This is a genomic window from Burkholderia sp. DN3021 (genome assembly GCF_049805555.1).
Lineage (GTDB): Bacteria > Pseudomonadota > Gammaproteobacteria > Burkholderiales > Burkholderiaceae > Burkholderia > Burkholderia pyrrocinia_C.
The window spans coordinates 115,344-172,933 of sequence record NZ_JBNCAB010000006.1; the positions used below are offsets into that span (position 1 = coordinate 115,344).

The 57,590-nt window shown below is 65.1% G+C and carries 47 protein-coding genes (1 of these 47 only partly in view); 17 read left to right on the forward strand and 30 right to left on the reverse strand.

Features of this window, described 5'->3' with window-relative positions:
• The 4 genes from ACPUER_RS05640 to ACPUER_RS05655 form a co-directional block, all read left to right on the forward strand.
• Positions 1–1,168, forward strand: partial view of a sugar ABC transporter ATP-binding protein gene (locus ACPUER_RS05640; protein WP_310134314.1) — the 3' portion only. It extends 383 nt beyond the left edge of the window; 1,168 of the gene's 1,551 nt are visible here — the last part of the coding sequence; its start codon lies beyond the left edge, outside the window; the stop codon is at positions 1,166–1,168.
• Positions 1,169–1,210: 42 nt separating this feature from the next.
• Positions 1,211–2,248: an ABC transporter permease subunit gene (locus ACPUER_RS05645; protein WP_034184063.1), complete on the forward strand. Its 1,038-nt coding sequence runs from the start codon at positions 1,211–1,213 to the stop codon at positions 2,246–2,248.
• An 84-nt stretch (positions 2,249–2,332) separates the two neighbouring features.
• A complete protein-coding gene (locus tag ACPUER_RS05650; protein WP_175961530.1) occupies positions 2,333–3,277 on the forward strand; it encodes an ABC transporter substrate-binding protein in 945 nt (314 codons plus the stop codon).
• Positions 3,278–3,397: 120 nt separating this feature from the next.
• Positions 3,398–4,333 (forward strand): carbohydrate kinase, encoded by a 936-nt coding sequence (locus ACPUER_RS05655; protein ID WP_310134321.1) that lies wholly within the window; start codon positions 3,398–3,400, stop codon positions 4,331–4,333.
• A 22-nt stretch (positions 4,334–4,355) separates the two neighbouring features.
• Here the strand turns inward: ACPUER_RS05655 and ACPUER_RS05660 are convergent, their stop codons facing one another.
• The 3 genes from ACPUER_RS05660 to ACPUER_RS05670 form a co-directional block, all read right to left on the reverse strand.
• On the reverse strand, positions 4,356–6,086 hold the full coding sequence (locus tag ACPUER_RS05660; RefSeq protein ID WP_175961532.1) for a SulP family inorganic anion transporter: 1,731 nt from the start codon (positions 6,084–6,086) through the stop codon (positions 4,356–4,358).
• 24 nt (positions 6,087–6,110) lie between these two features.
• A complete protein-coding gene (locus ACPUER_RS05665) occupies positions 6,111–6,737 on the reverse strand; it encodes a ParB-like protein (RefSeq protein ID WP_310134324.1) in 627 nt (208 codons plus the stop codon).
• Between the two features lie 130 nt (positions 6,738–6,867).
• Positions 6,868–7,410 (reverse strand): GNAT family N-acetyltransferase, encoded by a 543-nt coding sequence (locus tag ACPUER_RS05670; protein WP_175961534.1) that lies wholly within the window; start codon positions 7,408–7,410, stop codon positions 6,868–6,870.
• Positions 7,411–7,691: 281 nt separating this feature from the next.
• Here ACPUER_RS05670 and ACPUER_RS05675 point away from each other — a divergent pair, with 281 nt between their 5' ends.
• The 4 genes from ACPUER_RS05675 (at position 7,692) to ACPUER_RS05690 (ending at position 12,804) form a co-directional block, all read left to right on the forward strand.
• The gene (locus ACPUER_RS05675) at positions 7,692–8,912 is read left to right on the forward strand and encodes an MFS transporter (protein ID WP_034184267.1); all 1,221 of its coding nucleotides are present in this window, start codon (positions 7,692–7,694) and stop codon (positions 8,910–8,912) included.
• Between the two features lie 214 nt (positions 8,913–9,126).
• Positions 9,127–9,945 carry a TetR/AcrR family transcriptional regulator gene (locus ACPUER_RS05680; protein ID WP_175961535.1) on the forward strand — a complete coding sequence of 273 codons (819 nt, stop codon included), beginning with the start codon at positions 9,127–9,129 and terminating at the stop codon, positions 9,943–9,945.
• Between the two features lie 157 nt (positions 9,946–10,102).
• On the forward strand, positions 10,103–11,857 hold the full coding sequence (locus ACPUER_RS05685; protein WP_425130578.1) for an AMP-binding protein: 1,755 nt from the start codon (positions 10,103–10,105) through the stop codon (positions 11,855–11,857).
• Between the two features lie 29 nt (positions 11,858–11,886).
• Complete coding sequence (locus ACPUER_RS05690; protein WP_425130579.1) at positions 11,887–12,804, forward strand: DUF1571 domain-containing protein; 918 nt, start codon at positions 11,887–11,889, stop codon at positions 12,802–12,804.
• A 27-nt stretch (positions 12,805–12,831) separates the two neighbouring features.
• Here the strand turns inward: ACPUER_RS05690 and ACPUER_RS05695 are convergent, their stop codons facing one another.
• Complete coding sequence (locus ACPUER_RS05695) at positions 12,832–13,116, reverse strand: PXPV repeat protein (RefSeq protein WP_072441647.1); 285 nt, start codon at positions 13,114–13,116, stop codon at positions 12,832–12,834.
• Between the two features lie 294 nt (positions 13,117–13,410).
• On the opposite strand from ACPUER_RS05695, the gene hfq reads away from it, so the two are divergent.
• A complete protein-coding gene (gene hfq / locus ACPUER_RS05700) occupies positions 13,411–13,992 on the forward strand; it encodes an RNA chaperone Hfq (protein WP_425130580.1) in 582 nt (193 codons plus the stop codon).
• Positions 13,993–14,071: 79 nt separating this feature from the next.
• Here the strand turns inward: hfq and ACPUER_RS05705 are convergent, their stop codons facing one another.
• From ACPUER_RS05705 to ACPUER_RS05770, 14 genes are all read right to left on the reverse strand, one after another.
• On the reverse strand, positions 14,072–14,779 hold the full coding sequence (locus tag ACPUER_RS05705) for a DUF2968 domain-containing protein (RefSeq protein WP_175961539.1): 708 nt from the start codon (positions 14,777–14,779) through the stop codon (positions 14,072–14,074).
• A gap of 56 nt (positions 14,780–14,835) precedes the next feature.
• On the reverse strand, positions 14,836–16,227 hold the full coding sequence (locus ACPUER_RS05710) for a sigma 54-interacting transcriptional regulator (RefSeq protein ID WP_175961540.1): 1,392 nt from the start codon (positions 16,225–16,227) through the stop codon (positions 14,836–14,838).
• Positions 16,228–16,278: 51 nt separating this feature from the next.
• Entirely contained in the window at positions 16,279–18,369 is a 2,091-nt protein-coding gene (locus tag ACPUER_RS05715; protein ID WP_425130581.1) for a pilus assembly protein TadG-related protein, read from the reverse strand.
• An 11-nt stretch (positions 18,370–18,380) separates the two neighbouring features.
• On the reverse strand, positions 18,381–18,710 hold the full coding sequence (locus tag ACPUER_RS05720; RefSeq protein WP_175961542.1) for a DUF3613 domain-containing protein: 330 nt from the start codon (positions 18,708–18,710) through the stop codon (positions 18,381–18,383).
• 20 nt (positions 18,711–18,730) lie between these two features.
• Entirely contained in the window at positions 18,731–19,573 is an 843-nt protein-coding gene (locus tag ACPUER_RS05725; protein ID WP_175961543.1) for a tetratricopeptide repeat protein, read from the reverse strand.
• A 17-nt stretch (positions 19,574–19,590) separates the two neighbouring features.
• Entirely contained in the window at positions 19,591–20,583 is a 993-nt protein-coding gene (locus ACPUER_RS05730; RefSeq protein WP_175961544.1) for a type II secretion system F family protein, read from the reverse strand.
• A 4-nt stretch (positions 20,584–20,587) separates the two neighbouring features.
• Entirely contained in the window at positions 20,588–21,586 is a 999-nt protein-coding gene (locus ACPUER_RS05735; protein ID WP_175961545.1) for a type II secretion system F family protein, read from the reverse strand.
• Positions 21,579–22,949, reverse strand: coding sequence for a CpaF family protein (locus ACPUER_RS05740; protein WP_072441668.1), 1,371 nt, complete (start codon positions 22,947–22,949; stop codon positions 21,579–21,581). Before ACPUER_RS05740 ends, ACPUER_RS05735 begins: the two co-directional genes overlap by 8 nt.
• Before the next feature lie 3 nt (positions 22,950–22,952).
• On the reverse strand, positions 22,953–24,227 hold the full coding sequence (locus tag ACPUER_RS05745; protein ID WP_425130582.1) for a fimbrial protein: 1,275 nt from the start codon (positions 24,225–24,227) through the stop codon (positions 22,953–22,955).
• Positions 24,228–24,287: 60 nt separating this feature from the next.
• On the reverse strand, positions 24,288–25,619 hold the full coding sequence (locus ACPUER_RS05750) for a type II and III secretion system protein family protein (RefSeq protein WP_175961547.1): 1,332 nt from the start codon (positions 25,617–25,619) through the stop codon (positions 24,288–24,290).
• 65 nt (positions 25,620–25,684) lie between these two features.
• The gene (cpaB, locus tag ACPUER_RS05755; protein WP_425130583.1) at positions 25,685–26,611 is read right to left on the reverse strand and encodes a Flp pilus assembly protein CpaB; all 927 of its coding nucleotides are present in this window, start codon (positions 26,609–26,611) and stop codon (positions 25,685–25,687) included.
• A gap of 87 nt (positions 26,612–26,698) precedes the next feature.
• A complete protein-coding gene (locus tag ACPUER_RS05760) occupies positions 26,699–27,145 on the reverse strand; it encodes a pilus assembly protein (protein WP_310134421.1) in 447 nt (148 codons plus the stop codon).
• A complete protein-coding gene (locus tag ACPUER_RS05765; protein WP_425130584.1) occupies positions 27,142–27,642 on the reverse strand; it encodes an A24 family peptidase in 501 nt (166 codons plus the stop codon). The genes ACPUER_RS05760 and ACPUER_RS05765 overlap by 4 nt, the downstream gene beginning before the upstream one ends.
• A gap of 114 nt (positions 27,643–27,756) precedes the next feature.
• Complete coding sequence (locus tag ACPUER_RS05770; RefSeq protein WP_310134427.1) at positions 27,757–27,963, reverse strand: Flp family type IVb pilin; 207 nt, start codon at positions 27,961–27,963, stop codon at positions 27,757–27,759.
• Positions 27,964–28,639: 676 nt separating this feature from the next.
• On the opposite strand from ACPUER_RS05770, the gene ACPUER_RS05775 reads away from it, so the two are divergent.
• The 4 genes from ACPUER_RS05775 (at position 28,640) to ACPUER_RS05790 (ending at position 34,083) form a co-directional block, all read left to right on the forward strand.
• Positions 28,640–30,235 carry a collagen-like triple helix repeat-containing protein gene (locus ACPUER_RS05775; protein ID WP_425130585.1) on the forward strand — a complete coding sequence of 532 codons (1,596 nt, stop codon included), beginning with the start codon at positions 28,640–28,642 and terminating at the stop codon, positions 30,233–30,235.
• 40 nt (positions 30,236–30,275) lie between these two features.
• Entirely contained in the window at positions 30,276–31,625 is a 1,350-nt protein-coding gene (locus ACPUER_RS05780; protein WP_425130586.1) for a collagen-like triple helix repeat-containing protein, read from the forward strand.
• A gap of 144 nt (positions 31,626–31,769) precedes the next feature.
• Positions 31,770–33,455: a ShlB/FhaC/HecB family hemolysin secretion/activation protein gene (locus tag ACPUER_RS05785; RefSeq protein ID WP_175961553.1), complete on the forward strand. Its 1,686-nt coding sequence runs from the start codon at positions 31,770–31,772 to the stop codon at positions 33,453–33,455.
• Positions 33,456–33,621: 166 nt separating this feature from the next.
• Entirely contained in the window at positions 33,622–34,083 is a 462-nt protein-coding gene (locus ACPUER_RS05790) for a DUF2147 domain-containing protein (RefSeq protein WP_175961554.1), read from the forward strand.
• 103 nt (positions 34,084–34,186) lie between these two features.
• Here the strand turns inward: ACPUER_RS05790 and ACPUER_RS05795 are convergent, their stop codons facing one another.
• The 6 genes from ACPUER_RS05795 to typA all read right to left on the reverse strand — a co-directional run bounded on the left by ACPUER_RS05795 (position 34,187) and on the right by typA (position 43,866).
• Entirely contained in the window at positions 34,187–34,597 is a 411-nt protein-coding gene (locus ACPUER_RS05795) for a transposase (protein ID WP_310134435.1), read from the reverse strand.
• A 144-nt stretch (positions 34,598–34,741) separates the two neighbouring features.
• Positions 34,742–35,839 (reverse strand): cell division protein ZapE, encoded by a 1,098-nt coding sequence (gene zapE, locus ACPUER_RS05800; RefSeq protein ID WP_034184039.1) that lies wholly within the window; start codon positions 35,837–35,839, stop codon positions 34,742–34,744.
• 97 nt (positions 35,840–35,936) lie between these two features.
• Positions 35,937–37,367: a dihydrolipoyl dehydrogenase gene (gene lpdA / locus ACPUER_RS05805; protein WP_425130587.1), complete on the reverse strand. Its 1,431-nt coding sequence runs from the start codon at positions 37,365–37,367 to the stop codon at positions 35,937–35,939.
• 81 nt (positions 37,368–37,448) lie between these two features.
• Positions 37,449–38,720, reverse strand: coding sequence for a 2-oxoglutarate dehydrogenase complex dihydrolipoyllysine-residue succinyltransferase (gene odhB / locus ACPUER_RS05810; RefSeq protein WP_425130588.1), 1,272 nt, complete (start codon positions 38,718–38,720; stop codon positions 37,449–37,451).
• Between the two features lie 135 nt (positions 38,721–38,855).
• Complete coding sequence (locus ACPUER_RS05815; protein ID WP_072441703.1) at positions 38,856–41,720, reverse strand: 2-oxoglutarate dehydrogenase E1 component; 2,865 nt, start codon at positions 41,718–41,720, stop codon at positions 38,856–38,858.
• Between the two features lie 319 nt (positions 41,721–42,039).
• Positions 42,040–43,866 (reverse strand): translational GTPase TypA, encoded by a 1,827-nt coding sequence (gene typA / locus ACPUER_RS05820; protein WP_034184035.1) that lies wholly within the window; start codon positions 43,864–43,866, stop codon positions 42,040–42,042.
• Between the two features lie 326 nt (positions 43,867–44,192).
• Here typA and ACPUER_RS05825 point away from each other — a divergent pair, with 326 nt between their 5' ends.
• The 4 genes from ACPUER_RS05825 to ACPUER_RS05840 all read left to right on the forward strand — a co-directional run bounded on the left by ACPUER_RS05825 (position 44,193) and on the right by ACPUER_RS05840 (position 49,129).
• Positions 44,193–44,684: a MarR family winged helix-turn-helix transcriptional regulator gene (locus ACPUER_RS05825; protein ID WP_034184034.1), complete on the forward strand. Its 492-nt coding sequence runs from the start codon at positions 44,193–44,195 to the stop codon at positions 44,682–44,684.
• An 87-nt stretch (positions 44,685–44,771) separates the two neighbouring features.
• Positions 44,772–46,268: an efflux transporter outer membrane subunit gene (locus ACPUER_RS05830; protein ID WP_175961558.1), complete on the forward strand. Its 1,497-nt coding sequence runs from the start codon at positions 44,772–44,774 to the stop codon at positions 46,266–46,268.
• 52 nt (positions 46,269–46,320) lie between these two features.
• Complete coding sequence (locus ACPUER_RS05835) at positions 46,321–47,541, forward strand: efflux RND transporter periplasmic adaptor subunit (protein WP_175961559.1); 1,221 nt, start codon at positions 46,321–46,323, stop codon at positions 47,539–47,541.
• Positions 47,542–47,569: 28 nt separating this feature from the next.
• A complete protein-coding gene (locus ACPUER_RS05840) occupies positions 47,570–49,129 on the forward strand; it encodes a DHA2 family efflux MFS transporter permease subunit (RefSeq protein WP_175961560.1) in 1,560 nt (519 codons plus the stop codon).
• A gap of 97 nt (positions 49,130–49,226) precedes the next feature.
• Here the strand turns inward: ACPUER_RS05840 and truB are convergent, their stop codons facing one another.
• The 6 genes from truB to rluB all read right to left on the reverse strand — a co-directional run.
• A complete protein-coding gene (truB, locus tag ACPUER_RS05845) occupies positions 49,227–50,159 on the reverse strand; it encodes a tRNA pseudouridine(55) synthase TruB (RefSeq protein ID WP_425130589.1) in 933 nt (310 codons plus the stop codon).
• Positions 50,160–50,172: 13 nt separating this feature from the next.
• The gene (rbfA, locus tag ACPUER_RS05850) at positions 50,173–50,571 is read right to left on the reverse strand and encodes a 30S ribosome-binding factor RbfA (RefSeq protein ID WP_034184029.1); all 399 of its coding nucleotides are present in this window, start codon (positions 50,569–50,571) and stop codon (positions 50,173–50,175) included.
• A 115-nt stretch (positions 50,572–50,686) separates the two neighbouring features.
• Positions 50,687–53,623 carry a translation initiation factor IF-2 gene (gene infB, locus ACPUER_RS05855; protein WP_072441717.1) on the reverse strand — a complete coding sequence of 979 codons (2,937 nt, stop codon included), beginning with the start codon at positions 53,621–53,623 and terminating at the stop codon, positions 50,687–50,689.
• Between the two features lie 91 nt (positions 53,624–53,714).
• Positions 53,715–55,190: a transcription termination factor NusA gene (gene nusA, locus ACPUER_RS05860; protein ID WP_034184027.1), complete on the reverse strand. Its 1,476-nt coding sequence runs from the start codon at positions 55,188–55,190 to the stop codon at positions 53,715–53,717.
• Positions 55,190–55,648 carry a ribosome maturation factor RimP gene (gene rimP / locus ACPUER_RS05865; RefSeq protein ID WP_011351796.1) on the reverse strand — a complete coding sequence of 153 codons (459 nt, stop codon included), beginning with the start codon at positions 55,646–55,648 and terminating at the stop codon, positions 55,190–55,192. The genes nusA and rimP overlap by 1 nt, the downstream gene beginning before the upstream one ends.
• 435 nt (positions 55,649–56,083) lie before the next feature.
• Positions 56,084–57,590: 23S rRNA pseudouridine(2605) synthase RluB (gene rluB, locus ACPUER_RS05870; protein WP_425130590.1), on the reverse strand; the 1,507-nt coding region annotated here is incomplete at its 5' end.

Sequence of the window (57,590 nt, forward strand, 5' to 3'; positions counted from 1 at the left end):
GCGCGGCTGCCAGGACGTGCTCGCGCGCCTCGGCGCATCGTTCGGCCCCGAAACGCTCGTCGACACGCTGTCGATCGCCGAACAGCAGCTCGTCGAGATCGCGCGCGCCGTGCACACCCGCGCCCGCATCCTCGTGATGGACGAGCCGACGACGCCGCTGTCGTCGCGCGAAACCGAGCATCTGTTCCGCCTGATCCGCCAGTTGCGCGAGGAAGGTCTCGCAATCATCTACATCAGCCACCGGATGGCGGAGATCTACGAACTGTCCGACCGCGTGTCGGTGCTGCGCGACGGCGCATACGTCGGCACGCTCGAACGCGAATCGCTGTCGGCCGAGCGTCTCGTCGCGATGATGGTCGGCCGCGACATCTCCGGCTTCTACAAGAAGGAACACGCGCCGTACGACCCCGGCCACCTGCTGCTGTCGGTACGCGACATCGCCGACGGCGCGCGCGTGCGCGGCTGCAGCCTCGACCTGCATGCCGGCGAGGTGCTCGGCATCGCCGGGCTCGTCGGCGCGGGCCGCACCGAACTCGCGCGGCTGATCTTCGGCGCCGAACCGCGCGTGCGCGGCGACGTGAAACTGGCCGGCCGCACGTTCGGCGCACACTCGCCGCGCGACGCGATCGACGCGGGCCTCGTCTACCTGACCGAAGACCGCAAGCGCCAGGGCCTGTTCCTCGACATGAGCGTGCGCGACAACATCAACATTTCCGTCTGCAACCGCGATGCACGGCTCGGCGCGCTCGACCTCGCACGCGGCGCCGCGCGCGCGCGCGACGCGATTTCCTCGCTGTCGATCCGTGTACCTCACGCGAACGTCAACGTCGGCGCGCTGTCGGGCGGCAACCAGCAGAAGGTGCTGCTGTCGCGCCTGCTGGAGACGAAACCGCGCGTACTGATCCTCGACGAACCGACGCGCGGCGTCGACATCGGCGCGAAATCCGAGATCTACCGGATCATCAACGAACTGGCCCGTGCCGGCGTGGGCGTGATCGTGATCTCGAGCGAGCTGCCCGAGATCATCGGCGTCGCGGACCGCGTGCTCGTGATGCGCGAAGGCGAGATCGCGGGCGAACTCGGCGGCCACACGCACACGCCCATCACGCAGGAAGCCATCATCGCGCTCGCGACCGGCTCGCAGGCCGAACTCGCCGACGCGCACTGAGCCGCGCTCTTTCATTTGGCTCTTACAATTCAGGTTACCGAAATGATCAACCCGACCAAGCAGCGGAACCTCGCTTCCGCGACGGCCCATCCGGTGGGCGATCGTACTCCCCAGTTGCGCACCGCCGATCATCGCGCACGCATGCAGTCGCTGATACGCACCGCCGGCATGCTGCCGGTGTTGCTGGTCCTGTGCGTCGGCTTCGGCTTCCTGACCGACGGCTTCTTCACGCTGCAGAACCTGTCGATCGTCACGCAGCAGGCGTCGATCAACATCGTGCTCGCCGCCGGCATGACCTTCGTGATCCTGACGGGCGGCATCGACCTGTCGGTCGGCTCGGTGCTCGCCGCCGCGGCCGTCGCCGCGCTGATCGCGTCGACCATTCCCGGCTGGGGCTGGCTCGGCGTGCCCTTCGCGCTCGTCGTCGGCCTCGTGTTCGGCGCGATCAACGGCGGCCTGATCTCGTTCCTGCGCCTGCCGCCGTTCATCGTCACGCTCGGTGCGATGACGGCCGTGCGCGGCGTCGCGCGCCTGATCGGCAACGACACGACCGTGTTCAATCCGCAGTTGCCGTTCGCGTTCATCGGCAACGGCACGATCCTCGGTGTGCCGTGGCTCGTCGTGATCGCGTGCGCGGTGATCGCGATCTCATGGTTCATCCTGCGCCGTACCGTGCTCGGGATGCGGATCTATTCGGTCGGCGGCAATCCGGAAGCCGCACGCCTGTCGGGCATCAACGTGCGGGCGATCCAGATGTTCGTGTATGCGGCGTCGGGGCTGCTCGCGGGCCTCGGCGCGGTGATGTCGGCCGCGCGGCTCTATGCGGCCAACGGCCTGCAGCTCGGCCAGTCCTACGAACTCGACGCGATCGCCGCGGTGATCCTCGGCGGCACGAGCTTCGTCGGCGGCGTCGGCTCGATCGTCGGCACGCTGATCGGCGCGTTGATCATCGCGGTACTGACGAACGGACTCGTGCTGCTCGGCGTGTCCGACATCTGGCAGTACATCATCAAGGGGCTCGTGATCATCGGCGCCGTCGCGCTCGATCGCTACCGCCAGCGCGATTCGGCGCGCACCTGACACCGTTCCCGTCCATTCAACCTTGCGGCGCAGGCAGGCACGCCTGCGCCCGTCTACCAACCAACCTCACGGAGACACAACGACATGTTCAAGCACAAAGCCGCCCTGACCGCCGTCGCCTGCGCACTCGCATTCGGCGCTTCCGTCGCGCACGCAGCCGACAAGCCGCTCAAATCGATCGGCGTCACGGTGGGGTCGCTCGGCAACCCGTACTTCGTCACGATCGTCAAGGGCGCCGAAGCGCGTGCGAAGCAAATCAACCCGAACGCGAAGGTCACCGCCGTGTCGGCCGACTACGACCTGAACAAGCAGTTCACGCAGATCGACAACTTCATCTCCGCGCACGTCGACATGATCCTGCTCAACGCAACCGACCCGAAGGCGATCGAGCCGGCAGTGAAGAAGGCGCAGGCGGCCGGCATCACGGTCGTCGCGGTCGACGTCGCGGCAGCCGGCGCGAATGCGACCGTGCAGACCAACAACGTGAAGGCCGGCGAGCTCGCGTGCGACTACATCGCGAAGAAACTCAACGGCAAGGGCAACGTGATCATCGAGAACGGGCCGCAGGTGTCGGCCGTGATCGATCGCGTCAACGGCTGCAAGACCGTGCTCGCGAAAAACGCGGGCATCAAGCTGCTGTCGAGCGACCAGGACGGCAAGGGCTCGCGCGAAGGCGGGATGAACGCGATGCAGGGCTATCTGACGCGCTTTCCGAAGCTCGATGCGGTATTTACGATCAACGACCCGCAGGCGATCGGCAGCGATCTCGCCGCGAAACAGCTGAACCGTCCGGGCATCGTGATCACGTCGGTCGACGGCGCGCCCGATATCGAGGTTGCGCTCAAGTCCAACACGCTCGTGCAGGCATCGTCGAGCCAGGACCCGTGGGCGATGGCGCAGCAGGCCGTCAACGTCGGCTACGGGATCATGAACGGCCAGAAACCGGCCAATCCGATGATCCTGATCGAGCCGATGCTCATCACGCGCGACAACGTGAAGACCTACAAGGGCTGGAGCGCCCCGCGCTGATCGCGCCGCCCGTCCACTGAACCGGGGGGTGCCGGGCGGCGTCCCCGCGCGGGGGGGCGGGCGCCGCCCGCCCCGCCCGCTCACATCAACCACTGCACGGCCGCGCCACAAGGTTTCAACATGACGACGACGCTCCCCCGCCTGATCGTATTCGGCGAAGCGCTGACCGATTTCATCCGCGACGACGCGCAGCGCTGGCACAGCGTCGCCGGCGGCTCATGCTGGAACGTTGCGCGCGTCGGCGCGCGACTCGGCGCGCCGACGGCCTTCGCCGGCACGGTCAGCCGCGACATCTTCGGCGACGAACTGATGCGCAGGAGCGCCGACGCGGGGCTCGACATGCGCTTCATCCGGCAGGTCGACCGCGCGCCGCTGCTCGCGATGGTCGTGTCGAAGCAGCCGCCCCACTATTTCTTCATCGGCGAGAACAGCGCCGATCTCGCGTTCGATCCGGCGGACCTGCCCGCCGGCGCACTCGACGCGGCCGAGATCGTGCACATCGGCTCGCTCGGCGTCGTGCGCGAGCCGCTCGCGTCGCGCCTGATCGAGGTGGCGCAGGCCGCGCGCGCGGCCGGCAAGCGGATCTCGTTCGATCCGAACTACCGTGCGCCGATGGCCGCGCCGTCGTATCGCGACACGCTGCGCCGGCTGGTCGCGCTCGCCGACTGGATCAAGGTGTCCGACGAGGATCTTCACGGGCTGTTTCCCGAACTCGACGAAACGGCCGCACTCGCGCAACTGCGCGCGTGGGCGCCCGATGCGACGATGCTCGTTACGCGCGGCGCATCCGGCATGCAGCTCCTGCATCGCGACACCGTGCTGTTCCAGCCCGCGTTCCCGACCGAGGTCGTCGACACGGTCGGCTGCGGCGACGCCAGCATCGGCGGCTGGCTCGCGAGCCAGCTTGCGCGGCCCGATGCATCGCCCGCCGAGCATCTGCGTTACGCGGCCGCGTGCGCGGCGGTCGCCTGTGCTCACGCAGGCGCCTATGCGCCGACGGCCGCGGAAGTGACCGATATGATCGATCGCGCTGCCGACGCCGTGCTTTCGCAATAGATCGCACTGACGCGCCGCCTCGTTACACGGCGGTCGTTCCGTCGCTGCCGTCCGGCTGCATGCCAGCCTGCAACAGTTGCAGACTTTCGTCGACGCTCAGTTCGGACATCGCATCCTCACGCAGCGTATCGTCCGCCGCGCGGCGCAATGCATGCAGCGCGTGCACCTTGAGCCTCACGATCGCGAGCCGCAGCCCGCGCGCCGTGCATTCGGCCGCGAACGTGCGCAACGATTCGATCGTCGTACCGTCGACATCCGGCGTTTCCTCGAGGCTCAGCATCACGGCATGCGTGTCCGGCGCGGCCTTCATCAGCGCGCGCACGCGATTCAGCATCCGGTCCGCGTTCGCGAAGAACAGCTGCGCCTCGGGCCGCACGATCAGCACGCCCGGCACCGGCTTCGCGTCGGCATGGCTCGCGACGTCGACGAAGTCATGGCTGTCGCGCAGCCGGCCGAGCACGCTGACGTTCGGCTCGGACAGCTTGCGCAGCGTCAGCAGCAGGCTTACGCCGATGGCCGCGAGCAGCCCGTGCAGCACGCCGAGCACGAGCACCGCGAGCAGCGCGGCGATCACGACGAGCCGGTCGCGATGCCAGTCCCAGTACGGCTTGAATACGGACGGATGCAGCGAGTGGCTGACCGCGAAGATCACGATCGCCGCGAGCACGGGCTCCGGCGTGCGCGCAAGCTGCGGCAGCAGCAGCCAGACGATCAGCGCGACCACGCCGGCCGCCCACAAGCCGGCGAAGCGCGACTGCGCGCCGGCCGCCTCGTTCGCCGACGTTGCCGAATAGCCGGCGCCGACCGGCATCCCGTGCAGCAGGCCCGACACGAGGTTCGCGCAACCGAGCGCGACGAGGTCGCGGTTCGGCGACACGCTGTCGCCATGCTTCAGCGCGAAGTTGCGGATCGATCCGTACGACTCCGCATACAGGATCAGCATCAGCGCGAACGCGAGCTCGACCGTCTGCATCCACGCGTTGCGGTCGAGCTGCGGCAGGCCGAATTCGATGTGCCGGAAATCGATGTTGCCGACGATCGCGATCCCGTATCGCCGCCAGTCGATCGCATAGCCGACAGCGATCGACAGCACGATCACGACGAGCGTAGCGGGCACGCGCGAGCGGCGCCCGAGCACGAACAGCAGCGCCAGCGCGGTCGCGCCGAGCACGACACTCGCGAGGTTCGCATGCGGGGCGCCGGTGATCAGGTCGAGCGTGACATGCGGCGCATCGCTGTGCTGCACGGAAATCGCGAGAATCTTCGGCAACTGCTTGATGACGATCGTCAGTGCGAGCCCGAACGTGAAGCCGCGCAGCACGGGCCGCGCGACGAAGTCCGACATGCCGCCGAGCCGCGCGGCGCCCGCCAGGATGAACAGCACGCCCGTCATCGCGACCAGCGCCGCCGCCAGCGCGAGTTGTTCGGCAAGCGCTATCCCCGATTCCGCGAGCACGGTCGCCGCGAGCACGGCAGCCGACGACGACGTCGACGACACGATCGCGAAGCGGCTGCTGCCCGTGAGCGCATAGACGACGAGCCCCGCCAGCAGCGCGATGAGACCGGCCTGCGGCGGCAGGTTGGCCAGCCCCGCATACGCGACCGCCTCGGGAATCAGCAGGCCCGCGATCGACAGGCCGGCCAGTGCATCGAGGCCGATGCGCCGCGCGGGCGGCGGCGAGGCCGCGTCGAGCGCGGAGAAATGGTCGGCATGCTGCGGGCCGGCATCGGGGCGGATCGGGGCGATCGTCATGAGGCGGTCGGCGCCGTGCGCCTGTCAGGGTTTGACGGCGATGACGCCCGACCAGCCGGGCAGATAGCGTGCATCCTGGTCGTGCGCGCGGTGCAGCGCGACGTCGAGCGCCTTTGCAAAGTTCTTGCGGATCTGGTCGAGCGACACGTGCTGGCGCAGGTAATCGGCCCACAGGAATTCGCTGAACGGCGTCGCGTCCTTCGCATAGCCGCCCGCCGTGCGCAGTTCGCCTGCAAGGCTGCGGTACGGATCGTCCATGAGCCCCGTCAGTACCTTCGGCAAATGCGCGTAGTCGCGACGCGACCCGTCCGCGCCGAACGGATGCACCCACTGGTTGTGCTCCATCATCCGCCAGAAGATCGTGTCGTCGAGCCACGACAGATCCTTCAGCAGCATCGCGTTCACGCGCGACTCGCCCTCCTCGATCAGCGCGAGGCCGAGATGGTGATGATCGGTGATGTAGTGCAGCCCGTCCGGGCCGAGGACGGCCGGGAACCAGTGCGATTCGATCGCGGCCTTGCGCGCGCGCTTGTCGAGCGCCTTCCAGTGCTTGCGCTTCGCCTTGACTTCGCGATAACCAACCGTCATCTGCGTCGGACGCAACGCGTCGAGCCTGACGGGAATGAGATGAACGTCGCGGCCGAGTGTCATGGTCGTACCCCATGTTGCGAAATTCCGGCAACGATACTCCTGATCGCGCGAGCCGTTAATACGTCATGACCTCGATACGCCGGCGATTGACGATCTCCGACAACCGCGCACGCGTGCACACGATACCGCGCTACGCGCGCAGATCGTTGCGCTCGAGACGATGGCGGATGTAAGGAATGCCGTCCTGCACGACGCTCACGCGACGCATCCCGAGCTTGCGCGCGACGTTCAGCGAACCGCTGTTGGCCTCGGCGATATCGGCGATCACGCGCGGCAGGCGCACGGTATCGAATGCATGCCGCACGACGGCGGCCGCGGCCTCGCTCGCGATGCCGCGCCCCCAGGTCGTGCGCACGAGCCGCCAGCCGATCTCGACGTCGCGCGCACCGTCCGCATAGTCGGGAATCAGCAGGACCCAGCCGATGAACGTATCGGGTGCGGCCTTCTCGAAGATCGACCAGTAGCCGAGTCCCGGCGGATAGTCGCGCGTGATCCGGTGCGTGACGAAGCGGCGATGCTCGACGGGATCGTGCCACGGGCCCGCGATATGCCGCGTGACCTCGGGATCGCGATCCATCGCGATGCACGCGTCGAGATCGGCCAGCACGCGCGGACGCAGCCACAGCCTGGCGGTTTCGAGCACGGGCAGCGCGGCATCGGAACGTTCGTTCATCGGGACTCCTGATTCGGTGACGATGCGCATCGAGCGCATTACAGAACAAATACAAAACGCCTTCCGGAATGATACAGATGCCTGTCGCCGGTCTTGCGCGGCGTCGTTTCCGTTTCCGAAACAGTTCATTTCGTAGGGATTATTCCCGATTCGGCGTTATCGCGCCCCACCTCGCATGGCGCCGCGGCCTACACTCGATCCGTGCCCGCGCACCGCGCGCAAGGCGGGCCGGCATCCGCATGCACATCGTGAGCGCGCAAGCCAACGAGGAGACCTCGGACATGAGCTGGACCCGCGAACAACGCAACGTCACGATCGCCGCCTACCTGGGCTGGACGCTCGACGCGTTCGATTTTTTCCTGATGGTTTTCGTGCTGAAGGACATCGCCGCCGAATTCGCGTCGACGATCCCCGCCGTTGCGTTCGCGCTCACGCTGACGCTCGCGATGCGCCCGCTCGGCGCGCTGATCTTCGGCCGGCTCGCCGACCGCTTCGGCCGCCGCCCGACGCTGATGGTCAACATCGCGTGTTATTCGCTGCTCGAACTCGCGTCGGGTTTCGCGCCGAGCCTGACCGCGCTGCTGGTGCTGCGCGCGCTGTTCGGCATCGCGATGGGCGGCGAATGGGGCGTCGGCTCCGCGCTGACGATGGAAACCGTGCCGACCCATGCGCGCGGTTTCGTGTCGGGACTGCTGCAGGCCGGCTATCCGAGCGGCTATCTGCTCGCGTCCGTCGTGTTCGGCCTCTTCTACCAGTACATCGGCTGGCGCGGCATGTTCATGGTCGGCGTGCTGCCCGCGCTGCTCGTGCTGTACGTGCGCACGCACGTGCCCGAATCGCCGGCGTGGAAACTGATGGAGAAACGCCCGCGCCCGAGCCTCGGAACCACGCTGAAGCAGAACTGGAAGCTCACGATCTACGCGATCGTGCTGATGACCGCGTTCAACTTCTTCTCGCACGGCACGCAGGATCTCTATCCGACGTTCCTGCGCGAACAGCATCACTTCGATCCGCATACCGTGTCGTGGATCACGATCGTGCTGAACATCGGCGCAATCGTCGGCGGACTGTCGTTCGGTGCGATCTCGGAACGGATCGGCCGGCGCCGCACGATCTTCATCGCCGCGCTGATCGCACTGCCCGTGCTGCCGCTGTGGGCGTTCTCGAGCGGCCCGGTTGCCCTCGCCGCGGGCGCGTTCCTGATGCAGATCTCGGTACAGGGCGCGTGGGGCGTGATTCCGGTCCACCTGAACGAGATTTCGCCCGACGAAATCCGCGCGACCTTCCCCGGCGTCGTCTACCAGCTCGGCAACCTGCTCGCGTCCGGCAACGCGACGATGCAGGCCTCGCTCGCCGTTTCGCACGACAACAATTACAGCTTCGCGCTCGCGCTCGTGGCCGGCATCGTCGCCGTCGCGATCGCCGTGCTGATCCTGTTCAGCCGCGAGCGGCGCGGCATCGACATGACGCAATCGGTCAATACGCGTAGCACGGTCGGCTGAACCCGCACATTGACGCATCGCACCATCGCGCGCGCCCCGCCACTCGGGGTCGCGCGCCACGCTTGCCGCAGTTGCACATCGAACTAGAGGAATTTGTCCAGATTCCCCGCTTGCCCGCTCCGCCCGCGTTTTTTTATCTTAATAAAAACGACTGTTTGAATCAGACAATCAAATCACCTGTTCGCGGCCGGGCGACCGGCATGGGAGGCGGAACATGGCAGTAAGTCAGGAGGGGCGGCCATCCGCGGGACGGCCGTCCGGGGCGCGATCATCCGGCCCTCGGCAGACCGGCGGGACGAAGGCGCGCATCCTCGATGCGGCCGAGGACCTGTTCATCGAGCATGGCTTCGAGGCGATGTCGATGCGGCAGATCACGTCGCGCGCGGCGGTCAACCTCGCGGCGGTCAACTACCACTTCGGCAGCAAGGAAGCGTTGATCCACGCGATGCTGTCGCGCCGGCTCGATCAGCTCAACCAGGAACGCCTCGGCATCCTCGACCGCTTCGATGCGCAGCTCGGCTCGCACATCACGTGCGAGCACGTGCTCGGCGCGATGTTCATTCCCGCGCTGAAGGCGTCGCGCAACCCGGAACGCGGCGGGCCCGGGTTCCTCCGGCTGATCGGCCGCGCGTACACCGATCCGTCGCCGTTCGTGCGCAACTTCCTGACCGCGCACTACGCGAGCGTCGCGGGCCGCTTCTTCGACGCGTTCCAGCGCGCGTTGCCGCACCTGCCGCGCACGGAGCTCGGCTGGCGGCTGCACTTCGCGATCGGCGCGCTGTCCGGCGCGCTCGCGGGCGCCGAGACGGAAAGCCTGATCGACGAGTTCTCGCAAGGCCGCACGATGAACGACGTGCAGATGATCGCGCGGCTGTCATCGCTGATCGTCGCCGCGCTGAAGGCGCCGATGCCCGACAGCGCCCAACTGTCGATTTTCGCGGCCGTGCTCGACGACGCGGGAGCGAGCGAAGCGTTCGGGCTGCCGTCGAGTGCGGCAGCCGCCGAGTCGGCGACGCTGCATTCCGCGAACTGAGCGCGCGGGGCCACGCGCGACTTCCTGTTCACGATTTGATTGATACGCGGGGTCATGCGGCGCGTCGAGGCGCCCGTGTTGATCGCCCGTGAAGCATGGGGCGCGGGCAGGCATCGAAGCGCCTGCCCGCGCCGAAAGCAAAGACCGGAGACACGTCATGCCATCTTCCGCAGCAACCGCAGCGGCCCAGGTTCCGCCGAACACCGACGGTATCTGGTACGCGTCATACCCGCCCGGCGTACCGCACGAAATCGACGTCACTCAATACGCATCGCTCGTGCAGTTCTTCGACGAATGCACGACACGCTTCGCCGAGCGCGTCGCCTACGTGAGCGCAGGCGCATCGATGACCTATCGCACGCTCGCGCAGAAAGTCGACGCATTCGCGTCGTATCTGCAAAGCCTCGGCGTGAAACCCGGCGACCGCGTCGCGATCATGCTGCCGAATACGTTCCAGTATCCGGTCGCGCTGTTCGGCACGCTGAAGGCCGGCGCAATCGTCGTCAACGTGAACCCGCTCTATACCGCGCGCGAACTCGCGCACCAGCTGAAGGACAGCGGCGCGCAGACGATCGTCGTGTTCGAGAACTTCGCGAGCACCCTGCAGGAGGCACTGCCGGAAACGCAGGTGAAGAACATCGTCGTCACCGCGCTCGGCGACCTGCTCGCCGACGGCTTCAATGCGAAAGGACGCCTGATCAATTTCGTGCTGAAGCACGTGAAGAAGCTCGTGCCGGCCTACCACCTGCCGCAGGCGATCCGGCTGCGCTCCGCACTTGCGCTCGGCGCGCGCGGCAAACCGCAGCCGGTGCAGATAACGCGCGACGACCTCGCGTTCCTGCAATACACGGGCGGCACGACCGGCGTCGCGAAAGGCGCGATGCTCACGCACGGCAACCTGATCGCGAACCTGCTGCAGGCGAAGGCATGGATCGCCGACCAGGTCTCGGGCGACGTCGAAACCGTGCTCACGCCGCTGCCGCTCTATCACATCTATTCGCTGACCGTGAATGCGTTCATCTTCATGGGGCTCGGCGGGCGCAACATCCTGATCGCGAACCCGCGCGACATGAAGATGGTGATGAAGATCATCCGCAACGAAACGTTCACGGGGATCACCGGCATCAACACGCTGTACAACGCGTTCCTCGACAACGAGGAATTCCGCAAGCGCGACTTCTCGAAGCTCAAGCTCGCGATGGCGGGCGGGATGGCGATGCAGCGTGCAGTCGCGGAGCGCTTCCAGCAGGTGACGGGCCGGCCGGTGGTCGAAGGCTACGGGCTTACCGAATGCTCGCCGATCGTCACGATGAACCCCGTGAACCTGAACGACATGGCCGCGTTCAGCGGTTCGATCGGCCTGCCCGCCCCGTCCACCGTCGTGCGCTTTCGCCGTGAGGACGGTACCTGGGCCGCGATCGGCGAGCCGGGCGAGCTGTGCGTACACGGTCCGCAGGTGATGCGCGGCTACTGGCAGCGCCCCGACGAGACGGCCAAAGCGATCGACGCCGACGGCTGGCTCGGCACCGGCGACATCGGCGTGATGGACGAACGCGGCTTCATCCGCCTCATCGACCGCAAGAAGGACATGATCCTCGTGTCGGGCTTCAACGTGTATCCGAACGAGATCGAGGAAGTGCTCGTGATGCATCCGGGCATCAGCGAGGCCGCCGCCATCGGCATTCCCGACGAGGTGCAGGGCGAACGGATCAAGGTGTTCGTCGTGCGCCGCGACCCGTCGCTCACCGTCGACGACGTGCTCGCGCACTGCCGCAAGAACCTGACCGGCTACAAGATGCCGAAATTCGTCGAGTTCCGCGACGCCCTGCCGCAGACGAACGTCGGCAAGATCCTGCGCCGCGCGCTGCGCGACGAGGAGCTCGCCAGGATCAAGACCGCGACGCAAGACTGAACGATCCATCGCTCCGGGAGATGCTGTCGATGAACGCAGGAAAGAAGCGCAGCGCGCGGCATGCCGCCGCCGCGGCAGTCGCGTGCATGCTGTCGCTCGCTCTGCCGGGTCTGCATGCGCAGGAAGCGGCCGACGCCGCGAGCGCGGCACAGGAGGTCGCGCTGCCGGCGGACCTGGCGAAAATCACGCGCGACCCGGTCGCGCAACAGGCACGCTGGCTGCGCACGGCCGCGCAGCGCGGCACGCTCGCGCAGCTGGATGACGCGACGCTCACGACGCTCTTCAAGGCGCTCGACCCGCTCGCCGTGCCGCTCTATATCCGTAATGGCCCTAACGGCTATCCGTCGTACCAGTTCACGATGGTGCGTCAGGAGAGCATCAGCGGGAAATGGTCCGACACGCCCGACCGCATGCTCGTGAAAACCACCCGCGAGCCGCTGCGGGTGTATGCGAAATGGCTGCCGGGCGGCGCGCATGCCGGACAGGAGACGATCTACGACACGACGCAGCGCAAGGACGAGATGTACGGCCATCTCGGCGGACTGCTCGGCAAGATTCCGTTGTGGACGGCGCTCGACGGCGCGCTCGCGCGTGCCCAGTCGAATCACCAGGTGAAGGATCTCGGCACCGAGTTCATCACGAACCTGTACCTGACCGAAGGGAAGAAATACCAGGAAGCCGGCGTGCAGCAGCCGACCCGGGTGGAGGCAAAAACGATCGGCGGCGTGCGCGTCGTCGCGCTCACCTACGAAACGCCGACCGGCCGGCCGCAGTTCTACGCGAAGAAGGAAGTCCTCGGGCTCGACCTGCACGCGCCCTATTTCCGGACCGTCGAGTCCTACGACAACGACGGCAAGATCTTCGAGCGGATCGTCATCGAGAAAATCGCGCCGGCGACGCTAGACGACACCGCATTCGACCCGAAAAACCCCGACTACGCGTTCTGATGCGCACCGGCGGGGCCGACCTCGGGCTCAATCGTCATCGTCGTCGCCGTGGTGCTTGCGCCAATGCTTGTAATAGTGCTTGCGCCACTTCCGGTAGCGATCGTCGTCGTCATCGCCGTAATAGCCGTATCCGTAGCCCGGATAGGCGACCACAGCCGGCTGCGGCGCCACATAGACCGGTGCCGGCTCGACATAGACCGGCGCGACCGGTACGCCGATGCCTACCGACAGGTCGACATGCCCCGCCATTGCACTTCCGGAAGCCAGCAACGCCATGCCCCCGACCAACCCTGCCACTTGACTCTTGTTCATGCTCCGGATCCCTGATAAGCCGGCCCGCCCGGCTCGCGCGACCCAATGTAAGCGCCACGCGCGCACCGAGGTGATACGGCGCTGCGAGAGTCGTAACGCGACGTAACGAAACGGCTTTGGCCGTTCGGCCGAATCGCGAAAATGCGCTGGAACGTCTATAGTGGGTTACGGTTCGACACAATCACGACTGCGCGCTTCCCTATCGAACAGGGTAGAATTCCGCCAAACGCCTTGTGGACGAACACGCCACACACGCACAACATATTCTCTGACGCAGGCTCCTGCCGCACCTCAATGGCCAATCCCGCAGAATCCCATCCGCAAAACGACTTCATCAATTCGGCGCGCAAGGAACGTAAGCGCGTTGAAATCTACCTCGTCAACGGCATTCGTCTGACGGGATGTATCGAGTCGTTCGACCAGTACCTGGTGATGCTGCGCACCCCCGTGGGTCTGCAAGGCATCTACAAGCGCGCGATTTCCACGATCCAGCTCGACACGGGCGGCTCGCGCCCGGGCGGCGGCGGCCCCCGCGGCCCGCGCACCGGTGGGCGCCCCGGCGGCCGTGAAGGCGGCGGTCACAGCCCGTACGGCTCGCACGGCGGCCCACGCGAATCGCGTGGCGACGGCGGCGGCTTCGGTTCCCGCGAGCCGCGTGAAGGCTATGGCTCCCGCGAGCCGCGCGAAGGTTACGGCTCGCGTGAACCACGCGAAGGCTATGGCGCACCGCGCGAACCCCGTGAGCCGCGCGAAAGCTACGGCGCGCCGCGCGACACCGGTGACGCATCCGGCAACACAGCGCCGTCGGATGCACGCGGCGGCAACGGGCCGGTGATCGTCACCCGCCGCCGGCGAATCGTGCCGGACGGCCAGTAAAACAAAAGGGCAAGCCAACGGGCTTGCCCTTTTCTCTTGTACGACCGGCGCGGCAAGTCGCCGCACCGCCACTCTCGGCTCAGTGTGCCGTCCTCGGCAGGCCCGCGTCGGCCTCGCGCTGCAGCGAACGCACCTGCTGCTGCAACGCGCGCAGTTGCGACTGGAGTTCGGCCTGCTGCGCCTGCAACGCGACCGTCTCGCTGCGTACGCTCTTCTGGCGATCCGCGACCGCTGCCTGCTGCTGGCGTGCAATCGAGATATCGGCCTGCAGACGCCGCGCACGGTCCTGCGTGACTTCGATCTGCTTGTCCATTTGCGCCTTCTGCGACTCCAGCTTCGTCGCTCGCAGTTCGTTGACGGCCAGCCGCTCCGCCTGATGCGAGAAATCGCGATAGATCGCTTCCGCGCGCGTTTCGTTGTAAGTCTTGATCACGCGCCAGAACGCCTTCTGCTGAAACAGCGCGACGAAGTACGCACCGTCCTTCACGTTGAACAACAGGCTCGCACCGTAGCTGCCGTTGTAGCTCGTGCGCATTTCCGTCAGCGTGTGCGCCTGGATCTGGCGCTGCAGGTCGTCGACCGTGCTCGGCCCCGTCGTCTCGCCCGCCTGCGGCTGCACCGACGTCTGGACCTGCGAATCGATCACCGGAATCGCAGCCACCGGCGCCGACGCCTGCTGCACCGCCGGCGAATCGCTGCCTGCCAGCCCCTGCGCGTAAGCGCCCTGCATGCCTCCTACCATGGCGAACAACACACACGCCCGCCCCAACCCCGTCATATGGCTCATGAAGTTTTTATTCCCCGCCCGAGTCGTTGTAATCCAGCGCGATTTTATCTCATTAATTACTCGCTTTCGCGTGTCTCGGGCTCTTCGTCGAAGATCTGATATTTGCGCATTTTTTCCCACAACACCTTGCGGCTGATGCCGAGCTGCTGCGCCGTGTCCTGACGCCGCCAACCGTTTGCATCGAGCGCCGCGATGACGCGATTGCGCTCGTTCATGTCCCACTTGCTGCGATCGACGAAGACCTCGGCCGCACTCTCCGCCGGCACCGGCTGTGCCGAGCTGCGCGCGTGCGCAATCAGCCGCTGCAGCCGCGCGGCATCCCACCCGCCTGTCTGCCGCACCGTCACGCCGACACGCTCGGCGAGATTGCGCAATTCGCGCACGTTGCCGGGAAAATAGCTGTCCGCGACCGAATCCGTCAGCCAGTACGGCAAATCCGACAACTCGGCGAGCCGGTCCTCGCCGACGACCTGCGCAACGAACGACTTGAACAGCGCGATCTTGTCAACCGCGCCGCGCTCTTCCAGTGACGGAATGCTCAGCTCGATCACCGCGAGCCGGTAGTAGAGATCCGCGCGGAACAGGCCTTCCTTCACGAGCTGCGGCAACTTCTTGTTGCTCGCCGCGACCAGGCGGAAATCGACCTTGACCGACGTCGCCGCGCCGACGCGCAGCACCGCGCCGTCCTCGAGCACGCGCAACAGCTTGACCTGCTGGTACAGCGGCAGATCGCCGACTTCGTCGAGGAACAGCGTGCCGCCCGCCGCCTGCTCGAAATAGCCTTTATGCGCAACAACCGCGCCTGTGAACGAGCCTTTCGCATGGCCGAAGAACAGCGATTCGAACAGGCCGTCCGGAATCGCGCCGCAGTTCACCGGTACGAATTCGCCGTGCCGGTAGCGCGAATGTTTTTCGTGCAGCAGTTGCGCGATGCGCTCCTTGCCGACGCCGGTTTCACCGTGCAGCAACACGTTGGTGTCGCAGTCGGCGAACGTATCGACTTCGTGCAGCAGCGCCTGCATCGATTCCGAGTGCGCGACGAGTTCGGACGGCTGTAACGTTTCGGCCGCGTGCGCACGCAGTTGCGTGACGAGCTTGCCGATCATGCCGCGCAGTTCGGCGCACGTGAAGTCGAGCGGCAGGATGTGCGAATACTCCGGCGGATACTGCGACGCGTCGTGGTCGCGTGCCGCGCCGACCCAGACGACCGGCATGCCGATGTTGGCCTGCCAGTCGCGCAGGAACGCCGCGCCGGTTTCGATCATCGACACGCTGATGATCGCCAGCGATGGCCGCAACGCGGCGCGTTCGGGCGAGATCTCCGCGTTGTCGGCACGGATCACTTCGACGTCGAAGCTCGCCATGCACCGGGCGACGCGGTCGACAATGTCCGCCTTGCCTTCCCAGACGTAGAGGTCGAGTTCTGCGATTGCGGGCGTGGTTCTCATGATTCGGGTGCGGCTTCAGATGTTAGCGAGTTGTGCGATATTGCAGCCAATTCAACGGACAAGCACGGGATCGCCGCACTTGATCGCAAGCGGCGAGTTTGCGACATAGGCATTACCCAAACCGAGTCCCAGAACACTTGTGACCGAAGTCAGAATCGAGTCGACCGGTTGCAAAAGGAGAGGAACGAGCGTATTCCCGAGCGCGGTCAAAAGCGGTCCGGTCAACGTAGACAGTAACTGGCTCAATATCGCATTCACGTTCAGTCCCAATAGATTCAGCAGATCCAGCAATGCCCCCGTTATACCGCCGCTCACTTGTAGCGATAATGTGAGGCCGCTATTGGCAATTCCCTGCACTGCGGGTGCCAAAAATTGCGTGGTGGAAATGGGGCCTTGTATATCTGGTGGTGAGTCCGTTGACGTAAACTTCAACGTTTGCACGCTTTGATTGGCGACGGGAATCGACAGCTGCCCGGATTTCAAACCGATCGTCACCGAGATGTTTGGAACGAGCAACGACACGAGCTGCGACAGCAAGCCACCACTACCCAGCTGATTACCGAGTATTGTGGCCAAACTCGTCTGGCCGGCGAGACTCGGTTGACCGCTCAACAAATTCAGCAAACTCTGCAAATTGACGGTCAGCAGCGGCACCGTTCCGCTACCGTCGGGCGCATAAACGGGAGAAGCCGGTGGCGCACTGAGATTGATATTCGCCGGCCCGCTCGATGAGCCGCCCAGATAAGCGGCAAGTGCCCCGGTCTGAACGTTGACATAGGCGACTTTCTGGCTCCCGCTGCAGACAATTTTTTGCAAACCGGCCGTCGCAGGTGCGACATAGACGGTAATCGGTAATTGCGTTTTCAAGACCGACGTCGGGCTACCTGTCGCACAACTGTTGTTTCCGTAGGTCAGCGAGCCGTCGGAGCACGTCGTCAGCAGCGAGACTGTCGTATTCAGGAAGATCGTTCCTTGCGAGGCTGTTGCATGGGTCAGGCAATTCGTCGTCCCGCAGGTCGACGGGCCAGCCGGACCGCTCGCCATGGCCGGCTGATTACCCGCGAGCGATACGGAACCCTGCACGGTCGCATTCAGCAGCGGGGCAAGTGCGGTCGGCGTCTGGACCTGTATGGACGAGATACTGACTGGCGTCGTGCTGTTTGCAACTTGCAACGCCGTCGTCAACAATCCGAGCGCATTGACACTGGCGTTAACCGCGCTGGTTCCGCTAGACACTGCAGTTTGAACGAGATTGCCAAGCGAGACCGAAGGGCCACCACAGTTCTGAGGATTGGGGCAGATCGCAGCGACGATTGTGCTCAGAACGGTCAGATTCGCGGAGGCTACACTTTGCTGTGTCGCCGCCTGCAATTCGGCGTTCAGCAATTGGCCGAGTGTCACGGTACCCGACAGCACGGACGTGCTGGACCCGATCGACAAATTGGCGAGAATTCCAGCCATGTTCAGGTTGACCTGCGCCAGCCCTTGATAGTCGATCAGTGACAGCGCCAACGGACTGGGGGAATTAGTCAGCGTCGTGAGCAACTGATTGACCAGCCCGCCTTGCAACGTCGCGAGCGACGTGAGGAGCGTAAAGCTATCGGTCGGCACGCTCTTGGCAATCGCCGACGCGCTGATCGTGATGCCATTGATAAAAAGCCCGGTCACGGGTTCGGAGACGGTAACGCACACGGCGTTGACCGATTGACCGTTGCTGACGACTCCGCCCGACAAGCCGGCACATTGATTATTGGCGGGCAGCGGTGCGCCCGACGTACGGGTGAACTGTGCACTACCGTCGCTGCCTTGCGGTGCGGTCCAGATGCCGCACGTCACGGTAGCGGACGGTTTTCCCGACAGCAGGCTCGCCGGCGCGTTTGTGACTTGATTGACCGCAGTCGTTGCCGCGGTGCAAGTGGAGTCGCCGGCAACCTGCGTAACAGCGGAAAGCGCGGCCGAATCGGCCGCCGCCTGCATATGGCGTCGCTCAGCATAATAGCGGCCGATATCTGTCGCGCCCAGCACGATGACCGCTATCGCCAGAAAGATCGTCACCATGATCGCAGCGCCGCCACGCTGGTGACGTCCCCGTGAGCAGCCGGCTCGGTGCCGCCGAGCCACATGTGATTGATCTGTGCGCATCGCCGCCTCGCCTACTGCTGCGCACCCTGCCCGCCACCCGACATGCCGCTGGCAGAACCGAGCTGCGAATTCATCGTGTCCGGAATCTTGTTCTTGAACGAGTCGAGATAGCGCTGATAGACGAGCGACGCAACATCTCCGAGCATCGGCTGCGTTGGCGCCGCCGCGCGATTGTCGCGCTGCATTGCCAGCCATTCCTTCGCAGAGCGCTCGACGTCGGATGCGCGAGGTGCGTCAACATCTTGCGCGTATGCGGCCGGAGAGCCCGCTACCAGCAAGACGATCGCGCCCAGCACCGCAATCCGGCCGACGCGCATGTTTCGATAATGTTTGTTGTTCATGTCGTTCCCCGGATGTCTGTTCATTGTGCAAAGCGCTGCAACAGCGGCACGGTCTGGTCGTAGCCGAAATTGTTCGCCATAGGTGTAATCTGGGTCGTGGCGGCACGGCGCGACACCACCGGCGGCGTCGCAACCGCGCGCTGCTGCGCACGCACCGCCGCGACGATCTTCGCGGCGTCGCCATTGATGTCCTTGCGGATATCCGCCGGCAGATGCTGCTGGTTCATCAACCGTTGCGCATCCTGCGCGCGCCCCGCGGCAATCAGATAAAGGGCGAGATTGCTGACGATCTTGGGATTGCGCTGATCCAGTTCGGCAGCCTTCATCAACGGAACCCGCGCACCGACGACGTCGCCGCTGCGCAGCTTCGCGTACGCGAGATCGGACAGCAGCGACGCATCGGTCGGCGCGAGATCCGACGCCTGCGCGAGCACCTGCGCCGCACGATCGAAATCGCCTGCCGCGCCTGCGATCAATCCGAGCCCGCGATAGCCTCGCGCAGCAAGCGGCGTTTTCAGCAGTTGCGTGTAGGCGGCCGCACTTGCGGCCGGCTGGTCAGTCATTCGCAGTGCGTCCGCGCGCAACAGGATCGACTCCGGGATCACTCCATATGTCTTGTCGTATGAGTCGATGTGTGCAAGCGACGCAAAGTAGAGGCCCTGCGCCTGCATCCGCTGGATCAGGCCCAGATACATCCCCGGTGTATCCGGGACGGACTGTTTCTGATCGGCCGCCTGCATCAGCGACGCGCGCTCGGTCTGCGCGCTGACGCCGTACCCGTTTTCCTTCGTCGCGCACGCGCCGAGCAGCAGCACCGCTGCCGCCACGCCCGCTTGCACTGCCATTTCGCTGATCCGCTTCATCGTCTTTCCTTCCACCGTCAATGACGCGACGACAGCGCGTGTGTCACCGCCAACAAGCCCGGCCCGGCCGTCACGATCAGCAATGCGGGCAGCAACGTCAGCACCATCACCCCGGTCATCTTCACGGTCAACCGGCCGATCCGTTCGCGCAGCATCGCACGACGTGTCTCGCGCAACCGGTCGCCGAACTGCTTGAGCGGCTCCTGCACCGCGCCGCCATGCTTGTCGACCTGGACCATCAATCGCACGATCGCGCGCAAATCCTCATTGTCGAATCCGCTGGATAGCCGCTGCAACGACTGTTCGCGCGTCCGGCCCGCCGCGAACTGGCGCTGCGCAATCCCCATCTCCGACGACAGTACCGGCATCATCCCGCGAAAATCGTTCGTCACGACCTGCAGGCTCTGATCGAGCGACAAGCCGACGCCTTGCAGCAAGCGCAGCATGTCGACGAACAACGGCAATTCGTCGACCACGCTCTGCCTCCGCGCCGCCGCACGGCGCTGCACGTAGAGCTTCGGCAACATGAAGCCGAGCCCGAACGCGGCGAACATGCCGATCGTCCAGATACCGCCCTTCATGCGCCCGCTCGCGAAGATCGCGAACAGCAGCGGCAGCCCGATCCCGCACGCGACGCGTGCGCTCAGGAACAACCCGCGCGTGCGTGCGTCGACATAACCGCATTGCTCGAGCAGGCGGCGATCCTCCTCCGCGACAACGTATTTGCCGAGCCCGGTATCGAGCCAGCGCACGCCCGCCGCCGACAGCCGGTCGAGAAAACGTTCGACACGCTGCCGGCCACGCACGTCAGGCTTCGCAGGCGCATCGCCGTCCGGCGCGGTCCGCGCTTTCGCTGCCTCGAGCGCAGCCATCCGCCGGTTCAGCGCCTCGACAAGCGCGCGCTCGGCACGCGTCGCGGCACTCGCGCGCAACAGCGCGATCATGCCGAACAGCAGCACGCCGAGTGCGCCGCTCGCCAGGGCAATCGCTCCGATCTGAGTCGCTGTCATAGCATCACCTGAGCCGAGCCATTCGATACAGCCAGACACTGCCGGCCAATTGCAACAGGAACGCGAACATGAGGAGCGTCCGTCCACCCGGATCATTCCACATGCCATGCAGATATTTCGGATTGTTGACGACGATAAAGCTGCCGATCGCGATCGGCAACATCACGAGCACGAACGCCGACAACCGTGTCTCGGCCGACATCGCGGTCAGTTCGCGCTCCGCCTGTTCGAGATCGCGCATGAACACGGCCATGCGTTCGAGCATCACGTCCGCGCGGCCGCCATACTTGACCGACAAACGCAACACGGAGCCGACAAGTTCGAACTCCTCGGTTCGGTAGATCTTCGCGATGTGTACCATTGCGCGATCGATTTCGACACCGCCGCGCAGCATCCGCGACACGTGGTCGAGACAACCGCGCAGCGGCTCCTCGGTCGTCAGCAGCGCCGACTGGAAGGCCGCAGGCACGCTGTTGCCGAGCGTCACGAGACGCACGATCCCGTCGAGGAACGACGGGATCTGCCGGACGATCTTCAGTCTGCGCCGCTGAATTCGCGACGCGAGCCAGACGCCGAGCATCGAACTGCCGCACGCAAGCGCCGCGAAGCACGCAAGCGCGCCGCCGCGACTGCCCGCGAACGCCGCGGCAACAACCAGCACGGCAAGCGCGACGAGCGTCTTGCCGCGTGCATCCTCGATCCCGGCGCGACTCGCGAGGTTCGCCAGATACTCCGATGCCGTCGCATACCAGTGCGCCCAAAATGCGTCGGACGATACATTCCGTGCCGCACCCGGCTGCGCCACGGCACGCGCAGCACCTGCCGCGGACTGCCGTGCCGCCTGCGCAGCGACACCGGCACGCGCGCCGGGTTCGAGCCGGCTGTCGATGAAGCGCTTCGCGTCGGTTCGCACGCGCCGGGTCTCCGCGTGACGCCACAGCATCATCGCCGCCGCGACGCACAGCATCGCGCACGCCAGCACCCACACCATCGCGCTATACATTGAAGCCCCCGCCGCCGCGGCCGAACCCGCCACCGCCGAAGCCGCCTCCAAACCCGCCATCGCCGAACCCACCGCTCGTCAGCGTCTGACGGAAGCGCGCAAGCTTCGGCGAATGCGGATGAATGCCCAGCGTTTCCCAGTGGTCGACCTCCTCGCCTTCCGGCGTCACGCGCGCTTCGTAGCGGTAAAGCTCCTGCGTCGCGATGATGTTGTCGGACAGCCCGGTCACTTCGGTGATCGACAGGATCCGCCGCCGCCCGTTCGACAGGCGCCCGATCTGCACGATGAAGTCGATCGCGTTCGCGATCTGCCGGCGCAGGCTCGACTCGGTGCCCTGGAAGCCCGCGAAACCCGCAAGCATCTCGAGACGGTACAGGCACTCGCGTGGCGAACTCGCATGCACGGTGCCCATCGAACCGTCGTGACCGGTGTTCATCGCCTGCAGCATTTCCAGCACTTCACCGCCGCGCACTTCACCGACGATGATCCGGTCCGGGCGCATCCGCAGCGTATTGCGCAGCAGGTCGCGAATCGACACGACGCCGGTGCCGTCGAAGCCGCCCGGCCGGCTCTCGAGCCGCACGACGTGCGGGTGGTTCAGCGACAGTTCCGCCGTATCCTCGATCGTCACGACACGCTCGATCTCGGGAATGTGGAACGCCAGCGCGTTGAGCAGCGACGTCTTGCCGGAACTCGTACCGCCCGACACGAGAATGTTGCAGCGCGCCTCGACCGCCGCCTGGAGCAGCGTGTTGATCTCTTCGTTGAAGGTCCCGTTGCCGAGCAGGTCGGACGGCTTCAGCGGATCCTTGCGGAATTTCCGGATCGATACGACCGGGCCGTCGATCGACAACGGCTCGATCACGACGTTCACGCGGCCGCCATCGGGCAGCCGCGCATCGACCATCGGATTCGACTCGTCGAGGCGGCGGCCGATCGGCGCGAGGATGCGCCGCACGATCCGCAGCAGGTGCGCGTTGTCGGTGAAACGCACCGGCAGCCTCGCGAGGATCCCGTGACGCGATACATACACGTCGTTGTAGCCGTTGATCAGGATGTCCTCGACGGCCGGGTCCGCGAGCAGGTCCTCGATCGGCCCGAAGCCCGCGAGTTCCTTCGTCAGCGCCTCCGCGATCGCACGCACCTCGTTCTCGTTGAGCGGAATGCGGCGCAGGCGCACAAAGCTGTCGATCTCGAGATCGACGAACTGGTTGATCGCCTGGCGGGACCATCGGCCGAACTCGGCGCCCAGTTCTTCGATGCGCGTCAGCAAGTGCTCGTGCGCGGCATTCTTGATGTCGTGGAATTGCTGCGTCTGGGAGAACGGCGCTGCGCCGTCGGCAAATTGAATGTCGTGTGCCATCGCTTACGACCGCTTGGACGAGGGTTGAATGAAACGCTTCAGCGCGGACAGTCCGGATGCAGAACGCGGTGCCGCCGATCTGACCGACACGCCTGGCAGCCGCGCGGCGAGCGACTCGAGCGCGCGCACGTACGGATCGCGCTCGGCCATATCGACGATGAGCCGGCCCTGGTTCGCCGCACGGCCGATCGCGACGCGGCGCGACGGCAAGGTGCCGACCAGCGACAGGCCGAGGCGCTCCGCGATCTGCGCGGGCGTCAGGTCGAGTGCAGGGTCGTACTGGTTGACGACGAGCCGTACGCGATCGGTATCGACGCCCGCGTCGCGCAGCCCGGTAAGCAGATCGGCTGCCGACACGATCGACGCGACGCCCTGATCGCAGACGAGCCACGCCTCGTCGGCCGAGCTCGTGATCTGGGCAACGAACTCGCGGTTCGAAAAACCACCGAGATCGACGATCTGCTGATCGAAGAATGCGCGAAACCGGTTCAGCAAACCGGCACACGACGTGTATGAGACGTCGCGCAGCCCGCCGAGGTCGGCCGGCAGCGTCGTCAATGCGACGCCGCTTTCATGCCGGGTCAGCGCAGTATTCACGAAGGTCCGGTCGATGCGGCGCAGGTTGTGAACCGCATCGATGAAATGGAATTCACAGCGGGTATTCAGGAACAGCGCGCCATCGCCTGCCGGCAGCCCCAGGTCGACGAGCGCGGTCTGACGGCCGGCCGGGGTGCCCCCATTCGGCGCGCCGCCCGCCCCCGGGCTCGCCGCGCGCTTCTGCAGCCATACGGCGAGATTCGCCGCGAGCGTGCTCACGCCCATGCCGGCACGCGCACCGAGCAACGCGACGAGCTTGCCGTGGCGGCTCGCCGGCTCGGCGACGTTCGCAAGCAGCCCGCGCGTCGTGCGCAACGCCTCCTCGGCCGGTGCCGACACGTCGATGAAATCGCGAACGCCGGCGCGCAATGCGGCGAGCGTGCTCTCCGGCCGTGCGAGCGAGCCGAGCGCGACGATCGGCAACCCCGGATGCGTGGCGCGGACTGCGGCGGCGGCAATGCTCGCTGCCGCGCTGCCGTCCGAGAAATCGATGAAGACGAGCGCCGGATTGAGGCCCGTGATGCGCTGCGCAAGCATGCCAGGCTCGAGCGATGCGGCTTCGACAGCACCGGCCGACACGAGCGTATCGGCCAGCCAGCGGACATGTGCCTCCTGTTGCGATGCGCAAATGAAATAGTCGGTCACGGCGGGTTCACACAATGATTGGATTCGCGCGTTCATGTTGAACACCCCCGATTAAGCAAGGCGTGCCGATGCACCGCGACGCGCGATGCTTCGCACTCATTTCGAAAACCCCGGTGCAGCGTCCGGCGACGCGGCGCCGCCCAGATACGACTGCCAGACCGGTCCGTTCCGCTGTTCGGACAGTTCACCCGGCGTTGCAGGCAGCACCGCCCCCTTCGCGATAGGCGCAACGAGATGCGGCGTCACGATGATCAGCAGTTCCTTGTCGTTCTGCTGATAACTCAGATTCTTGAAGAAAGTGCCGATGATCGGCAGATCGCCAAGCAACGGCACCTTGCTCACGTTCGACATCGTCTGGCGATCAATCAGGCCGCCGATCACGAAGCTCTCGCCGTCGCCAAGTTCGACGGTCGTGTCCGCGCGGCGAGTCGTGATGCCGGGCACTGCGACGCCGCTTATCGTCACGCTGTTCACGAAGTCAAGCTGACTCGACTCGGGTGCGACCTTCAGCGCGATCCGGCTGGGGCTCAGGACCGTCGGCGTCAGCGAAAGCCCGACGCCGTATTGCTTCCACTGGATCGCGGTCGAACCGAGCCCTTGTGGCGACGGCACCGGAATCTCGCCGCCCGCAAGGAAGCTCGCGCTCTGCCCCGACAGCGCGACAAGCGTCGGCTCCGCCAGCACGCGCGCGAGATTGTTCGCCTCGAGCAGCGACAGGTCGGCAAAGATGCCGCGTCCAGCAGCATTTACGACCAGGTTGAACGCGGACGCGACGGGTGACCCAAGCGTCGGAACGTAACCGGCGGTACCGGGGCCCGACCCGCCGCTATAAGACTGCACGCCGCCCGGTGAAAACGATCCGAACGAGAAGCCGTTGCTCTGCTTGAAAAAATTGAACCCGACCTGCTTGAGCACCGAGCGGCTGAATTCGACAACCCGCACGTCGACTTGTACGACGTTCTTGCCCGTGACCGTCGAACGGTCAATCACGACGCCCTTCCCGCTCATGTTCTTACCGACCGCGGCAGCGCGTGCATGTCCATCGAGCGACGCCGACGATCCCTGCAGCACCGCCGTGCCGCCATATGCATTCACGCGCGGCGTGGAGCCATCGAGCACCGCTTGCGCTGCCGCGTCGACGACCGCGACGTTCCAGACAGTCGGTTCGTCGTGACCTCGCTCCCACAGCATCACGTTCGTCGCGCCGGGCGCCTTCGCGGTCAGCAGCACGGAACCCGAGCGGCTGCCCTTCATGATCAGCACGTCGGCGATCGCCGGATCGCCGACCGCGACGCGCTGCAGCGTGCGACTGGCCGAAATCTGCCGTTGCGCGCCGACCGCGAGCTCGATCGTGCCGTTCGCACTGGCGAACGATGCGAAAGTCATGGTGCAGATAGCAATCGCGAATGCAATCAATGTGTTTTTCATTGTTTGGTAGACCGTCGCGCGGCCCTTTACTTGTCGTCGCTGATTTCGATGGCAGTCGATGTCGTTCAATAGGCAACCGTTTCCGACCGGCCGCCACGGATCACCTCGATGCCGCCGCCGCTCCCGCTCGGCCGTACCGGCGGCGGCAGACGCGACGGCAACGGCGGCACGTTCACGTTGGCCACCGGTGTTCTCGGCGTGCCGGACAACTGTTGCAGCGAGACGCCGGCGGCGGCAATTGCCGACGGCGACAGCTTGTTGTCCGTACGCACCGCGACCGTCTGTATCGCAAGCTCGTCGTCGCGCGGGTTTCGCAACGCGAACGTCAGGCGGCCGCTCGCCTCGCCGAGCGTCAACGCATCGACCTGCGCGGTCGGCACCGCGAGCACCGCGATGCGGGCGCCGGACGCTTGACCGTTGTTGCCGGTGTTGTTGTTGCCGCTGTCGCGATCGGGTGTCGCATCGCCGAACGACAGCACCCGCACCTTCGACAACAGAAGCCGTGCCTGCGTCTGCGAAACTTCGCCGTCAAGCATCGCGCCGCCTTCGCGCTTCAGGTTCAGGAACACATCGACGAAATTGCCGGGGCGCAGCCGGTTACCGACCGCATTGGTCTCATCCACACGCACCGCGACCGCGCGCTCGCCCGGTTGCACATCCTCGGCAAGCCCCGATACCAGCGCGCCCGCGACGACCGGCGACGATGCCGGAATGTCCGCCGCCGGCACCCGTCCAACGAGTGCGGACGGATCGGTGAATGCACCCGTCGGCGCCGGCGTGGTCGGCTGAATCTTCAGCGCGTCGGCCGTGATCGGCTGGCCGCCGGGCAACACACGCGTCGCGACCACGACCGGAACCGGACTTGCCGCAACGGTTTGCTGGGTCGGTACGGGGTTCGGTGTGCTGCGTCCAAGCATCCACGCGTAGATTCCGAGCAATACGGCGATCGCAATCAGCAGCCCCGCGATGATCTTCGTTAAATTGTTGGCCATGTCGTTGTGTGGATGCCGGAATAAAAGTCCGATAAGTTTTTTGCCCGATTCGCGAGTCGGCGTGCCCGTCGCGTCACGATGCGTACTTCACAGGATCGACTGCGGAATTTGCACGACCGCCGTGCTCGTCAACGGTTGAGTCAGTATGCTTCCCAGAAATGGCATGCTCGTTATCCAGCTCTGAGGGGTGTAGTTCACCGTGACCGTCAGGCAGTACAACGACGGTGGAGTCGACTTGTCGTAACTGCATTGGAGCGCCGCGACCTGTGGCGTGCCGACATTCAGCCAGGCCACGACGCTCTGTGCAGTCGTCGTTGCGTTCGTAATGCGTGCAGCAAGATTGGGGGCGTAACTCAGCCCGGCCCGTGCGCCCTCGCTGGCGGCAAACGTCAGGCTCTGCTGGATCGTGAAAATCATCCCGAAACTGAGGATGCCGTAGAAAATCACGAACAGCAGCGGAAACACGATCGCAAACTCGACCGCCGTCGCGCCACGCTGCCGCCGGCGTCCACGCGGCTGCATCTGTCGCGTCATCGCACGCCCCCCGTTGCGACAAGAAATACAACCCATGCGGCAGCCGGTGCCGCGAGGCATGCCGCATAGGGCGTTGCCCGGTATCCGCCGAGCGCCATTGCCGGTTTGCCCCGCCGCCACAACGCGCCGATCGACGTGCGCGACAGCAGCATCAGGACAAGGGCATGAACACCGGCAGCAAGACTCGCGGCAACCCAGATCCACAGCAGCGCATTCGCGCCGCACCACACGCCGATCACGGCAAAGATCTTTACGTCCGCCGCACCCATGACGCGAAGCAAAAAAAGTGGGAAAAAGGCGACCAACCCGACCAGCAAACCGATCATGGCCTGCGCCGGGAGAATGCCGAACGGACTGGCGTTCAAATACGCACCGCTCAAGCCACAGGCCAACCCCGCCAGGACGAGCGAATTCGAAACGCGCCTAAAGCGGATGTCGCTGGTTGCGACGAACGCAGCCCAGACCAGGAACACCCCGCTGAAAATGAAATGTGCCATCGCACCGCAACCCGCGATAAATGTCGCGGAGGGCGGACTGCCAAAGACAATCCGCCCGCCGCAACACCAAGACGACTCAATGTTTCGAGGTCGTGCTGACTAATGTCAGGTGGGTTACTTAAAGATGGTGGCAGCCGTGCAGTTCGCGCCGCTCGGGGTGGTGATACATGACCCGAGATTCGTGAACATATTGCCGAGACTGGTGCCGATCGACGAAGCACCAGCAAGGATCGCGACAGCGATAAGACCCGCGATAAGACCGTACTCGATCGCGGTGACCCCGTTGTTTTCCTTAAGGAAACGCTTGATGATTGCTTTCATTTTATTCCTCGTGCCTGTATTTACGTTCTTTGGCCTTTTATACGTATACATCCCTGCATATCTGGCCATTGCCCCGCGCTGTTCGCCACATCTTTTGCAACGACAACCGGGTGCGCTTTCTTTATAGGTCGCCCCGAGGGGCATGTCTCACGATTTGATGCAAATTAACATTCGCGATAGCAATCCTCCTCGAACGTTGTGTACCGAACCGTACATTTGCTTACATCTGCTCCGGATTCTATATCCGATCCTATTTAAGTTCCAACCTCTTTTAACCACTCGGATCGAAAAAATGACCGTGAGCACGACGTATTTGTACGGTGTTTCGGTACGTCTTACACATAGGATTTACGATAGGTTAGATGTACACACCTAATCCACCAGTAAAACAATTGCCTCGTCCACCAAGCCCGCGCAGGCCCCACGTTACGTCGCACGCGTAACGCCAATGTTGTGACGTTACGTTACGAAACGGCCGAAACCGTTCTCGTTCGCCTGCACTTAAACAGATTCAACAATCTTTCAATTTCCGCAAGTCCCTTTCCCGACAAGGAATTGCCTCGTTTAAAACTTGTTGTCGAACCGTCGGCCATCGAAATGGCACGACAGTTGCAGAGTAGTCCTTGCGGCACTCAACACAACGCAGTTCACAACACATTTTTAATGCGAGGACAACATGGACATTAAGGTTATCCCTCATGGCGTGTTCCGGACGACTCTGATCGCGGCCACCGTTGCAGCCATGCTTTCCCTCTCCGCGTGCGGCGGCTCCGGCTCCGTCAGCCATGGCCTTGGCAGTGGCGGCTCGAGCTCGGGCGGCGGCGATTCGATCTCAACGTCGGGTGGCGGCACCTCCGGCGGCACGTCGGGTTCGACGAGCGGCAGCACGTCGGGCAGCACCAGCGGATCGACCAGCGGCAGCACGAGCGGTTCGACGAGCGGCAGTACCAGCGGCTCGACGAGCGGAACGACCAGCGGTACGAGCGGCACGTCGGGTGTGTCGTCGAACGCGGTAGGGACTGTCCTCGTAAGCGGCAGCAATCTCGTCACGGGTGTCGGCGGAACCGTCTCGGGTCTCGGCTCCGTCATCGCCAACCAATCGCTGCCGGGCGTCAACCCGGCCACCACGCAAGCCGCGGGCGGCATCGTGCAGAGCGTCGGTGGCGCAGTCACCGCGCTCGGCAACGGCCTCGGCAATGGTCTCGGCCAGCTCGGCGCGACGAAGGATCCGATCGGCACCACGGTCGCCAGCACGGGCGGCGTGGTCAACCAGCTCGGCGGCGCAGTCACGCAGACAGGCAACCTGGTCACGAGTCTCGGCAGCGGCCCGCTGTCGCCGCTCGCACCGGTCACGGGCGCCGTCGGCGGCCTCGTGTCGACACTCGGCGGCGCCGTGTCGAACGGCGGCACCACCCTCACCAACGCGCTGTCGACCGGCCCGATCCAGCAGGTCACGCAGACAGTCAGCTCGGCCATCACGCCGATCACGACGATGGTCGGCCAGACGACCCAGACGATCGGCACGGCGACCGGCCTCGGCGCGCCCGTCAACACGCTGCTCGGCACGGTCGGCAACGGCCTGAACCAGGCCGGCGCACTGCTCGCATCGACGGGCGGCAACCCTGTCACGACGGGCCTCGGCAACACCGTCTCGTCGACCGGCAACACCGTGAAGGCCGTCGGCGGCCTGCTCACGGGCGGCACCGGTGGCGTGACCAACCCGCTCGCACCGCTCACGGGCCTCGTCTCCACGGTCACCGGCGCACTGGGTGGCGCAGCAGGCGGCAGCGGCGGCCCGCTCGCACCGGTCACCGGCCTCGTCTCCACGGTCACCGGCGCACTGGGTGGCACAGCAGGCGGCAGCGGCAGCCCGCTCGCCCCGGTCACCGGCCTCGTCTCCACCGTCACTGGCGCACTGGGTGGCGCAGCAGGCGGCAGCGGCGGCCCGCTCGCACCGGTCACTGGCCTCGTCTCCACGGTTACCGGCGCGCTCGGCGGTGCAACGGGCGGCACGAGCGGCGGCCCGCTCGCGCCGGTCACGGGTCTCCTCGGCGCAGTCACGGGCGCACTCGGCGGCGCGACGGGCGGCGCAGGCGGCAGCAGCCCGCTCGCACCGGTGACGAACGCGGTGTCCACGGTCACCAGCACGGTCGGTGCACCGGCATTGACCGGCGGCACGGGCGCCGTCACGAGCTCGGGCTCGTCGTCGAATCCGCTCGCGCCCGTCACGTCGCTGATCGGCGGCCTGCTCGGCGGCACGCACGGCAAATAAACCGATATCCATTCATCGACAAGACAGCGAGGAGTTCACCATGTCCCAGCAACGTTCTCTCACGACGGCCACCCTGCGCCAGTGGCGCATGCCCCTCACCGCTTTCGCCGCAGCCTGCCTGCTGGCCGCCTGCGGCGGCGGCGGCGTCAGCTCGCCGCCGACCAGCAACAATGGCGGCTCGTCCAGCGGCACGAGCGGTACGTCCGGCACCAGCGGCACCAGCGGCACGACCACCGGCACCAAAGGTGTCGTCAGCACGGTCGGCCAGACGGCCAGCGACCTCGGCAGCACGGTCGGCAACATCAGCCTGCCGGGCCTCGGCGACGGCGTAACGAAGGGTGTCGGCAGCACGGTCGCCAGCACCGGCACGATCGTCGGCGCAGCCGCCGATGCGGTGAGCAACGGGCTGGGACAGATCGGCTCGACGAAGGATCCGGTCGGCACGACGGTTGCCGGTCTGGGCAATGTCGTCGGCGCGACGAGCAACACGGTGTCCGGCCTGAGTTCGACGGTCAAGGCGCTCGGCACGGGCCCGCTCGCGCCGCTCGCTCCCGTCACAACTCCGGTTGGCACCGTGCTCGACACGGTCGCCAACGGCCTGACGGCCGCCGGCACGACGATCGGTTCGACGCTGTCGTCGGGTGCCGTGCAGCAGGTCACGCAGCCGCTCAGTTCGGCGATCACGCCGCTCGTGATCACCGCCGGCCAGGTCACGCAACAGGTCGGCACGACGACCGGCCTCGGCCAACCCGTCTCGGGCTTGCTCGGCCAGATCGGCGGCGCGATCAGCTCGGCCGGCAAGCAGGTCGGTAGCACGTCGAACCAACCGCTCGTCGGCGATGTCGGTCAACTCGTGACCGCGGTCGGCAACACCGTCACCAACGCGGGTGGTCTCGTCAATCCGAACGGACCGAACGGTGCGGCACCGATCCCCGGCCTGATCACGAGCCTCGTCGGCGGCTCGACAGCCGGCGTCCAGAACGGCACGTCGTCGAGCTCCGGTTCGACGAACCCGCTCGGCGGCCTGCTGTCGGGTCTCGGCTCGACGCCGCTCGGCTCGCTCACGGGTGCAGTCGGCGGCGCAACGGGCGGCACGAGCAGCGGCCCGCTCGCTCCGGTCACGAATCTCGTATCGACGGTCACGGGCACGCTCGGCGGCGCAACGGGCGGCGCAAGCGGTGCAAACCCTCTCGCGCCTGTCACCGGTTTGCTGAATACTGTCACCGGAGCAGTCGGCGGTGCAGCAGGGTCCGGGGGCTCGAGCCCGCTCGCACCGGTCACGTCGCTGGTCGGCGGCGTGTCGGGTACGGCATCGTCGGGTGGCGGTTCGACGGGGCTGCTCGCACCGGTAACGGGGTTGCTGGGCACACTGGGTAGCGTTGGCAAATAAGGACGACGGTCGCACCTTCGCAGCCGGAGCGAACGGCACGGCCGTACAAATACACCCGGCATAGCGGCACGCGTCGCGCGACACCCTGGTGTCGCGCGACAGCATTAGAAAGAAGATGAAAAGCAAGGCCAACGAGGAAGAACAATGAAATCCAGACTCGACAGATGGATGATGCTGCTCGCCATCGCGGCAGCAGGCACGGCACAAGCACAAACGCGCGTCGGAGGTAACCCGCTCGACTCCCTGCCCCAGATCAACGCACCGAAGACAGGCCCGAACGTCACCGTGCAGGTCGCGCCCCAGGCGCCGCAATTGCAGGAACTGCTGTCGCGACACCTGACGCCGACGACGTTCCAGGTCGAAGGCGTGAAGTCGGTACCGTTCGAGGAAATCTCGCGTCGCTTCACGCCCCTCGTCGGCAAGGACATCACGATCGGCGAGTTGATCGAAACCGCCAACGGCGTGACGAAGCTGTACCAGGATCGCGGCTACGCGCTGTCGTTCGCGTTCGTTCCCGCGCAGACGTTCGAGAACGGCGTCGTGCGAATCACGGTCGTCGAAGGCTATGTGTCGGACGTCAAGGTCACCGGCAAGCCCGGCGCAATGGAACCGAAGATTCGCGCGATCGCCGCGCATATCACTGCAGATCGCCCGCTGCGCCGCGCGACGTTCGAGCGCTACGTGAATACGTTCGGCCTGCTGCCCGGCCTCACGGTGAAAGCGAACGTGCCGCCGCCGCAAACCACCGACGGGGCCACGACACTCGAACTCGCGGTCGACCGCAAGCCGTTCAACGTCAGCACCGGTATCGACTTCAACCACCCGGGCGTCCAGGGTCTCATCACCGCAACCGAAAACGGCCTGACGTCGTTCGGCGAGCAACTGAGCATCTCCGCGCTGGCGCCGCCGGGGCGTGACAAGCAGACCTACTTCGCGTTCAGCGGCGCGGTACCCGTCGGCAGCAGCGGCCTGATCACGCGCCTCGACGCAAGCACCTATCGCGGCAAGCCGACTGACAACCCGGGTTTGCCGTCGACCGTCGAGCGGACCGTCAAGAACGAAAAACTCGGTCTTTCGGCATCCTACCCGTTGCTGCTGAACAACCAGCGCAGCCTGCTCGGCACCGTATCGGGTTATGCATCGCACAATGAAGACCGTTACCAGAACAAGATCACCGGCAACTCCATCGACACGCGCTCGCAGGTCCGCGTGCTGCAGATGCAGCTCGACTACACGAGCGTTTCGCCGAAACAGGTACGGAAGCTGAGCGTCAACGTCGCGAAGGGGTTCAACATCCTCGGCGCGTCGAAAGCGCAGGACGTGACCATCGGCACGACGACGACCTCGGTGGACAGCCCGATTTCGCTGACCTTCGTCCGCACCGGCGCGACCTTCACGCAAACGAACGAATGGCCGTTCCGGATCGGCACGTCGGTTTCGCTGACCGGGCAATACAGCCCCGACTCGCTGCCGACGTCCGAACAGATCTCGTTCGGATCGACCCGCTACGCGCTCGGCTACCAGCCAGGCGAAACGTCGGGCGACTCGGGCTGGGGGATGTCGCTCGAGGTCAACCGCGGCTTCTCGCCGGGCTGGACGTATATGAAATCCGTCACGCCGTACATCGCGTATGACATGGCGCGCGTGTACCTGCACGCGGGCACGCCGTCGCCGAACCGCATGTCGTCGGTCGGCATCGGCGTGCGGTTCACGGACAGCCGTTACTACAGTCTCGACCTGAATGTCGCAAAACCGATTGGCGACGCGCCGGTCGAAAGCGCGTCGCGCAGCCCGCGCATCAACGCCGCATTCTCGTATCAGCTCAACTGATTGGTCGGCAAACAGCTCGCGTCACGCGGGCTGTTTCGATTAGAGTCCCCTCTATAAAACGTGGCGCGTGGTTTCACGTATTCTGACGAAGCTCGCAACATGCCCGTCCCATGCAGACGGTCGTGCGGGCGAATCGAACACGACATGTAAAACAAGGAGGATGACAATGATTCAACTGACCCGCCCGTTGCGTGCAATCGCCGTCGCCGGCGCACTGCTCGCCTGCGCAGCACCCGCGTTCGCACAAGCCGACAACCCCGTCGGCATGTGGCAGACGATCGACGACAACACCCATCAGCCGAAGGCACTCGTGCAAATCGCCGAGGACGGCGACGGTTCGCTGTCGGGCAAGGTCGTCAAGGGCCTCGGCGCGAACGATACGCCCGATCGCCGCTGCACCGCCTGCACGGACGAGCGCAAGGATCAGCTCATCAAGGGCATGACGATCATCAAGGCGATGAAGAAGGAAGGCGACCACTGGGACGGCGGCAACATTCTCGACCCGGAAAACGGCAAGGTCTACAAGTGCAAGATGACGCTTGAAGATGGCGGCCAGAAGCTCGTCGTGCGCGGTTATATCGGCGTGTCGCTGCTCGGCCGTTCGCAGACCTGGGTACGCCAGCAATAACGCAGCACGCGCTGAAACGCGCGGCTCGATAAAAAAATCGGCCTACGACAAAATCGTCAGGCCGATTTTCTTTTGGTACGGGCGCAGAAGCAAACGACGGACATCATGCCGCGTGCTTCAACGTGTCCGATGCATAGCCGCCCGGCGCGCGACACGCGGGCGCGATGCTGCTACGCGCCTCCGCTGCTTTCGATTGCGTATGCTTGCGCATCCGTGCGGACAGTTCGTTACACAGACTCACGCCCGAATCGCCATAGAGCTCACGCATCACGCTTAACAACGTGCCCGTCTCGTGCCATACCTTGAAGCGGCGATGGCATGTCTGATACGAAGGGTAACGGCGCGGCATGGCGGACCACGTTGCGCCGCTGTAGATCACCCAGAGCACGCCATTCAGCACGGCACGCGTATTGGCTAACGGTCGGCCGCGCAACTCGGTGCGCGGCTGCATTTCGGGCAGAAGCGGCGCGACGCAGCGCCATTCGTGGTCGGTCAGATCGCGATACGGTGTCATGGACATCTCCAGCCTTGGTAACCATGACACAACGATATCGGCTCACCTCAACAATGAATATAAGACAAATCCGAAAATACCCCGAGATTGAACGGATTTGACCGGAATTGACGTTTGAATCGCGCCAATTACCGAGAATCGCAATCAGGTCAGCGAAGTATCGACGATACGGCGCGGCGTTTCAAGATACTCCTTCGACTGCATCTCGACGATACGCGAGACCGTGCGCGCGAATTCGTTCGCCATCGGGCCTTCGACGTACAACTGCTCCGCCGGCACCGCCGCGGACATCAGCAGCTTGACCTTGTGGTCGTACAGCACGTCGATCAGCCAGGTAAAGCGGCGCGCCTCGGACGCCATCCGCGGCGACATCTGCGGCACCTCGGACAGCACGATCGCGTGGAAGCGGCTCGCGAGTTCGAGATAGTCGTTCTGCGATCGCGGGCCGCCGCACAACGTCGCGAAGTCGAACCATACGACGCCGTCCGCCTTGCGCAGCGCCTTCAGCTCGCGCTTCTCGATATGCAGGATCGGGCTTTCGTCGGGTACCGCGGCGAGCTTCGCGAACGCATGGCGCAGTTCGCGATCGGCGTCGGCGCCAAGCGGCGTGTGATACATCTGCACCTGCGCGAGCGTGCGCTGACGATAGTCGACACCCGCGTCGACGTTGAGCACGTCGAGCTTTTCCTTGATCAGCGCGATCGCCGGCAGCATGCGGTCGCGATGCAGCCCGTCCGGATACAGGTCATCGGGATCGTAGTTGGACGTCATCACGAACTGCACGCCGTTGTTGAACAGGCGATCGAGCAGACGGTACAGGATCATCGCGTCGGCAATGTCCGACACGTGGAACTCGTCGAAACAGATCAGCCGGTAACGCTTCGCAATGCGCCGCGCGAGTTCGTCGAGCGGATCGGCCTGCCCTTTCAGTTCCTCGAGCTCGCGGTGCACTTCGCGCATGAATTCGTGGAAGTGCAGGCGCGTCTTGCGCTGCACGGGTACGACCGCGTAGAAGCTGTCCATCAGGAAGCTCTTGCCGCGACCGACACCGCCCCACATGTAGACGCCGCGCGGCAGGTCCGGATGAATGATGAGCTTCTTGAACGCGTTCGAGCGGCGCGCCTTGTATTCGACCCACTCGTCGAAACAGCGCTGCAGGCGATCGACCGCGGCGCGCTGCGCGGGGTCGGACTGATATCCGCGCGTGGTCAGTTCGCGCGTGTAGTATTCGGTGACGTTCATCGGGCAAACCGGAAAGAACGAAGGCGAGCGGGAAACCCCGCCCGCCTTCGTCATGAGACGGCTGCGCCGGCCGAGGGCCGGCTGGCGCTTACCGCGCTCAGCTATTCAGCGAGCGCTTGTCGACGGCGAGCGCCGCTTCGCGCATCACTTCCGACATCGACGGGTGCGGATGGCAGATGCGGGCGATGTCTTCCGACGCCGCCTTGAACTCCATCGCCACCACGGCTTCCGCGATCAGGTCCGACGCGTTCGCGGCGATCACGTGCACGCCGAGCAGTTCGTCGGTCTTCGCGTCCGCGATCATCTTCACGAAACCGTCTGGCGCGTTCATGCCGAGCGCGCGGCCGTTGATCGAGAACGGGAACTTGCCCGTCTTGATCTCGCGACCTTCCGCCTTCAGTTGCTGCTCCGTCTGGCCGACCCACGCGATTTCCGGGTACGTGTAGATCACCCACGGAATGCAGTTGTAGTCGATGTGCGGCTTCTGGCCGTCGATCACTTCCGCGACCAGCACGCCTTCATCTTCCGCCTTGTGCGCAAGCATCGGGCCGCGCACCACGTCGCCGATCGCGTAGACGTTCGGCACCGCCGTGCGGCAGTGGTCGTCGATGTCGATGAAGCCGCGCTCGTTCGCCTTCAGGCCGATTGCCTCGAGGCCGAGGTTGTCGGTGTTCGGCACGCGGCCGACCGACACGATCAGGCGGTCGGCGTCGAGCGTCTGCGCGTTGCCGTCCTTGTCCGTGTAGGCGATCGACACGCCGTCCGCGGTCGTCTTCACTTCGCCGATCTTCACGCCGAGCTGGATGTCGAGGCCCTGCTTCTTGAACAGCTTGGCCGCTTCCTTCGCGAGCGCTTCGTCGGCTGCGCCGAGGAATGCCGGCAGCGCTTCGAGCACCGTCACTTCGGCACCCAGGCGACGCCACACCGAGCCGAGTTCGAGGCCGATCACGCCTGCGCCGATCACGGCGAGCTTCTTCGGCACCGAGTCGAACGTCAGCGCGCCTTCGTTGTCCGACACGATCTTGTTGTCGACCGGGATGCCCGGCAGGTGACGCGCCTTCGAGCCCGTCGCGATGATCACGTTCTTCGCGGTGACGACTTCGGCTTCACCCTCGCCGCTCACTTCGATCTGCACACCGGCGTCGGTCTTGCCGGCGAACTTGCCATGGCCCTTCAGCCAGGTGATCTTGTTCTTCTTGAACAGGAACTCGATACCGGACGTCATCTTCTCGACGATCGCGTCCTTGCGGCCGAGCATCTTCGCGATGTCGAGCTTCACGCCTTCGACTTCGATGCCGTGATCGGCCAGGTGATGCGACGTGTTCTCGAACTCTTCCGACGACGCGAGCAGCGCCTTCGACGGGATGCAGCCCACGTTCAGGCAGGTGCCGCCGAGCTTCAGCGCGCCGGCCGGGTTCTTCCACTTTTCGATACAGGCAACGGTCTTGCCCAGCTGCGCGGCGCGGATCGCGGCGATGTAGCCGCCGGGGCCGGCGCCGATCACGACGACGTCAAATTCCTTGGACATGGAAATCCTTTCTACTTGTACGTCCGCACGGTCGCGCGTCTGCGCGCCCGTGCGGAGCGGGTCAATGCGGTGAAACTCGGCTTACAGGTCGAGCAGCAGGCGTGCCGGATCCTCGAGCGCATCCTTCATCGCGACGAGCGACAGCACGGCTTCGCGGCCGTCGATGATCCGGTGGTCGTACGACAGCGCGAGATAGTTGATCGGACGGATCACGATCTGGCCGTTTTCGACGACCGGACGCTCCTTCGTCGCGTGCACGCCGAGGATTGCCGATTGCGGCGGGTTGATGATCGGGGTCGACAGCATCGAGCCGAACACGCCGCCGTTCGAGATCGAGAACGTACCGCCCGTCATTTCCTCGATCGACAGCTTGCCGTCCTTCGCCTTCTGGCCGAATTCGGCGATCTTCTTCTCGATGTCGGCGAGGCTCAGTTGATCTGCATTGCGCAGGATCGGCACCACGAGGCCGCGCGGCGAGCCGACGGCGATACCGATGTCGAAGTAGCCGTGGTAGACGATGTCGTTACCGTCGATCGACGCGTTCACGAGCGGGAACTTCTTCAGCGCATGCACGGCCGCCTTCACGAAGAACGACATGAAGCCGAGCTTCACGCCATGTTCCTTCTCGAACTTGTCCTTGTACTTGTTGCGCAGTTCCATGACCGGAGCCATGTTGACTTCGTTGAACGTCGTCAGGATCGCGTTGGTCTGCTGCGATTCGAGCAAACGCTCGGCGATACGCGCACGCAGGCGCGACATCGGCACGCGCTGTTCCGGACGGTCGTTCAGCCAGGTCGTCGCCGACGCCGGCACCTTCACTTCCGGCAGCGACGGCTTCGCAGCGGCCTTGGCCGGTGCGGCGGCCGGAGCGGCCTTCGGTGCGCTGCCTGCTGCCAGCGCGTCGCCCTTCGTGACGCGACCGTCGCGGCCCGAACCTACGACGTCGCCTGCCGACAGGCCCTTCTCGGCCAGCAGCTTCGATGCGGCCGGCGATGCGGTGGCCGACGATGCCGTTGCGGCGACCGGCTGTGCTGCCGGTGCGGCCGCAGCAGGCGCTGCAGCAGGCTTGACTTCGGCGGCGCCCGCCGCTGCTTCGGCTGCACCTGCCTTCGCTTCTGTGTCGATCGTCGCGATCAGCTGATCGGCAACCACCGTGTCACCGTCGTTCTGCAGCACTTGCGCGAGCACGCCCGCGGCCGGCGCCGGCACTTCGAGCACGACCTTGTCGGTCTCGAGTTCGATCAGGATTTCGTCTTGCGCGACTGCTTCGCCCGGCTTCTTCTTCCACTGCAGCATGGTGGCTTCCGAAACCGACTCCGAAAGCTGGGGGACTTTGACTTCTACGATAGCCATGTGATTTTCCTGGATGCTTAATCTGGGTAATGACGAGGTTCGTGCGATTCCTTCGGCCGGTGCGGCGCGCGACGCGCCAGGCAGGCCAAAGGAGACGGGAAAGCGCCGCGCGCCTTCCCGTTTCGCTTCCGTCGGTTATTTCGCGATCGATGCGCTCTTCAGGCGGCCGAAAGCACCTTCGATCAGGGCCTTCTGCTGCTCGTAGTGCTTCGCGTAGTAGCCAACCGCCGGCGAGGCCGAAGCCGGACGGCCGCTGTATGCCAGCTTCTGTCCTTCCTTCATGCCTTCCTTCAGATGGTGCTCGACGTAGAACCAGGGGCCCTGATTCTGCGGCTCGTCCTGCACCCAGACCACTTCAGTCGCGTTCTCGTACTTCTTCATTTCGGCTTCGAACTGCTTGTGCGCGAACGGATACAGTTGCTCGATACGGATGATCGCGACGTCGTTCGCCTTCGCTTCGCGGCGATGTGCGACGAGGTCGTAATACACGCGGCCCGAGCATGCCAGCACGCGCTTGACCTTCTTCGCGTCGATGCCGCCGTCGGTTTCGCCCAGCACCGGCTGGAACGAACCCTTCGCGAGTTCCGACAGGTCCGACACCGCTTCCTTGTGACGCAGCAGCGACTTCGGCGTGGCGACGATCAGCGGCTTGCGGAACAGGCGGATCATCTGGCGACGCAGCAGGTGGAAGATCTGCGCCGGCGTCGTCGGCTGGACGACCTGCATGTTGTGATCCGCGCACAGTTGCAGGAAACGCTCGATACGGGTCGACGAGTGTTCCGGACCCTGGCCTTCGTAGCCGTGCGGCAGCAGCATCGTGAGACCCGACACGCGGCCCCACTTCACTTCGCCCGACGAGATGAACTGGTCGATCACGACCTGCGCGCCGTTGACGAAGTCGCCGAACTGCGCTTCCCACAGCACGAGCGTGTTCGGCTCGGCGGTCGAGTAACCGTATTCGAAGCCCAGCACCGCTTCTTCCGACAGCACCGAGTCGATCACCGTGAACTTCGCCTGGCCTTCGGCGATGTTCTGCAGCGGCACGTACGTGCCGTCGTTCCAGCGCTCGCGGTTCTGGTCGTGCAGCACCGCGTGACGGTGCGTGAACGTGCCGCGGCCCGAGTCCTGGCCCGTCAGGCGCACCGAGTAGCCCGATGCGACGAGCGACGCGAACGCGAGGTGCTCGCCCATGCCCCAGTCGAGCGGCTGGTCGCCGCGCGCCATGTTGCGGCGGTCGTTGATCACGCGCTCGACGAGCGGGTGGACCTTGAAGTTTTCCGGGACCGTCGTGATGCGTTCGCCGAGGCGCTTCAGTTCCGCGAGCGGCACGGCCGTGTCGGCCGCATCCGTCCACTTGCGGTTCAGGAACGGAACCCAGTCGACCGCGTACTTGCTCTTGTAGTTCGACAGGACCGGGTCGACCGTGTGGTGACCGTCGTCCATCGCCTTGCGGTACGCCTTCACGTAGTTGTCGGCGTCTTCCGCGGTGATCACGCCCTGCTGCACGAGCTTCTCGGCGTACAGCGCACGGGTGCCCGGATGCTGCGCGATCTTCTTGTACATCAGCGGCTGCGTGACGGCCGGCGTGTCCTGCTCGTTGTGACCCAGCTTGCGGAAGCAGACGATGTCGATCACGACATCCTTGTGGAACTGCATCCGGTAGTCGATCGCGATCTGCGTCGCGAGGATCACGGCTTCCGGATCGTCGCCGTTCACGTGCAGCACCGGCGCCTCGATCATCTTGACGACGTCGGTACAGTACAGCGTCGAGCGCGCGTCGCGCGGGTCGGACGTCGTGAAGCCGATCTGGTTGTTGATGACGATGTGCAGCGTGCCGTGCGTGCCGTAACCGCGCGTCTGCGCGAGGTTCAGCGTTTCCATCACGACGCCCTGGCCCGCGAAGGCCGCGTCGCCGTGGATCTGCACCGGCAGCACCTGCAGGCCGTCTTCGTCGCCGCGGCGGTCCATCCGCGCCTTCGCGGAACCTTCGACCACCGGGTTCACGATTTCGAGGTGCGACGGGTTGAATGCAAGCGACAGGTGGACCGGGCCGCCTTCCGTCGACACGTCCGACGAGAAGCCCTTGTGGTACTTCACGTCGCCGGCCGGCAGGTCGTCGACGTGCTTGCCTTCGAATTCGGCGAACAGGTCGGCCGGCATCTTGCCGAGCGTGTTGACGAGCACGTTCAGGCGGCCACGGTGGGCCATGCCGATGATGATTTCCTGCACGCCGCGCTTGCCCGCATGCTGGACGACTTCGTCCATCGCCGCGATGAAGCTTTCGCCGCCTTCGAGCGAGAAGCGCTTCTGGCCGACGTACTTGGTGTGCAGGTAGCGCTCGAGGCCTTCAGCAGCCGTCAGGCGATTCAGGATGTGCTTCTTCTCGTCTGCCGAGAAATTCGGCGTCGCGCGGGTCGACTCCAGGCGCTCCTGCCACCAGCGCTTCTGTTCCGGGTCGCTGATGTACATGTACTCGGCGCCGATCGTGCCGCAGTACGTGTCGCGCAGGCCCTTGACGATATCGCGCAGCGAAGCCTGGTCGAAACCGAAATACAGGTTGCTCGCGCTGTAGGTCTGGTCGAGGTCGCCTTCGGAGAAGTCGTAGAACGCGGGTTCGAGTTCGGGAATGGCGGGACGTTCGCGACGCTTCAGGGGATCCAGATTGGCCCATTGCGAGCCAAGGAAGCGATAGGCGCTGATGAGGGACTGGACGTGAACCTGCTTGCGCGCCGCAGCCAGATTGGTGCCGCTTTCGCGCGGGATGAAGGCATTGGCCTTCGCACGCTCGGCAAACGATTCGACGATCGGGAAATGCGCGACGTCATTGGCATTCGATCCGTCCGTTGCAGGCACATTCTGCAGCGCGTCGAAATACTCTCGCCAATTCTCCGGCACCGACGCCGGATTGTTGAGGTATGCATCGTACAGTTCTTCAACGTACGAAGCATTGCCGCCGAACAGATAGGAGTTCAGCTGAAACTGCTTCATTACATCTGACATTTTACGCTCACCTTTCTTCGAGCTTCTCGAGAAATAGCGGGTTACTCAACCTTCCGCGACACGGCCTGACCGTTTAGCGGATTGCGAATCAAGTCTTGCTTGGAAGGACCTAAAACTTGCGTGCGCGCAGCATATCACAGAACCGATACCGGAGTTCACGGCGAAATGTGCCCGAAAGCACCGCGCGACGGGGTTTTGCCGGATTGCCACGACCCGCGGGAACAGTGTTTTGCAGACAATCCGGTTGCGCGCCGCGCAGATGCAGAAAAGGCCGCCCGGAGGCAGCCTTTCTTGTGATGCACGGAAACGGTCGAAACGCTCAGTCGACCGCGCCTTCGCGGCTCGCGCGGCGACGCTCGTGCTCCTTCAGGAAGCGCTTGCGCAGGCGGATCGACTGCGGCGTCACCTCGACGAGTTCGTCGTCATCGATGAACTCGACCGCGTATTCGAGCGACATCTGGACCGGCGGAACGAGACGCACGGCTTCGTCGGTGCCCGACGCGCGCACGTTGGTCAGCTGCTTGCCCTTGATCGGGTTCACGACGAGGTCGTTGTCGCGGCTGTGGATGCCGATGATCATGCCCTCATACAGCGCGTCGCCCGGCTTCACGAACATGCGGCCGCGATCCTGCAGCTTCCACAGTGCGTACGCCACGGCCGCGCCGTCGTCCTGCGAGATCAGCACGCCGTTGCGGCGCTCGCCGACCGAGCCGTCCTTGACCGGTGCGTACGAGTCGAAGATATGGCTCATCAGGCCCGTGCCGCGCGTGAGCGTCAGGAATTCGCTCTGGAAGCCGATCAGGCCGCGCGCCGAGATCTTGTATTCCAGACGCGTGCGGCCACGACCGTCCGACGCCATGTCGAGCATCTCGCCCTTGCGGCGGCCGAGCTCTTCCATCACGCCACCCTGATGCTCGTCCTCGACGTCGACCGTCAGCAGTTCGTACGGCTCGTGCTTCGCGCCGTCGATTTCCTGCATCACGACGCGCGGACGCGACACGGCCAGCTCGTAGCCTTCGCGACGCATGTTCTCGACGAGAATCGTCAGGTGCAGTTCGCCGCGGCCCGACACTTCGAACACCGTTTCGTCGCCGGTGTCCTTCACGCGCAGCGCGACGTTGTGGTTCAGTTCCTTCATCAGGCGGTCGCGGATCTGGCGGCTCGTCACGAACTTGCCTTCGCGGCCCGCGAGCGGCGACGAGTTGACGAGGAAGTTCATCGTCAGCGTCGGCTCGTCGACGGTGATCATCGGCAGCGCTTCCGGCGTATCCACCGCGCAGATCGTCGCGCCGATACCGACATCTTCAATACCGTTGATCAGCACGATGTCGCCGGCTTCGGCCGAGTCGACCTGCACGCGCTCGAGACCCTTGAACGACAGCACCTGGTTGATCTTGCGGCTCAGCACGTCGCCTTCCGGGCCGAAACGCATCACGACCGGCTGGCCCGGCTTGATGCGGCCGCGCGTGATGCGGCCGACGCCGATCCGGCCGACGTACGTCGAATAGTCGAGCGACGTGATCTGAAGCTGCAGCGGCGCTTCCGGGTCGGCCGGGCGGACCGGCACGTGCGCGAGGATCGCCTCGAACAGCGGGCGCATGTCGCCTTCGCGCGTGGCCGGGTCGAGCGACGCATAGCCGTTCAGGCCCGATGCATAGACGATCGGGAAGTCGAGCTGCTCTTCCGTCGCGCCGAGCTTGTCGAACAGGTCGAACGTCTGGTTGATGACCCAATCGATCCGCGCGCCCGGGCGGTCGATCTTGTTGACGACGACGATCGGCTTCAGGCCGAGCGCGAGCGCCTTCTTCGTGACGAAGCGCGTCTGCGGCATCGGGCCCTCGACCGCGTCGACGAGCAGCAGCACCGAGTCGACCATCGACAGCACGCGCTCCACCTCGCCACCGAAGTCCGCGTGCCCCGGCGTGTCGACGATGTTGATGTGCGTGCCTTCGTACTCGACCGCGCAGTTCTTCGCGAGAATCGTGATCCCGCGCTCCTTTTCGATGTCGTTCGAATCCATCACCCGCTCCGCAATCTGCTGGTTCTCGCGGAAGGTGCCGGACTGGCGGAGCAGTTGGTCGACGAGCGTAGTCTTGCCGTGGTCGACGTGGGCGATGATGGCGATATTGCGAAGGGCGCGGGTCATAGAAACCTGGAAATCGTTTGAACGCGCAAACGCGCCCGCTCGTTTTTCACGGGCGCGCGCATTGCAGCTTGGAAAGCCTCAAATTATAGCACGTGCGCGTGTCGAAAGCTGGCTGGCACGTTGCAACGCAGCAAGCCGAGCCGGCCCTACCCCTCTCGAACGCGCAGATCTGCCGAAGGCGCCGCCGCCAGCAGACCGAAAACCCTTGCCGTGATGAGGGATTCTTGCAACGCGGAGCACGCCCGTTGCAGTTCGATTAACATTTGCCGCGGCAAGCAATTGTACCTATAATACTGCCTAGTCAACTATTGCAGTTTCAGGGTTTTATGTCGGATTCTCCTACCCAACCGCCCGTTTCGCCGCTGTCTTCGTATCAGATGAACGACAGCGTCGGTTATCTGATGTCGCGCGTGAAATCGGTGATGACCAACCTCGTCACGCAACGCACGCAGGAAGAGCTCGGCATCACGGGCACGCAGGCGAGCATGCTGTTCATGATCGCGGTCGGCAAGTGCTCGACGGCCGCCGAGCTCGCTCGCGAATACGGGATCGACGCGAGCGCGGTCACGCGCCTGCTCGACCGGGTCGAGAAACGCGGCCTGCTGTCCCGCGTGCGCAGCATCGAGGATCGGCGCGTCGTGCGCCTCGAACTGACCGACGAAGGCCGCGCGCTTGCCGAACGGCTGCCGCCCATTTTCCGCAGCGTGCTCGACCAGGTGCTGGACGGATTTACGCCGGAAGAAGTCGGGTTCCTGAAGAGCATGCTGCGCCGCATTCTCAGCAACTATTGCGAGACGGCCGGCGGCAGCATCACGTAATAGTTGCCATAACAATTACTTTTGACAGATTAATGTAAGGAAATCCTTGCAGTGTCCATCATTCATTCCGAGTCAGGGGTCAGCACGATGAAATCCTCCCCGTTGTCCGTGCGCGCCGGGTCGTGCCGCGCCGCCGTCGCCGCCGCGGTCGCCGCACTGGCGCTGGCGGGCTGCGCGAATTACATCGGCATCAAGAGCGACAAGCAGATCGCCCCCGCGTCGCAATTCGAATCCGCGCAGAGCCTGCCGGCCCAGGGCGGCCAGTGGCCGGCGCTCGACTGGGCCAGCCAGTTCGGCGATCCGCAGTTGCCGAAGCTGATCGACGAGGCCCTTCAGGGCAATCCGTCGATCGCGCAGGCGCAGGCGCGCATCGCGAAGGCATCGTCGTACATCGAATCGTCGCGCTCGAACCTGCTGCCGAAAGCCGAAGCCAGCTACTCGTGGACGCGCGAGCTGTATTCGTCGAACGCACTGTTCCCGCCCCCGTACGGCGGCCAGTGGTACAGCGAGAACAACGCGCTCGCGAGCGCATCGTGGGAACTCGACCTGTGGGGCAAGAACCGCGAACGCCTGCACACCGCTGTGTCGCAGGAAAAAGCGGCCGAAGCCGACATGCAGCAGGCACGCATCACGCTCGCGTCATCGGTCGCGCGCACCTATAACTCGCTCGCACAGCTCTACGCGCTGCGCGACATCGCGCAACGCGAGATCACCAACCGCGAGACGGTCGGCAAGATCACCGACGGCCGCGTATCGGCAGGCCTCGACACCAACGTCGAACGCCAGACGGCCCGCGGCAATATCGCGACGACCCAGGCTTCGCTGTCGGATCTCGACGGCCAGATCACGACGGTGCGCTACCAGCTCGCCGCGCTGCTCGGCAAGGGGCCTGATCGCGGGCTGCAGATCGCGGCACCCGTGATGAACCCGAGCGGCGAAGTCGCACTGCCCGGCAACCTGCCGGCCGATCTCGTCTCGCGCCGCCCCGACATCGTCGCCGCACGCTGGCAGGTCGAGGCTGCGATGCACGACGTGAAGGAAGCGAAGGCCGAGTTCTATCCCGACGTGAACCTCGCGGCCGGCTTCGGTTTCGATGCGTTCGGCTGGGGCAAATTCCTGAACTTCGCGAGCCGCCAGGCGCAGTTCGGCCCGGCGATCCACCTGCCGATCTTCGACGCCGGCGCGCTGCGCGCACAGCTCAAGGGTCGCTATGCGGATTTCGACCTGTCAGTGGCGAATTACAACCAGACGCTGATCAGCGCGCTGAACGACGTCGCGACGCAAGTCTCGTCGATCCGCGCGATCGATCGCCAGATGGGCGACGCGCAACGCGCGCTCGACGCGTCGACGCGCGCCTACGATCTCGCCGTGATTCGCTACAAGGCCGGCCTGTCGCCGCAACTGCAGGTGCTGACCGCGGACAGCAACCGCCTCGCATCGGAGCAGACGGTGACCAACCTGAAGATGCGCCGGCGCGACATGCAGCTCGCGCTGATCAAGGCACTGGGCGGCGGGTTCGATGCGACCGGCACGCCGCTCGCCGCGCCCGACGCCGACAAGCCGACCAAACAGGCCGCCAACTGATCCGGCGCCACCACTACGCAGACACTCGAAATAACGGACGGAGAAAATCGCCATGAGCGACCCTCAACAAAACGCCGCCAGCGCACAGTCGCAAAACAACGGGAAGCGCAAGCGGATGATGACGCTGCTCGTCGCGGTCATCGTAATCGCGGCCATCGCGTACGGCCTGTACTACTTCCTCGTCGCCCGCTTCCATGAAGGGACCGACGATGCGTACGTGAACGGCAACGTCGTGCAGATCACGCCGCAGGTCACCGGCACCGTGATCGCCGTGAAGGCCGACGATACGCAGACGGTCAAGGCCGGCGATCCGCTGGTCGTGCTCGACCCGGCCGATTCGCAGGTCGCGCTGCAGCAGGCGGAAGCCAACCTCGCGCAGACGGTGCGCCAGGTGCGCGGCTTGTTCGTCAACGACGACCAGTACCGCGCGCAGGTCGCGCTGCGCCAGTCCGACCTGTCGAAGGCCGAGGACGATCTGCGCCGCCGTGTGGCCGTCGCGCAGACGGGCGCCGTGTCGCAGGAAGAGATCTCGCACGCACGTGACGCCGTGAAAGCCGCGCAAGCGTCGCTCGATAGCGCGCAGCAGCAGCTCGCATCGAACCGCGCGCTGACAGCTAACACCACGATCGCGTCGCACCCGAACGTGATGGCCGCCGCAGCGAAGGTTCGCGACGCGTATCTCGCGAACGCGCGCAACGTGCTGCCGGCCCCTGTGACGGGCTACGTCGCGAAGCGCTCGGTGCAGGTCGGTCAGCGCGTGTCGCCCGGCACGCCGCTGATGTCGGTGGTGCCGTTGAATGCGGTGTGGGTCGACGCGAACTTCAAGGAAGTCCAGCTCAAGCACATGCGCATCGGCCAGCCGGTCGAGCTGACGGCCGACATCTACGGCTCGTCGGCCGTCTACCACGGCAAGGTCGTCGGCTTCTCGGCCGGCACGGGCTCGGCGTTCTCGCTGCTGCCGGCGCAGAACGCGACCGGCAACTGGATCAAGGTCGTGCAGCGCCTGCCGGTGCGTATCGAGCTCGATCCGAAGGATCTCGACAAGCATCCGCTGCGCATCGGCCTGTCGATGCAGGTCGACGTGGACATCAAGGACGAACGCGGCAACCAGCTCGTCAACGCGCCGAACACCGTCTACGAGACCAACGTGTTCGCGAAGTACGGCGACGAAGCCGATGCCGAAATCGCGCGCGTCATCGCCGAGAACGCGGGCAGCAACGCGTCGGCGGTGCCGGCCGCGGCGAAGCAAGGCAGCGCCGCGAAGATGATGTAACCGTTCCGACTCCGGAAAAACAACCGAAATGGCACAGGCTCCTGTCTCCTACCCGCCCTTGCAGGGCGGGCAACTCGTACTCGGGACGATCGCGGTGTCGCTCGCGGTGTTCATGAACGTGCTCGACACGTCCATCGCGAACGTCGCGATCCCGACCATCTCGGGCGACCTTGGCGTGTCATCCGACCAGGGCACGTGGGTCATCACGTCGTTCGCGGTCGCGAACGCGATCTCGGTGCCGCTGACGGGCTGGCTGACCGACCGTTTCGGGCAGGTCCGCCTGTTCCTCGCGTCGATCATCCTGTTCGTCATCTCGTCTTGGATGTGCGGCCTCGCGCCGACGCTGCCGTTCCTGCTCGCGTCGCGCGTGCTGCAGGGTGCGGTCGCGGGCCCGATGATTCCGCTGTCGCAATCGCTGCTGCTGTCGAGCTATCCGCGCGCGAAGGCGCCGATGGCGCTCGCGTTGTGGTCGATGACGACGCTGATTGCACCGGTCGCGGGCCCGATCCTCGGCGGCTGGATCTCGGACAACTACTCGTGGCCGTGGATCTTCTACGTGAATATCCCGGTCGGCATCGCCGCGGCGCTCGCCACGTGGTCGATCTACCGCTCGCGCGAATCGACGGTGCGCCGCGCCCCGATCGACGGCGTCGGTCTCGCGCTGCTGGTGCTGTGGGTCGGCTCGCTGCAGATCATGCTCGACAAGGGCAAGGATCTCGACTGGTTCGCATCGACGACGATCGTCGCGCTCGCGCTGATCGCGATCATCTCGTTCGCGTTCTTCGTGATCTGGGAACTGACCGCCGAGCACCCCGTCGTCGACCTGTCGCTGTTCCGGATTCGCAACTTCACGGGCGGCACGATCGCGCTTGCGGTCGGTTACGGGCTCTACTTCGGCAACCTCGTGCTGCTGCCGCTGTGGCTGCAGACCCAGATCGGCTACACGGCGACCGACGCCGGCCTCGTGATGGCGCCGGTCGGGCTGTTCGCGATCCTGCTGTCGCCGCTGACCGGCAAGTTCCTGCCGCGCACCGATCCTCGCTACATCGCGACTGCCGCGTTCCTCACGTTCGCACTGTGCTTCTGGATGCGCTCGCGCTACACGACGGGCGTCGACGAATGGTCGCTGACGCTGCCGACGCTCGTGCAGGGCATCGCGATGGCCGGCTTCTTCATTCCGCTCGTGTCGATCACGTTGTCCGGCCTGCCCGGCCACCGCATTCCCGCGGCTTCCGGCCTGTCGAACTTCGTGCGGATCATGTGCGGCGGCATCGGCACGTCGATCTTCCAGACCGCGTGGGATCACCGCAACAACTTCCATCATGCGCAACTGGTCGAGCAGGCGAACGTGTACAACCCGACGTTCAACCAGGCCGTCACGCAGATGGGCAATCTCGGGCTGACGCAGAACCAGGCGCATGGCCTCATCAACAACCAGGCCACGCAACAGGCCGCGCAGCTCGGCGTGAACGACCTGTTCTACATTTCGGCCGTGATCTTCGTGCTGCTGATTGCGCTGATCTGGATCACGAAGCCCGAACGCGCGGGCGGCGGCGATGCCGGTGCGGCAGCGTCGGCGGCACACTGAGCGCCGCCCGACACCGCGCCACCGCGCGCCAAACAAAAAGCCCGGTCGAAATCGACCGGGCTTTTTGTTGCTCCGACGGCGCGCTCGCGCCGCTGCGTCAGGCTGCCGTCACGACGAGCCGTTCCGGTGCGAGCACGCCATTCGCCTTGCGCGCCACGCCGAGCAGCCGCGTTGCGTCATAGACGCGCATGCGCTCGCCGTCGGCCGCATCGATCGGCCCGAGCTCCGACAGCGGCAGGCGCTGACCATGCAGGAACCGCTTCGCGCACGCGTCGTCGAGACGAACGGACGGAAACGTCGACAACAATGCATCGACCGGCTGGAGCCACGCATCGCGCGCCGATTCATCCGCGTCCGACAGCGCATCGAGCGTCACCGCATGCTCGAGCGTCAGCGCGCCGACGCCCGTACGACGCAGCATCGTCAGATGCGCACCGCAACCGAGCGCCTCGCCGATATCCTCCGCCAGCGTGCGCACATAAGTGCCCTTGCTGCAGGTCACGCGGAACGTTACGTCGGGCATCTCGCAGGCAAGCAGGTCGAGCGCATGGATCGTCACGTTGCGGCCTTCACGCTCGACGGTCTGACCCGCGCGCGCATATTCGTACAGCGGCTTGCCATCACGCTTGAGTGCCGAATACATTGGTGGCACCTGCACGATCTCGCCGGTGAAGCGCGCGAGCGCGGCCTCCACCGCTGCGCGGTCGCATTCGACCGGCCGCGTGTCGATCACTTCGCCTTCCGCATCGCCGGTGGCCGTGCGCAGGCCGAGGCGCATCGTCGCTTCGTAGGTCTTGTCGGCCTCGAGCAGATCCTGCGAGAACTTCGTCGCCTCGCCGAAACACAGCGGCAGCAGGCCCGAAGCCAGCGGATCGAGCGTGCCGGTGTGGCCGGCTTTCTTCGCGAGAAGCAGCCGCTTCGCGCGAATCAGCGCATCGTTGCTCGACAGGCCGACCGGCTTGTCGAGCAGGAGGACACCGTCCAGCGCGCGCCGGGGCACGCGCGGGCGTTGGGATGCTGCATTCGTCATAGGCCGGTCGAGTTCAGTCGTCCTTGGTCGGCGCGTCGGCTTCGTCGTCGTCCTTCGCACGCGTCGAATTCGCTTCCTTGATCAGGCGCGACATTTCCACGGCCTTCTCGATCGTCTGGTCGTAATGGAAGTGCAGCGTCGGCACGGTATGAATGTGCAGACGCTTGAACAGCAGGTTGTGCAGGTGCCCCGATGCATGGTTCAGCGCCTCCTGCGTCTTTTCCGGATCGCCGGTGAGCGCCGTGAAGTAGACCTTCGCGTGCGCGTAGTCCGGCGTGAGCTCCACGCTCTGGATGGTCACGATGCCGATGCGCGGGTCTTTGACCTCGCGCATGATGAGTTCGGACAGATCGCGCTGAATCTGGTCGGCGATCTGAACGTTGCGATTGGGAGAAGTCCGTTTCCTGGACATGATCGATCCGTGATCCGTTTATCAGGATGAAGCGGCGGGCCATTGTTGGCGCGCCACTATGAAAATGGGCGGGACAGGCCCAAGCCTGCCCCGCCCATGAGCCGATGCGCGACGGTTACAGCGTACGCGCGACTTCGGTCACTTCGAAGACTTCGAACTGGTCGCCTTCGATGACGTCGTTGAAGTTCTTCACCGACATACCGCACTCGAAGCCTTGCTTCACTTCCTTCACGTCGTCCTTGAAGCGCTTCAGCGATTCGAGTTCGCCCGTGAAGATCACGACGTTGTTGCGCAGCACGCGAACCGACGACGAACGCTTGACGATACCGTCCGTCACCATACAGCCGGCGACCGTGCCGACCTTCGGTACCTTGAAGACCTGACGCACCTCGACCATGCCGGTGATGACTTCGCGCTTCTCCGGCGCCAGCATGCCCGACATTGCCGCCTTCACCTCATCCACTGCGTCGTAGATGATGTTGTAGTAGCGGATGTCGATGCCGTTCGACTCGGCCAGCTTGCGCGCCTGTGCATCCGCACGCGTGTTGAAGCCGATGATGACCGCCTTCGATGCCGTCGCGAGGTTGACGTCGTTTTCGCTGATGCCGCCCACCGCGCTGTGCACGATCTGCACGCGCACTTCGTCGGTCGACAGCTTGAGCAGCGACTGCACGAGCGCTTCCTGCGAACCCTGCACGTCTGCCTTGATGATGAGCGGCAGGTTCTGTACTTCGCCTTCGCCCATCTGCTCGAGCATGCTTTCCAGCTTCGCGGCCTGCTGCTTCGCGAGCTTCACGTCACGGAACTTGCCCTGACGGAACAGCGCGATTTCACGTGCCTTGCGTTCGTCCGGCAGCACGATCACTTCCTCGCCCGCACCCGGCACTTCCGACAGACCCTGGATTTCGACCGGGATCGACGGGCCGGCTTCCTTCGTCGGCTTGCCGTTCTCGTCGAGCATCGCGCGCACGCGGCCATAGGCCGTACCCGCCAGCACGATGTCGCCACGGTTCAGCGTACCGGACTGCACGAGGATCGTCGCGACCGGGCCCTTGCCCTTGTCGAGCTTCGCTTCGATCACGATGCCCTTGGCCGGCGCTTCGATCGGTGCCTTCAGTTCCAGCACTTCGGCCTGAAGCAGCACGTTCTCGAGCAGATCGTCGATGCCGGCACCCGTCTTCGCCGACACCGGCACGAACGGCGAATCGCCACCGTACTCTTCCGGCACGACACCTTCCGCGACCAGCTCCTGCTTGACGCGCTCGGGGTTCGCATCCGGCTTGTCGATCTTGTTGATCGCGACGACGATCGGCACGCCACCCGCCTTCGCGTGGGCGATTGCTTCCTTCGTCTGCGGCATCACGCCGTCGTCGGCCGCCACCACCAGCACCACGATGTCGGTCGCCTTCGCGCCGCGTGCACGCATTGCCGTGAACGCCTCGTGACCCGGCGTGTCGAGGAACGTGATGACGCCGCGCGGCGTATCGACGTGATATGCGCCGATGTGCTGCGTAATGCCGCCCGCTTCGCCCGCGGCAACCTTCGCGCGGCGGATGTGGTCGAGCAGCGAGGTCTTGCCGTGGTCGACGTGACCCATCACCGTAACGACCGGCGGACGCGGCAGTTGCTCCGCATCGGTGGTCGTTTCGCCTTCGACGAGCAGCGCTTCCGGATCGTCCAGCTTCGCGGCAACCGCGCGGTGACCCAGTTCCTCGACGACGATCATCGCCGTTTCCTGGTCCAGCACCTGGTTGATCGTGACCATCTGGCCCATCTTCATCATCACCTTGATGACTTCCGAGGCCTTGATCGACATCTTGTGCGCGAGATCGGCAACCGACACGGTTTCCGGCACGTGCACTTCACGCACGATCGGCTCGGTCGGCGCCTGGAACGACGATGCGCTGTCCTGGTGACGGCCACGGCCCTTCGGGCCGCCGCGCCAGCCGCGGTCGACGCCGCCGCTCGAATCGCCGCGCGTCTTGATGCCGCGGCGCTTCGCCGCGTCGTCCTGCCAGCCGCCCTTGCCTGCGCCCGGCTTCTTGTTGCGGTCGCCCGCGCCTGCCGGTGCCTGCGTCGTGGCCGGTGCTGCGCCGGCCGGCTTCTTCACTGCCGGACGCGCCTGCGCGCCTTCAGGCTTCGCCGGCTTGTGCAGCGTGCCCTTCGCTTCGGCCGGCTTCGGCGGCTCGACCGGCTTCGGCGGCTCGACTGCCTTGACCACGGCCTTGCGCGGCGTGTTCATCATTTCGCGGATCGCGCGCGCTTCGGCCTCGGCGGCCGCACGGCGCTTGCTGATCTCTTCCTGCTCGGCGCGCGCCTTGTCCGCCGCCTCGCGGGCAGCATCCTCGGCCTTCTTCGCCGCTTCGCGCTGCGCCGCACGTTCGGCAGCCGCACGGGCTTCGGCGGCCGCGCGCGCTTCGTCCTGCGCGGACTGCGCACTCGGTGCTTCCGGCTCGGCCGCGGCGGCCTGCTGCGCTGCCGCCTGCTGCTGTGCCGCAGCGGCTTCGGCCGCGGCACGCTTCGCCGCAGCTTCTTCCTCGGCGCGACGGCGCTCGGCTTCAGCCGCTTCCTCGCGAGCGCGGCGCTCGGCTTCCTCGCGCTCGAGGCGCTCCTGGCGCTCGCGCAGTTCCTGAGCCTGCTTCTCGAGCAGCTCGGCCTCGCGGCGCGCTTCTTCCTCGCGACGCTTCAGTTCTGCATCGTCGTCCGCTTCGGCGGCCTGCGCCTGACCCTGTTCCGCGCCATCGCTCACGTCGTCGCGCTTGACGAACGTGCGCTTCTTGCGGACCTCGACCTGAATGGTGCGAGCCTTGCCCGTCGCGTCAGATTGCTTGATCTCCGACGTATGCTTGCGGGTCAGCGTGATCTTGCGCTTGTCGCCGTCGGTTGCGCCGTGCGACTTGCGCAAATGATCGAGCAGACGCGCCTTGTCCGCTTCGGACAGCGCATCGTCTTCACTCGCTTTCTGGACGCCCGCTGCCTGCAGCTGTTCGAGCAGCACACCAGCAGGCATTTTCAGTTCCGCGGCAAATTGGGCTACGTTGTTACTCGCCATTCATTCCTCTTAGTGCAAGGACCGATTCCTTGCTGTTAGCATCGGGTCAGGCCATACGGCCGCCATCAAATCAGTGCGCCATGGTCATTTCTCACTGGAACCAGTGTTCACGTGCTTTCATGATCAACGCCTTAGCGGCATCCTCTTCCATCCCGGTCAGGTCGACCAGTTCATCCACTGCAAGCTCGGCGAGATCGTCTCGCGTCTGCACACCATGTTCGGCCAGCTTCGCGAGCAGCTCCGGCGTGACGCCGTCGAGGCTCTTCAGATCCAGCGCTGCGTTCTCGACCTTTTCTTCGTTCGCGATGGCCATCGTCAACAGCGCGTCGCGTGCGCGGTTGCGCAGTTCGTGCACGGTGTCCTCGTCGAACGCCTCGATTTCGAGCATTTCGTTGAGCGGCACGTACGCGATCTCTTCGAGGCTCGTGAAGCCTTCGTCGATCAGGATGTCGGCAACTTCTTCGTCGACGTCGAGACGCGCCATGAACAGCGCACGCAGCCGGTCGCGCTCTTCACCCTGCTTCAGGGCGGATTCGTCCGGCGTCATGATGTTGATCTGCCAGCCGGTCAACTCGCCGGCAAGGCGAACGTTCTGACCGCTGCGGCCGATCGCGACAGCCAGTTCGTTCTCGTCGACGACGACGTCCATCGAGTGCTTTTCTTCATCGACGACGATCGACTGGACAGCTGCCGGCGCGAGCGCGCCGATCACGAACTGGGCGGGATCCTCCGACCATAGCACGATGTCGATGTTTTCGCCACCGAGCTCGTTGCGCACGGCCTGCACGCGCGAGCCGCGAATGCCGACGCAGGTGCCGATCGGATCGATCCGCTTGTCGTACGCGATGACGCCGATCTTTGCGCGCACGCCCGGGTCGCGGGCCGCTGCCTTGATCTCGAGCAGGCCCTGCTCGATTTCCGGCACTTCCATCTCGAACAGCTTCATCAGGAACTCGGGCGCCGTGCGCGACAGCTCGATCTGCGGGCCGCGCGCGGTGCGGTCGACCTTCGCGATGTACGCGCGCACGCGGTCGCCCACGCGCAGGTTTTCCTTCGGGATCAGCTGGTCGCGGCGCAGCAGCGCTTCGACACGGCCCGATTCGACGATGAAGTTGCCCTTGTCGAGGCGCTTCACCGTGCCCGTCATGATCTTTTCGCCGCGCTCGAGGTAATCGTTCAGGATCTGCTCGCGCTCCGCGTCGCGCACCTTCTGCAGGATCACCTGCTTCGCGGCCTGCGCGCCGATGCGACCGAACTCGATCGACGGTACGGGTTCCTCGACATATTCGCCGACTTCGACGTCGGGCTTCTGCTCACGTGCCTCGAACAGCAGGATCTCGCGATCCGGCTCCTGCAAGCCTGCCTCGTCGGGCACGACGAGCCAGCGACGGAAGGTTTCGTGCTCGCCGCTTTCGCGATCGATATGGACGCGGATTTCGGCGCCTTCGTCGAACAGCTTCTTGGAAGCGGACGCGAGCGCAGCCTCGAGGGCGCCCAGCACCACATCCTTGTCGACGTTTTTCTCGCGCGCCAGCGCATCCACCAGCATCAACACTTCGCGACTCATTATTTGCGGCTCCTAAAGTCAACTTGCGGAATCAGGCGGGCTTTGTCGATATCGGCCAGCGTGAAATCCAGCATGGCCGCCTCGCCCTTCTTCCCTTCAAATTCCAAACCGATCGTTTCGCCATTCGGCGCGTGCAGAATGCCCCGGTACGTCTTGCGCCCGTCCAGCGGCTTTTTCAAGGTCACGGAAACTTCGCTGCCGGCGAAGCGCTCGAAGTCGGCCAGCTTCTTCAACGGGCGGTCGAGCCCCGGGGACGAGACTTCGAGCCGTTCGTAATCGATGTTTTCGACCGTCAAGACGTGCTGGAGCTGACGCGTGACCTTTTCGCAATCTTCGAGCGAGATGCCGGCAGGCTGATCGATGTAGATGCAAAGCATGCCGCGCCCGGTGCGCTCGAGATCCACCAGCTCGTAGCCGAGCCCGGTGACCGTGGTTTCTATCAGTTCCGTCAGTTGCACAGTGTCCTCTCAGGTGTTCGCGCCCGCCGCTCGCGATTCACCCGCGGGCGCGCGCCTTAGCCGGCGCAGGAAGCGCTACCCGAGATGCCTAACCGTTTCAGCAAAAAAAAATGGGCGGAACGCCCATCTTTCTTACTGGTGGTCGCACCTGAGCCGCACATTGAATCCGTACGCCCAGCGACTCCGCGATTATAGCGATTTTTGGCGCAAACGCCAAGCCAGCCGGTGAATGCAGCGTTTCGGCTGCCTTTACGGGCCGAAAATGCGAAATCTGGCTACCCGATCAACCGGCGCAATCCGGCCGCACCGGAGATCGGGCATGCCGGCTGCCATCCAGCGGCACGCGGCATATATATACAGTCGCAATCAAAAAACGCAACGCGTCGCGCCGACAAAACCGGACGGATGCCGATCCTGCCGCACGCCGCGACACGCTTAGCGGCTGCGCGTGCGGCTGCGCTGCGGACGCGGGCCGCCGCTGTTGCCGGCGCCTTCGGCACGATTGCCGTTCGGATTGCGATTGCCGCCCTTGCTGCCGCCTCGCTTGCCGCCCGCCGGGCCCTCACGCTTGGGGCCCGCGCCGTACGACGCTCGATTGCCGTCGACATCACGGCCGCCGCCAGAGCGGTTGCCATCTCGGCCGCCGCCGCCCGAGCGGTTGCCGTCGCGGCCGCCGCCAGCACGATTGCCGTAGCCTGACGGCGCAACCGGCAGGCTGCCGTAGCCGCTCAGGCCGGGCAGACCCGGCCCGCCGCGACGGCCACCGCCACGGCGCGGCTGGTCGAGCTGCCCGTGCGTCGTCAGCACCGGCTCGCGACTGATGAAGCCCATCGACGTCAGCATCGGATCGGGCTGGCGGCGCTCTGCCTGGCCGGCACCGCCGCGCTTGCCCTTCTCCTCGGACGGCGCCTTCAGGCCGACGGTCGCCATCAGCTTGCGCACCTGCGCGTCGTCGAGCTCCTCCCAGCGGCCGCGCTTCAGACCGCGCGGCAGCGGGATCGGGCCGTGACGCGTACGGATCAGGCGGCTCACCATCAGGCCGGCCGCCTCGAACATCCGGCGCACTTCGCGGTTGCGGCCTTCGGCCAGCGCGACGTGATACCAGTGGTTCGTGCCTTCGCCGCCGCCATCGCGGATGCGCAGGAAATTGGCGGGGCCGTCGTCCAGCTCGACGCCGTGCAGCAGCTTCTGCCGGTTGCCTTCGGTGAGCTCGCCGACCACCCGCACCGCGTACTCGCGCTCGACGCTGTAGCGCGGATGCATGAAGCGGTTCGCGAGGTCGCCCGACGTCGTCAGCATCAGCAGACCTTCGGTATTGAAGTCGAGGCGGCCCACCGCAAGCCATTTCGCCGTCTTCATCGGCGGCAGGCGGTCGAACACCGACGGACGGCCTTCCGGATCCGCATGGCTGACGATTTCGCCCGTCGGCTTGTGGTACAGCAGCACGCGCGGCGGCTTGTTCGGCAGCTTGCGCTTGACCGGCTTGCCGTTGATCCGCACCTGGTCGGTCGGCATGATGCGCTGACCGATGTGCGCGGGCTCGCCGTTCACCGACACGCGGCCGGCGACGATCAGCTCTTCCATTTCGCGACGCGAGCCCATGCCCGCTTCCGCCAGCACCTTGTGCAGCTTCGGCGCGTCGTCGTCCGGCGACAGCACGCGCTTGTTCGCCGGCTGGCTGCGGCCGCGACGCAGCATCGGCGCACGCACGCCGCTGCCGCCCGCGGAGTTGTCCGCGTCGAATGCGGGCGACGTCACGTATGCGAACAGTTCGTCCTGGGACGCATCACCCTCCGCCTTGGCCGAGCCGCCTTCAGCCTTCGGCGCGCCGCCACGGCCGCCCTTGGCAGCACCTTCGCGCTTGCCGGCCGGCTTGCGGCCGCCCTTGGCCGCGCCTTCCTTGCGCGGCGCGCGCGCGGGCTGCGCTTCGACGGCCTCGGCC

Excerpts from the sequence above, each read along its gene's own strand:
- ACPUER_RS05645 (WP_034184063.1), top strand. The coding sequence starts at position 1,211 with ATGATCAACCCGACCAAGCAGCGGAACCTCGCTTCCGCGACGGCCCAT.
- ACPUER_RS05650 (WP_175961530.1), top strand. The coding sequence starts at position 2,333 with ATGTTCAAGCACAAAGCCGCCCTGACCGCCGTCGCCTGCGCACTCGCA.
- ACPUER_RS05655 (WP_310134321.1), top strand. The coding sequence starts at position 3,398 with ATGACGACGACGCTCCCCCGCCTGATCGTATTCGGCGAAGCGCTGACC.
- ACPUER_RS05660 (WP_175961532.1), bottom strand. The coding sequence starts at position 6,086 with ATGACGATCGCCCCGATCCGCCCCGATGCCGGCCCGCAGCATGCCGAC.
- ACPUER_RS05665 (WP_310134324.1), bottom strand. The coding sequence starts at position 6,737 with ATGACACTCGGCCGCGACGTTCATCTCATTCCCGTCAGGCTCGACGCG.
- ACPUER_RS05670 (WP_175961534.1), bottom strand. The coding sequence starts at position 7,410 with ATGAACGAACGTTCCGATGCCGCGCTGCCCGTGCTCGAAACCGCCAGG.
- ACPUER_RS05675 (WP_034184267.1), top strand. The coding sequence starts at position 7,692 with ATGAGCTGGACCCGCGAACAACGCAACGTCACGATCGCCGCCTACCTG.
- ACPUER_RS05680 (WP_175961535.1), top strand. The coding sequence starts at position 9,127 with ATGGCAGTAAGTCAGGAGGGGCGGCCATCCGCGGGACGGCCGTCCGGG.
- ACPUER_RS05685 (WP_425130578.1), top strand. The coding sequence starts at position 10,103 with ATGCCATCTTCCGCAGCAACCGCAGCGGCCCAGGTTCCGCCGAACACC.
- ACPUER_RS05690 (WP_425130579.1), top strand. The coding sequence starts at position 11,887 with ATGAACGCAGGAAAGAAGCGCAGCGCGCGGCATGCCGCCGCCGCGGCA.
- ACPUER_RS05695 (WP_072441647.1), bottom strand. The coding sequence starts at position 13,116 with ATGAACAAGAGTCAAGTGGCAGGGTTGGTCGGGGGCATGGCGTTGCTG.
- hfq (WP_425130580.1), top strand. The coding sequence starts at position 13,411 with ATGGCCAATCCCGCAGAATCCCATCCGCAAAACGACTTCATCAATTCG.
- ACPUER_RS05705 (WP_175961539.1), bottom strand. The coding sequence starts at position 14,779 with ATGAGCCATATGACGGGGTTGGGGCGGGCGTGTGTGTTGTTCGCCATG.
- ACPUER_RS05710 (WP_175961540.1), bottom strand. The coding sequence starts at position 16,227 with ATGAGAACCACGCCCGCAATCGCAGAACTCGACCTCTACGTCTGGGAA.
- ACPUER_RS05715 (WP_425130581.1), bottom strand. The coding sequence starts at position 18,369 with ATGCGCACAGATCAATCACATGTGGCTCGGCGGCACCGAGCCGGCTGC.
- ACPUER_RS05720 (WP_175961542.1), bottom strand. The coding sequence starts at position 18,710 with ATGAACAACAAACATTATCGAAACATGCGCGTCGGCCGGATTGCGGTG.
- ACPUER_RS05725 (WP_175961543.1), bottom strand. The coding sequence starts at position 19,573 with ATGAAGCGGATCAGCGAAATGGCAGTGCAAGCGGGCGTGGCGGCAGCG.
- ACPUER_RS05730 (WP_175961544.1), bottom strand. The coding sequence starts at position 20,583 with ATGACAGCGACTCAGATCGGAGCGATTGCCCTGGCGAGCGGCGCACTC.
- ACPUER_RS05735 (WP_175961545.1), bottom strand. The coding sequence starts at position 21,586 with ATGTATAGCGCGATGGTGTGGGTGCTGGCGTGCGCGATGCTGTGCGTC.
- ACPUER_RS05740 (WP_072441668.1), bottom strand. The coding sequence starts at position 22,949 with ATGGCACACGACATTCAATTTGCCGACGGCGCAGCGCCGTTCTCCCAG.
- ACPUER_RS05745 (WP_425130582.1), bottom strand. The coding sequence starts at position 24,227 with ATGAACGCGCGAATCCAATCATTGTGTGAACCCGCCGTGACCGACTAT.
- ACPUER_RS05750 (WP_175961547.1), bottom strand. The coding sequence starts at position 25,619 with ATGAAAAACACATTGATTGCATTCGCGATTGCTATCTGCACCATGACT.
- cpaB (WP_425130583.1), bottom strand. The coding sequence starts at position 26,611 with ATGGCCAACAATTTAACGAAGATCATCGCGGGGCTGCTGATTGCGATC.
- ACPUER_RS05760 (WP_310134421.1), bottom strand. The coding sequence starts at position 27,145 with ATGACGCGACAGATGCAGCCGCGTGGACGCCGGCGGCAGCGTGGCGCG.
- ACPUER_RS05765 (WP_425130584.1), bottom strand. The coding sequence starts at position 27,642 with ATGGCACATTTCATTTTCAGCGGGGTGTTCCTGGTCTGGGCTGCGTTC.
- ACPUER_RS05770 (WP_310134427.1), bottom strand. The coding sequence starts at position 27,963 with ATGAAAGCAATCATCAAGCGTTTCCTTAAGGAAAACAACGGGGTCACC.
- ACPUER_RS05775 (WP_425130585.1), top strand. The coding sequence starts at position 28,640 with ATGGACATTAAGGTTATCCCTCATGGCGTGTTCCGGACGACTCTGATC.
- ACPUER_RS05780 (WP_425130586.1), top strand. The coding sequence starts at position 30,276 with ATGTCCCAGCAACGTTCTCTCACGACGGCCACCCTGCGCCAGTGGCGC.
- ACPUER_RS05785 (WP_175961553.1), top strand. The coding sequence starts at position 31,770 with ATGAAATCCAGACTCGACAGATGGATGATGCTGCTCGCCATCGCGGCA.
- ACPUER_RS05790 (WP_175961554.1), top strand. The coding sequence starts at position 33,622 with ATGATTCAACTGACCCGCCCGTTGCGTGCAATCGCCGTCGCCGGCGCA.
- ACPUER_RS05795 (WP_310134435.1), bottom strand. The coding sequence starts at position 34,597 with ATGACACCGTATCGCGATCTGACCGACCACGAATGGCGCTGCGTCGCG.
- zapE (WP_034184039.1), bottom strand. The coding sequence starts at position 35,839 with ATGAACGTCACCGAATACTACACGCGCGAACTGACCACGCGCGGATAT.
- lpdA (WP_425130587.1), bottom strand. The coding sequence starts at position 37,367 with ATGTCCAAGGAATTTGACGTCGTCGTGATCGGCGCCGGCCCCGGCGGC.
- odhB (WP_425130588.1), bottom strand. The coding sequence starts at position 38,720 with ATGGCTATCGTAGAAGTCAAAGTCCCCCAGCTTTCGGAGTCGGTTTCG.
- ACPUER_RS05815 (WP_072441703.1), bottom strand. The coding sequence starts at position 41,720 with ATGTCAGATGTAATGAAGCAGTTTCAGCTGAACTCCTATCTGTTCGGC.
- typA (WP_034184035.1), bottom strand. The coding sequence starts at position 43,866 with ATGACCCGCGCCCTTCGCAATATCGCCATCATCGCCCACGTCGACCAC.
- ACPUER_RS05825 (WP_034184034.1), top strand. The coding sequence starts at position 44,193 with ATGTCGGATTCTCCTACCCAACCGCCCGTTTCGCCGCTGTCTTCGTAT.
- ACPUER_RS05830 (WP_175961558.1), top strand. The coding sequence starts at position 44,772 with ATGAAATCCTCCCCGTTGTCCGTGCGCGCCGGGTCGTGCCGCGCCGCC.
- ACPUER_RS05835 (WP_175961559.1), top strand. The coding sequence starts at position 46,321 with ATGAGCGACCCTCAACAAAACGCCGCCAGCGCACAGTCGCAAAACAAC.
- ACPUER_RS05840 (WP_175961560.1), top strand. The coding sequence starts at position 47,570 with ATGGCACAGGCTCCTGTCTCCTACCCGCCCTTGCAGGGCGGGCAACTC.
- truB (WP_425130589.1), bottom strand. The coding sequence starts at position 50,159 with ATGACGAATGCAGCATCCCAACGCCCGCGCGTGCCCCGGCGCGCGCTG.
- rbfA (WP_034184029.1), bottom strand. The coding sequence starts at position 50,571 with ATGTCCAGGAAACGGACTTCTCCCAATCGCAACGTTCAGATCGCCGAC.
- infB (WP_072441717.1), bottom strand. The coding sequence starts at position 53,623 with ATGGCGAGTAACAACGTAGCCCAATTTGCCGCGGAACTGAAAATGCCT.
- nusA (WP_034184027.1), bottom strand. The coding sequence starts at position 55,190 with ATGAGTCGCGAAGTGTTGATGCTGGTGGATGCGCTGGCGCGCGAGAAA.